The following is a 57,671-nucleotide window of genomic DNA, read 5'->3' as shown; positions in this document are numbered from 1 at the left end:
AATGGATTACTTTTTACTATGCTTAAGCTTCATTGGCTGGTTCATTTTAAGTGTTCTTACTATAGGAATCGGTTTCTTATGGTTGGCACCTTATTTCTACGCGACATCAGCTGCATTTTATGAAGAGATTTCAAAAGAATATTATAAAAAAGAAGGCACTACTTTCTAATAAAACACCTAAACCATCTATCCTAAAGAATATAGGGAGCAGATGGTTTAGTTTTTTTTATAGAAATTCTTCCCTCTATGTTTTATCATAGAGGGTTATTTTTTTATGTAAAAATGATAGGAAATAATGAATAATATATATAAAGAAAAAAGTGAGGTGAATGAGATTGAGCAAATTTTTAATTCCGTATTCATTTTCTATATTAAGTTTCTTTATTTCAGCAACGGCACTTGATTTATATGATAGGATGGGAAAAAATGATGAGATGACTTCGCCGAACATACTGGGAAAGGTAATTCAATCTACTTCGCAAATGGGAGTCCTTACATTGTATTTCGGAGTACCTATTATTTTAGGTGGGTGTCTTCTTGATGAGCTATTGTTTAGAGGTATCATTTTACGATTTAAATTGAGCTATATTATATCTTTATTATTATATCTACTTTTAGCTTTTAGTATTGTTTTTATCTTTGTGTCTGTAATGGTAGGAATTCCAGCTGCATATGAAGAAGTTCGCACTCTTGAAATGATGTATTTCATAGGGATAACTATGATTTGCGCTGTTACATTCTTTGTGGGCCGGAATATATTGGAGAAAAAACAAGTTAATAATGGAGTGATAAAATGAAATATACATGTCCATGTTGCGGATATAAAGTGAAACTTTAATCAGTGGGGATTTTGTTCATTCCCCACTGATTATTAGTTGAACCAATCGGGCGTTTACGGGCAGTTAATTTCCCACCTAACACCTTTCTTTGCTCTAGCCGAATTTTGAGGAGGGAGTTTTACTGCCCGTTAATGCGGGGTAGAACATTAGAAGAAGAGCCACCAGGTACATATGAAATTTGTAATATATGTTATTGGGAAGATGATGAAGTTCAATTTAACGATCCTGACTTTGAAGGCGGGGCAAATGAAGCTTCGCTAAGAAAAGCACAGAAAAATTTCATTGCATTTGGTGCTTGCGAGGAATGTTTTGTGAAATCAGTTAGAAAGCCGACTAGTGAAGATGTGAAGGATGCTAGCTGGAAGCAAATTTGTTGAGTAGTTTTAAATAAAAATGTTATTACTCCATTTAACAAGAGTAATAACATTTTTTTATGTAATGATGAAAGGATTAGTGCCGTCTTATAAGGTAAAACAATAAAGATGATAACGTAATAGGAAGGCCAGTATCCAGAAAGGTTTTTAAATTAAAGGATAGAAAATCTCTGTCGTTAAACCACGTAAAGAATAAATGATTGTAGGAAATACCTAACAGTATAAATAAAGGAATGCCAATTTTTAATTCGTGAATTCTTTTTATTTTTCTATAACAAAATTCACCTAATAAACAACCAATAAGAACGGGAATACTTCCAAGAATAATATACATAATGATAGAAACCCAAATCGGTCCCCATGAGTCAGCGTAATTGGGAACTAGTGTATACTGTAAAACATTCATAACAATAGAGGAAGCTAGTAAGCATGCTATATAGCTAACAGTAAATTTCTTCAATATAATCCCCCGCGCCTCTGTAAAATAGTATAAAAAAGACATTTAGCAATAGAACTAGATGCAAATAAAAATCTTCCCATTACCTGTATGTGATTATATCAAAAAAATTATAAAAAATTAGCAGTTATATGGCATTATTTTAAGTCTACTTTAATTAGTAGACTTTTTTTGTTGCAAAAAAACTTCTGCAATAGTTTTTAAGAAAAAGTTAAGGAACGAAAGTCATAATAGGCTTATCAAAAAAATATACGAGGTGGAATGAAAATGGAACAAACGAAACAAAAGTTAATACAAATTTTACTCATAGTAAATTTGGGGATCAGTACGTGTGCAGCTATCGGAGTAGGATATGTAGCTTATAAACAAAGTAAAAGCCCTGATTTTTCAGAGATGGGCTCGAGAGGGCAGGGTAGGATGTTCCCGGGTAATGGTAATGGTCAATTCCAGCCGAATCAAGAGCAATCGGGACAAACTGAGCAATAGGAAGGAGAATAGAAATTTGAAAAAGTGGATTATTATTTCAACCATTATTGTTGTAATAGGAGGAGCGAGCGCTTGGTTCTTTTTACATAAAACAGATAAAACGCAAGGTGTTATAGCCGCTTCTCAAACAACGACAGTACAACAAGGAAAACTGGAGGTAGCAGTTAGTGGTTCGGGTTCGGTTACAGCAAATACAGATCAAGATGTAACAGCGAAAGATACCATTCTTATTGTGGATACTATAAGTGTAGCGGCTGGAGATACAGTAAAAAAAGGTGACACACTTGTAACGTTTAAAAATGGTGCTGTTGTTGCGGCTCCATATGATGGGGAAATTAAATCAGTTAGTGCGAAAAAAGGCGGCAAAGCATCACAAGGAACAATTCTTCTTCGTATGGAAGATGCAGATGGATATACATCACCTGTAATGAGAGGAAACAATAGTGTAAGTTCGGATAAAGCAAGTGGTGGAAGTGGCTTGACAGTCGATAGTGTCAGTGTAAAGGAAGGTGATGTTGTAGATACAGGTGCAACACTTGTAACCTTTACAGATGGAAGTATTTTGCAAGCTCCAGTAACTGGAACAATCACAAGCCTTTCTGTTGCAAGCGGCGATTCTGTACAGGCTGCAGATCCAATTGCACACATAACAAATTATAATGCACTACAAACAACGATTAGTGTTGATGAATTAGATGTACCGAAAGTAAAAGAAGGTCAGGCGGTAAAAATAACAGCAAGTGCATTCGGAAATGAAACATTTAGCGGAAAGGTAACAAGTGTAGCAGAAAAAGGAACAGCAGAAAAAGGCGTTTCTACATTTGACGTAACTGTACAAATTGAAGATCCAAAAAATATGAAAATAGGTATGTCGGCTGAAGCAAGTATCTCAATAGAAAGTAAAGAAGACGCATTATACGTTCCGGTAGAAGCGGTGTATACAAAAGGAAATGAAAAATATGTACTAGTTCCTACATCTTCAGACGATGCAGCGCAGTCAACCAAAAAAGTGACAGTAGAAACTGGGATTTCAAATGATACGCATGTAGAAATTACAAAAGGGTTAGCAAAAGGAGATACGGTGCAAATACCGAGGGTTAAATCTAACGGCAAGTCTTCTCAAGGGCCTATGATGATGCCTGGCGGAAACTCTCAAGGGGGATTTGGTGGCGGTAACTTCCAAGGAAGACCTGGTGGTGAATTTGGAGGAAGATCTAACGGCGGAGCTCCAGCTGGCGGCGGACAAGGAGGACGTTAATGTTATGGTAGAGCCAATTATTCAAATAAAGAACATGAAGAAAGTGTACGAACTTGGCGGCGAAACAGTAATGGCTCTAAAAAGTGTTTCCCTCGATATTCAAAAGGGCGATTTTATCTCTATCATAGGACCATCAGGCTCTGGAAAATCAACATTTATGAACATGATTGGATGCTTAGATCGACCGGATTCAGGTGAATACTTGCTAGATAATGAAGAAATAGGGAAAATGAAAAGCTCTGAGCTGGCGACGATTCGAAATGAAAAAATAGGTTTCATTTTTCAAAATTTCAACCTGATAGCGAAGCTTACAGCAGTTGAGAATGTCGAGCTTCCACTCATTTATCGAGGCATGAAAGCGGGAGAACGAAGAGAAACGGCATTAGAAGCATTACGAAAAGTAGGATTGGCAGATAGAGCGAATCATTTGCCATCTCAATTGTCCGGTGGGCAACAGCAACGTGTTGCAATAGCACGTGCGTTGGCTGGACACCCTCCTATTTTACTAGCAGATGAACCGACTGGAGCACTGGATAGTAAAACGAGTAAGGAAATATTGAGGATTATGGATTCGTTAAATGAGCAAGGGCATACAATTATTCTTATTACGCATGATTTAGAGGTTGCAAAGAGAGCAAGCCGTGTCGTCCGGATTCACGATGGACAGCTCTATGAGAATGGAGGTGAATGGTTTGCAAACATTCAAAATGGCACTGAAAAGCATTAAAGCAAATAAAATTAGAGCATTTTTAACGATGCTTGGGATTATTATCGGTGTATCCTCTGTTATAGTCATGGTTGCAATAGGGCAAGGTTCGACAAAAGAGGTACAAGATCAAATTGGCAACTTAGGTACAAATGTATTAACGGTATCGATTACGGATTCAGAGGCTACCTTTAAAGAAAAAGACGCAAAACAAATTCAGGATATCGATGGTATTAAAGATATTGCACCAACAGTATCAGGAAGAGTAACAGTGAAACATGAAAAAACGAATACACAAGTGTCAATGATTGGAACAACTTCTTCTTACTTAGACGTCCGTGATTTAAAACTGCAATCAGGACGCTTCATTGCAGACTTAGATCAGGAGAATCATTCAAAAATTGCAGTACTTGGTGCAAGCACAGCACAAACATTATTTGGTTTAGGAGACCCGGTTGGTCAATCAGTAAAGGTGAACGGAACATCGTATAAAGTCGTTGGGGTTCTTGAATCAGTAGGAAGCTCACTAGGAACAAGCGGAGATAGTACGATTATTGTCCCTCTTAGCACCGGACAGCGTTTAGCTGCTACTACGAATGTTGGGACAACATATGTGAAGGTAGAAAATGAAGATATGATTAATTTCATATCGACCCGAATTGAAAGAACGATGAATTCAATCTTGGGTGATACAGATAGTTATAGCGTATCAAGTCCGAAAGATTTAATGGAAACTGCATCATCTGTCAATGACACGATGACGTTCATGTTAGGTGGCAGTGCAGCAATCTCTCTTATTGTAGGCGGGATTGGTATTATGAACATTATGCTCGTATCAGTTTCAGAACGTACGAAAGAAATAGGTATTAGAAAAGCAATTGGAGCAAAGCGTAAAAATATTCTGCTTCAATTTCTCATCGAAGCAGTTATATTGAGTTCATTCGGTGGAATAATTGGAATAGGAATTGGGGTAATTAGTGCACAAATATTTACGATAGCCACAGGTACAACAATAGCTTATTCCATACCCGTTATGTTGTTATCATTTGTTTTCTCTTTATTTGTTGGAGTTATATTCGGTGTATTTCCAGCGAATAAAGCGTCTAAGCTTGACCCAATTCAAGCGTTACGATATGAATAGAATAAAACATAGTTATAAAGTGCAAGTGTAATAGGCACAGGAACTTTAACAGCGATAAAAATAAAGATAATGAAAGTGAAAAGGTATCCTTCAAGTATTTGAGGATACCTTTTTTAGCTTATTTGGTATAAAAAAAGCATCTAGCAAAAGTACTAGATGCAAATAAAAACACAAGGGAAGAAAAAATTCTTCCCTTTTCCCGTAAGTAATTATATCAAAAAAATTATAAAAAACTAGCTTTATTTTTTATATAATTGATGTGTGAAGCTATGAAATTATAAGATTACACTATTTTTGTAGTGTTTTATTGAAAAAGGAGTTATATAAATGATTAATTTTAAACCGGAGAATTTCAACCAACTATTAAAAGTGACGCTAATTAGTGCGAATAAGTCGTATGATGCGATTAAAGATTATGAGTTTACGGGAGAAGCGGTAGTATTCCGTGTAGACTTCGAATATATTGATGTTGCACTGATGATTGTAGATATGTTAGGAAGATCAGCTTCTAAATTTAACATTTTGCCATATGCCCGTCCTAATACGGATGAAATAGATTATATTCAGTTTCAAGTGTATTCGATTAATGAAGGGAATTTTAAAGAAACGATTGATGTGATGTAAAAAAACTATAATTTTACAAAAATGTATATAGCAACTAATATATAATTAATAAATTCATATAATTGGAGTGATGAGATGCAGCCGTTAGAAAGGGAGATTCATTCTAATATGCTGAAAGTGTGGCGAATTCACGCTTTAATGGGGGCAGCGGTTATATTAGCAGTCGTAATTGCGTATTTCTTTTTTATGATTAACTTTAACTGGTGGGGCTGGTTGTTTGGATTGTTAGTGACAGGAGCAGTTATATACATACCACTCGACTATTTTGTATTTCCAAATTTACGTCAACGTTATTATAGTTACAGATTAAATGAAGAAGAGATTGAGATTCAAAAGGGAATGTTCGTTATAAAACGTGTGCTTATTCCGATGATTCGCGTGCAGCACGTAACGATTGAACAAGGCCCGATTATGAGAAAGTATAATTTAGCAGAATTACATATTTCAACAGCAGCAACTTCTCATAGTATTCCAGGTTTAACGAAAGAAGAAGCAGAGCAGCTAAAAAGACAAATTGGAGAGCTTGCGAAAGTGAGTGATGAGGATGTATAAGAGGCAACATCCGATTACGATTTTATTAGGTATTCGAGTTGCGACTTTGTTGCCTTTTATTTTTCTTGTTTTATTTCGATCAGATGGTCAAGTAAAACCCTGGTATTTATTGCATCTTGTGCTTTTGTTTGTAGTATTCATTATGGTTATTTTTTCATCTGTAAAGTGGTATTTCAAAGTGTACTGGGTTGAAAATAATATTGTACATATAAAGCACGGTGTCTTTGTAAAGAAGGAAAGCTACTTAAATAAAGACCGTGTGCAAAATATTAGTACGTCTTCTAATGTCATTTATCAAATGCTTGGGCTTACGAAATTAAATATAGAAGTAGCGGGCGGCGGTAGTGAGCCGGAAGTGATGCTAGCTGGGATTAGAGAAGATGAAGCGAAGGAACTGATTGCCTTATTAAATAAAAAAAGAAGCGCTGCGAGTGAGGAAGTGCCCATGGCAGAAGAAAGTAAGACGATTTATCAGTTAACGATGAAAGAGATTTTAGTAGCTTCCATTACGTCTGGTAGATTCGGATTAGTGTTTTCTGGATTACTTCTTATTTACACAGAATTTAATCAATTTCTTCCAAAATGGCTTATAAATAAAGTGGAAGCGTATGTGATGGATAACGGTGTATATGAATTAATCGTTATGGCTGCGATTTTAATGGCAATTTCGTGGGTCATTTCAACAGCTGGCTATGCGTTAAAGTATGCGAACTTTAAAATTGAGCGAAACGGAAATGAAGTTCGTATCGTGCAAGGATTGTTTGATAAGAAAGAGTTTGTGTTAAAATTGCACCGCATTCAAGCGATTACTGTGAAAGAAGGAATTCTCCGTCAGCCTTTCGGTTATTGCTCTGTCGAAGTAGAGGTCATTCAAAGTATAGAAGCGGCAGGGAATGAAGTGATGCTACATCCTTTTATGAAGAAGAGAGATGTACAGCAGTTACTCGCATATTTGCAGTTGCCGTATGAAATAGAAGAGGAGATCGTTCATTTACCGAAGGCTGCATTGCGCCGTTACATAATAATGGGCTGGATTATAAGTGCCGTGCTTGCAATGCCGATCATCGGTGCGAGTATATATTTTAAACAAAATATCGCGTTGTTCACTCTGGTACCACTATTTATCGTATTTACGTTACTTGCATATGCTAGGTATACAAGTAGTGGTTATATGATACGAGAAAATCAGTTAGTAATGGTGTACCGAGGCCTTGCGAAATATACAGGAATCATGAGAAGAAGGCATGTTCAAGCAGTAGGATACAGTCAGTCGCATTTTCAAAAGAAAGATGAGTTATGTACAGCTGCCGTATCAGTAGCGGGGCAGAGGTATAAAGTGAAGCACATGCAAAAAGGAGACGCGCTTCGCATATATAATTGGTACAAAGAAAAAGGAAACACCGGTGTATAATGGTGTTTCCTTTTTTGTGTCGTCATTTGTCGATAAGTCGATATATTCGAAAAATCGCTGATATATTTTGAGTTGCGCCGATATATTTCAAAAATCGCTGATATATTTCGAGTTGCGCCGATATAATTTCACGTACTGCCGGTGTTGTACTACTTTTTAATTAAACTAAAACATCAAAAGTAGTCACGAATGACGGACGAGAGAAAATGCTCTTTTGCTGTTCTGCATGTGGATGCGCCTGAGCCTGGGCTTGGGCTTGTCCTTCTGCTTGTGCAGGACGTTTTTTATGAGCGTTTTCGAATGAACGTGATTCTGTCCAGTCTTTAAAGTTTTGCTCCGTTTCCCACATCGTTAAGATGACATATGTATCGTTACTTAATGGGCGTAGAACACGGATTGCTTGGAAGCCAGGTTCGTTTTCGATAAGGCCTGCGCGGTTTTTAAAACGGTTTTCAAATACAGGGCGACCTTCGTCTGTTACAGAAATGTTGTTACAAACGATGTAGCCAGGTTGTCCTTTAAATTCCCCAACAGCGTCTAATACGTCATACTGAAGTGCTGATTCTACAGACTCTTCTGTATTTTCTTTATAAAACATATCTTTTTCGTTATTTTTTGCAGTGAAATGCGCTTGTTCTAGAGGTGTTTCGTATGAAATAATAGCCTTCATTTTAATGCCCCCTTTATGGTTTGTCTCTATTATATCAATTCTCTTAAAAAACTTCGAAGATTATATACATAAAGATACTTCTTTTTCAAATAATAAATGTACCATCATTTGGAAAGAAGGCCGATGTATGAAGAAAGCAAAGTGGACTCTATTGGGCGGGTTAGCAACGTTTGTAGTAGCAATTGTACTTTATAAACTTATTGTGTTAGCTGGTGGCTATATGATGGATGAAAAGCAGCTTGTTTTCCACTCTTCATCACGTATCGTTGACCAGAAAGGAAAAGAAATTACGAAATTATATGTAGAAAATAGAGAACTCGTGCCGATCGAAGAAATTCCAAAGTACGTGCAGCAAGCATTTGTTGCTGTGGAGGATTCTCGTTTTTATGAGCATCAAGGAATTGATTATCCTTCTATATTTCGGGCGCTTTATAAAGACACGTTAGCTGGAGAGAAGGTAGAAGGCGGTAGTACGATTACACAGCAATTAGCTAAAAATGTCTTTTTAACTCGTGAAAAAACATTTACGCGCAAATTGAAAGAAGTCGCAATCTCTCTTCAATTAGAGCAAAAATATACGAAGCAGCAAATTCTTGAAATGTATATGAACCATATTTATTTTGGCCACGGGGCATATGGAATTCAAGCGGCAGCAAAGTTGTATTTTAATAAAAATGTAGAAGATTTAACAGTGGAAGAGGGGGCGATGCTTGCAGGGCTTCCGAAAGCGCCGAATGGCTATTCACCGTACTTATCTCCAGAAAAGAGTAAAGAGCGCCGTGATCTTGTTTTGTCACTAATGCATAAACAAGGCTATTTAACAGCGGAAGATAGTGTTCGTTACCAAGGGAAAACAATCGCTCTTTATAAAAATGCAGACGAACGTGAACTCGCATATATGCCGTATATCGATATGGTTATAGATGAAGCAGCGCGTTTATATGGTTTATCACATCAAGAAGTACTGCGCGGAGGATATACGTTTGTTGTACCGATGGATGAGAAAATTCAAAAGATAGCATATAACCAGTTTCAAGATGCGAGAAATTTCCCTGGTAAAGAAAACGGGGCGCAAGGTGCATTTTTATTAATGGATAACCAAACTGGCGGAATTAAAGCAGCAATTGGCGGAAGAGAGTATGTTCCGAGAGGGCTTAATCGTGTTTTTGCAAAAAGGCAGCCTGGTTCTGTTTTAAAGCCGCTTATCGTATATGGACCAGCACTTGAGACGAAAAAATATAATCCATATTCTTTATTAACGAATGAAAAAAGTTCGTTTGAAGGCTATGAACCTCGAAATTATAATCATGAGTATACGAAAGAGATGACGATGTACGATGCGGTATTAGAATCAGCAAACGTGCCAGCTGTCTCTTTATTAAATGAATTAGGGGTAGAAGAGGGAAAGCAATATTTAGAGAAAGGAAATGTTCATATTGCGGACTCAGGTTTAAGCACGGCACTTGGCGGGCTTAAAAATGGTGTTTCTCCATTTGATCTTGTTAAAATGTACCGCTCTTTTTTAGCAAACGGGAATATTATTGAACCGCACGTTATTGATAAAGTGTTAAATAGACACGGTGCAGTTCTTGGAGAATCATCAAAAGCTGAAACGAAAGTCTTTTCAAAGCAAACGGCATGGTACATGACAAAGATGCTGGAAGGAGTTGTGAAAGAAGGTACGGCGAAAGCTGGTGTATATAATGGAGCTTTAGCTGGAAAGACAGGCACAACTTCATTGCCGAATGATGACCATGGTGCGCGCGATATGTGGTTTGTTGGATATACACCGAATTTAGTAGGTGCAGTTTGGATTGGTTATGACCGCACCGATAAGGAGCATCAATTACAAGATGGAAATGCATCTGCAACGATGTTATTTAAAAAGATTTTAACGAAAGCAAACATACAAGATAAAGCGAGTTTTCATAGGCCAAAAGGTGTTGAAACAATTGGACTGCCAATTCGTTTAGATAAGATTAAAAACGTGGAAGCAAAACTAGCATTTAGTCCTTTCGGTTTATTTGCGATGAAACTAAGTTGGACGCCGCTTCCTGATGAGCGAATTATGTACCGGATTTATAAAGTTGAAAAAGGAATTCATACTCACGTTGGGACGGTAAAAGGAGCTGGGAAATATGAGGAAAAGTTTATTAACATATTCTCAAAACCGAGTTTTTACGTTGTGCCATTTAACACACAAACGAACCGCGAGGGAGAAAAGTCAAAAGTAGCTAAACCGTAGTTTTTCTCTGTGCTATAATAAGAATGTTGTGAAAATAGTAAGCGGTTTTACGAACATTTGTGTCAATTTAATGAACAACGTACATAATGTTATGCATTTTGTTTTTACAAGCTGTATAGTAAAAAAAGATAAATATCGGAATAGAGAATATTTAAAGAAAAAGCGTTGGTAAGGAAGGGAGCTAGGGTCTTGGTAAGAACTATAAATGAGACATTTTTAAAAGCATGTAGGGGGGAACGTACAGAGTATGTACCAGCATGGTATATGCGTCAAGCAGGTCGTTCACAGCCGGAATATAGAAAGATAAAAGAGAAATATTCTTTATTTGAAATTACACATAATCCAGAATTATGCGCTTATGTTACAAAGTTGCCAGTTGATCAATATAACGTAGACGCAGCAATTCTTTATAAAGATATTATGTCACCACTACCTGCAATTGGTGTTGATGTGGAAATTAAATCTGGTATTGGCCCAGTAATTGATAATCCAATCCGTTCTTTACAAGATGTAGAAAAATTAGGGGAAATCAATCCAGAAGATGACGTACCTTACATACTAGATACAATTCGTTTATTAACGACAGAAATGTTAGATGTACCGTTAATCGGTTTTTCAGGAGCTCCATTTACGTTAGCGAGCTATATGATTGAAGGCGGTCCTTCTCGTAACTACCATAATACGAAAGCGTTCATGTATGCAGAGCCGAAAGCTTGGTTCGTATTAATGGATAAGCTTGCAGATATGGTTATTACATATTTAAAAGCGCAAATTAACGCAGGAGCAAAAGCTGTTCAAATTTTCGATTCTTGGGTTGGAACAGTAAATGTAGCGGATTACCGTATATTTATTAAACCAGCGATGGAGCGTATTTTTGCAGAAGTTCGTAAGGTGGGTGTTCCAATGATTATGCACGGCGTAGGTGCTGCACATTTAGTAAATGAATGGCACGACTTACCTCTTGATGTAGTAGGTTTAGATTGGCGCTTACCGATTGAAGAAGCACGCGCACGTGGCGTTCATAAGGCGGTACAAGGAAATATGGATCCTTCGTTCTTACTAGCACCATGGTCTGTTATTGAAGAACATGTAAAAGGTATTTTAGATCAAGGGATGAAAGAGCCAGGTTATATCTTTAATTTAGGTCACGGTGTATTCCCAGAAGTAAATCCAGATACATTAAAACGCTTAACTACATTTATTCATGAGTACTCTAAAGAACAGTTAGCGAAGTAAAGGAGATTGGCTGTATGAAAAAGAAAATTGGTTTGCTTGTAATGGCATACGGAACGCCATATAAAGAAGAAGATATTGAACGTTACTATACACATATTCGCAGAGGAAGAAAGCCAAGTCCTGAAATGCTAGAAGATTTAACAGAGCGTTACCGTGCAATTGGTGGTATTTCTCCTTTAGCTACTATTACATTAGAGCAAGCTAAAAAGTTAGAGACGCGTTTAAATGAAGTGCAAGATGAAGTAGAGTACCACATGTATCTTGGCTTAAAACATATCGAACCGTTCATTGAAGATGCAGTACAAGCTATGCATAAAGATGGAATAGAAGATGCAATTGCACTCGTTCTTGCCCCTCATTATTCTACTTTTAGTGTGAAGTCGTATGTAGGACGAGCGCAAGAAGAAGCAGAAAAACTTGGAAACTTAACAATTCACGGCATCGATAGCTGGTATAAAGAACCGAAATTTATTCAGTATTGGGTCGATGCAGTGAAAGGTATATATAACGGTATGCCAGAAGCAGAACGTGAAAAAGCTGTGTTAATCGTATCTGCACATAGCTTACCAGAAAAAATCATCGCACTGGGCGATCCGTATCCAGATCAACTAAATGAAACAGCGGACTATATTGCAAGAGGTGCTGAAGTAGCAAACTATGCAGTTGGCTGGCAAAGTGCCGGAAATACGCCAGATCCTTGGATTGGTCCAGATGTACAAGATTTAACGAGAGAACTAAATGAAAAGTACGGCTATACTTCATTCGTATATGCACCAGTTGGATTTGTTGCGGAACATTTAGAAGTTTTATATGACAATGACTTTGAGTGTAAAGTTGTAACGGATGAAATTGGGGCAAAATATTATCGTCCAGAAATGCCAAACGCATCGGACGCATTTATTGACTGTTTAGCAGATGTTGTAGTAAAGAAAAAAGAATCTGTAATGTAAGTAGAAAGGGGGAGCTTACTTGAGGAAAAAAGTTGTGATCATCGGCGGTGGCATCACAGGATTAACAACAATGTATAACTTACAAAAAGAAATTCGCGAAAAAAACTTGCCGATAGATACATTGCTTATAGAAGCGTCTGGTAAACTTGGCGGGAAAATTCAAACCGTTCAAAAAGATGGATTTACAATTGAACGTGGTCCTGATTCTTTCTTAGCAAGAAAAGAGAGTGCAGCTAAATTAGTGAAAGAATTAGGACTTGGCGATGAACTTGTAAATAATAAGGCAGGTCAATCATTTATCCTTGTAAATAATCGGTTACATAAAATGCCGAGCGGATCAATGATGGGAATTCCAACGCAAATTACGCCGTTTCTATTTTCCGGATTGTTCTCCCCAATTGGTAAATTAAGAGCTGGTTTTGACTTATTAATGCCAAGGTCAAAACCAGTTTCTGACCAATCACTCGGGCAGTTTTTCAGACATCGCCTCGGGAATGAAGTCGTTGAAAATTTAATTGAGCCATTATTATCTGGTATTTATGCAGGGGATATTGATGAAATGAGTTTAATGTCAACATTCCCTCAAATTTATCAAATCGAACAGGAGCACCGTAGTATTTCACTCGGTATGCGTGCGCTCGCTCCGAAGCAAGAGAAGGCTGAAGTGAAAAAAGGAATCTTTAAAACTGTGAAAACCGGTTTAGAATCTATAGTAGAATCTCTTGAAGTGAAGATTCTTAATGACATGGTAATAAAAGGAACGCGTATTGAGAAAGTTGCAAAACTTGGTGATGGCTATACGATTGCTCTTAGTAACGGAAAAGAACTAGAAGCAGATGCGATTGTAGTCGCAGCGCCGCATAAAGTGTTACCATCTATGTTTGCGCAATATAAACAGTTTCGTTTCTTCCGTAACATTCCATCTACATCCGTTGCGAATGTGGCACTTGCTTTCCCGAAGTCTGCCATTCAGCGCGATATTGATGGTACTGGATTTGTCGTATCAAGAAATAGTGATTACACGATTACGGCGTGTACGTGGACACATAAAAAATGGCCACATACAACGCCAGAAGGAAAAGCACTCCTTCGCTGTTACGTCGGACGTCCAGGTGATGAAGCGATTGTCGAACAAACGGACGAAGAAATTGTGCAGCTTGTATTAGAGGATTTACAAAAGACAATGGATATTACAGAGGATCCAGAGTTTACAATGGTAAGCCGCTGGAAAGAAGCGATGCCTCAATATACAGTAGGCCATAAAGAACGAATGAAGAAGCTCACAACATTTATGGAGAGTGAGTTGCCAGGTGTGTATTTGGCAGGTAGTTCTTACGCTGGTTCTGGTCTTCCGGACTGTATTGAACAAGGTGAGAGAGCTGCAAAGTGTGTGCTAACTCATTTAGAGAAAGTAATGGAGACTGAATTAGTCGCAAATTAAAATACTTCAAACAAACCGCCTTCAATTATATTGAAGGCGGTTTGTTTATTGGATAAAATACCTGTTAGTTAATAAACCTATATAAGTTATTTTGTGTTATAGTTTGAAAACTTGTAAATTAAATAAATTTTGTGTAAAACTTGTCGGAATATAGTTCTATATAACGAATCATTTGTTATGATAGACATGCTGAGAAAATATGAATTAGGGAGAGGAAAATGACTGTGAAGAAACTGTTAAGTGTCTTTTTATCATTCATACTATTGCTTTCATTTACTGGAACTTTAGCGCAGGCGGAAGAAAATACTTCTATGTCGGTAGAAAAAGCAATTCAAGTATTCAAGCAGCAAGGGAAAACGAAGGGGATAGTGGAAGGATATATCGTTGGATATACGCAAAGTCCTTCTAAATACACGAAGGATCCGGCTAAGTTTGACGACACAAATGTGGCAATTGCCGATTCGCCAAACGAAACGAATCCAGACAAAATCATGCCTGTTCAGTTGCCAAAAGGCGATGTGAGATTGGCTGTAAACGTGAAAGATCACCCTGAAAATATCGGAAAGAAAGTTCAGCTAACAGGGACGCTTGAATTATATTTTAGTAGCCCAGGCTTAAAATCAGTAACAGCTCATAAGTTTCAAGGGGAAGGACAGAACCGTGTTAGCGATGTAGTAGCTTCGCCTGGTGGCGGGGAAGTTGCTAAAGGAACAGCGGTAACATTAACAACGAGCACAAAAGGAGCAACAATCTACTATACGTTAGATGGTTCTAATCCTACAAACAAAAGTGTTCGTTATAACGGACAAATTGTAGTGAATGAAAATAGTGTAGTGAAAGCAATCGCAGAGAAAGAAGGGTTTACTTCTTCGGCGATTTCAACATTTTCATTTATTATCGTAAACAATGAACCAGTTCGTATTCATGATATTCAAGGGAAATCACATATTTCTCCTTACAATGGGAAGAAAGTATACAATGTGGAAGGCGTTGTAACAGCGCTTGATAAAAATGGCTTTTATATAGAAGACAATCAGCCAGATAATGACCCAGCTACGTCAGAAGGTATTTACGTATACAAAAAAGATGCGAATGTAGCGGTAGGAGATCTTATTCAAGTTGATGGAGAAGTAGAAGAATATGTTGGACCTGGATATGCAGAGCGATTTGAAACAGACTTAACGACGACGGAAATTAAGGCGAGTCGCATTGCTGTAATCGCAAAAGATCAACCTTTACCAGCACCGATTGTATTAGGAGAAAACGGTGTGAAAATCCCTGATCAAATTATCGATAATGATGCATTCGGTTTATTTGATCCAAATGAAGATGCAATCGATTTTTATGAAAGTGTAGAAGGTATGCGCGTTACGATGCCAACGCCAAAAATTATCGCTCCGCAGAAAAACGGTAATTTATATGTAACAGTAAAAAATGGCGGAGATAAAGTAGTAACGAAATATGGTACACCGCTTTTAGATGAAAACCAATTAAACCCTGAACGTCTTTCTGTAAAGGTACCTCGTGATTATGTCGCGAAAGTAGGCGATACGTTCACTGGAGATATAACGGGAGTAGTAGGATATGACTACGGTTCATACCGCATTTCGCCAGTAACGGAACTACCATCTGCAGTAGACGGTGGATTTAAGCAAGTAGGGGCAAATATTCAGCCGCGTCTTGATAAGTTAACAGTTGCTACATATAACATTGAAAACTTCTCAGCGAACAAAAAAGAAACAACGGACGAAAAAGTAAAAGCGTTAGCTTATTCTATTAAATATAACTTAAAAATGCCTGATATTATCGGTGTACAAGAGATGCAAGATAATAATGGAGCAATCAATGACGGTACAACAGATGCATCTTTAAGTGCAAAACGTATTATTGATGCTGTATTAGGAATTCGTGGACCGAAGTATGAGTATGTAGAAATTGCGCCAAGCAACAATCAAGACGGGGGGGCACCTGGAGCTAATATCCGTGTCGGTTTCTTCTATAACCCATCACGTGTAAAATTGGCAGCAGTACCGAAGTTACTTGATAAAAATGTTGTTCGTATTGGAGACGAAAATCCTTTATTTGAAAGTACACGTAAACCGTTAGCGGCAGAATTTACGTTCCAAGGACAAAACATCGTTGTCGTTGCAAATCATTTAAACTCAAAACTAGGTGATGCAACGCCATTTGGAAAAGTGCAGCCGCTTGTATTAAAGAGTGAAGAAAAACGAGTTCAATTAGCACAAGAAGTGAATCAATTCGTACAAGGTATTCAGAAAAAGAATACGAATGCACCAGTTGTTGTATTAGGTGATATGAACGATTTCGAGTTCTCTAAACCACTAGCAGCACTGCAAGGAACGATATTAAAAGATATGTTAAACACAGTGCCGAAAGAGAATCGCTACACGTACATTCATGAAGGTAACGCACAAGTGTTAGATCATATTTTAGTAACAAATAACATCGCACCACACACAATTGTAGACCCAGTACACTTAAACTCAAACATTATGAAAGAACATGGACGTGTAAGTGACCACGACCCAGTACTGGCTCAAATTGATTTGAAGAAGGCTTCTTAAAGTAGGGGAACGCTTAGGTAACTAAGCGTTCTTTTTAGGCTGCATAATGAAATACCCCCAATTGCTAATGTTATATGCTTATTTAGTAAAAAGGTAGCCAAATAAGAGAACAGAGCTAATAAGTAAAATATTCAAAAGAGTGACCACTAAAGCTATAATAGGTAACACTTTCTTTTCAGAAGGACTAATAAATGAAATGATAGCCATTATTATAGATAAAATGGTTCCGCATAATATTGCGTACGTCATAGGAGTAATTGTATTGGGACCAAATCGATCTAAGACAGGAACAAGTGAAACCATTAAAATAGTACTGAATAGGCTAAAGGTTAAAAACATATAACTTTTCCAAGTATGAATTTTAGGTTGCATGATCAACACGCCCCTTTCCGAGGTAATGTGGACTATTTATGTTTATCCATATGCAAATCATAACTGGAAAAATATTTTTATAATATTGTAAATTTTTAACTCGGTTTAAATTGTTGATCATTTTATTTGAAAAAGAGAATATAATTAATTACTCGAGATTATATATAGATACCCCTTTTTATAAAATTCATGATAAAATTAATTGAATATTTAGTTTTTAAGGAGGGTCAGCGATGCAAGCGCGAATAAATGGGAAATTAATGAATCAGCTTGCAATTTTTTTTAGTACGATCGTCATGCTTCAGTTTGTAGCCGATATAACAGGGCTTACCCAGAATTTAGATAGTATGTATTACTTAATAAATACAGCAACTTCCTATATAACGTTTAGTTTGGCGGTTATTTTTACTTTAGTAGGTGCAAGAAGAGAATTAAGTAAATATGCAATTATTTCATTATGTTTAGTGGTAGCTATTAAAGCAATTTATTTTGCGGCGGTTGTTATTTTGTGGGGATTGGCTGGTACGCCGTAAAAGAATAGGTGATTAGATGAGTAGTGAAAGTATGCATTTGATACATGTAAACGAATAAGAGCGTAATTCCCATCTCACATAGGGAATTACGCTCTTATTCGTTTTAATCACTTAGTCTGAAATTGCTTGAAAAGCTTTTCTACACCGATCTCGTTTTTGAAGTCTTCTCATATATCTTTTTTTATCCCGTTGTAATCCTTTTATGTACATGAATAAGCTGACAAGGAAGAAAAATGTACATTGTAAAATGTATGGTGACATCCCGTGTAATGGTTGTTTCGGATCATATAAGTGAATAGGTGCTCCGCCTACTGTAGGGAATAGTGTATTTAGTAGGACGAAAGGAATGGAAGTAACTACAAATGGAAATAGAAGTGCCATGTAATCCTTTTGTGACCATGTGGACGCTGCTAAACCTAAGAGGGCCATTAAACCAGCGAATAAAAAATTAATCCCAATATATAGATAAATATAAGTGATGGGAGAAGAGAAATATAACTCTGCGAACATTCCGTTGCCGTTTATCATGCTAGTACCAACGGTGGGATCTCCATTTGGAATTGTTAATTTGCAAAGTAATAAAGAAAGAATGAACGGTAAAGTATAAAGAAATCCACCGCAGAAAAATGTAACGATATACTTCGTAAAGGAATACGAGAATAGGGAAATTTCCTTACTTATAAAAGATTTGAAACCATCGGATTTATCGGAATTGTAACTTGTACTAAATGGTAAACTTGCAATAACAGGAAGTAATAATAAATAAACATCCATTTCATTATCACGAAACCCGATCCATTTAAAAGCAGTTGCCATAGTCTCGTTCGTTGCGCCTCCTAAATAACGAATTACATAATAATAATGATAAATAGAAATAAGAACTAATCCACTAAACATAATAATTAAAGAAACACGATTACAAAAAGCTTGCTTTATATTTAAACGAAGTGCACGCATCATGACTGAAAAAGCCTCCACTATTTTTATAAATCTGTCTACTTTCTATATTACTATTAATTGTAAGGATTTTCTTGTTTTTTTATTTGATTATTTGAAGAAGGAGAATTTTGTTGTTGTGAAGTAAGGTTTAACTGTAAAGAGATAAAAGCTATTTTCTAAAATATGGTTGACAATTAAGTATTACATTTGTAATCTTAATAATAGATTACAAATGTAATACTTAGGAGTGAAACATACGATGACAAATCAGTTACCTAAAATATCTGAAGCGGAATTAGAAATTATGAAAGTACTTTGGTCGAACTCTCCACAAACAGCGAATGAAATTATAGAAGAACTGGAAGATGCAATGGACTGGAAACCGAAAACGATCCGTACATTAATTAATCGGTTAGTACAAAAGGAAGCTGTTTCTTACCATCAAGATAAAGGGCGTATGTACGCGTATTATCCGTTAGTATCACAAGATAATTATTTACAAGTTGAAACGAAATCTTTACTAAAGCGTTTTTGCGGCGCGGCGTTTAAACCATTACTTGTTAATTTCTTAAAAGAGGAGAAATTATCTTCAGAAGATATTAATGAACTAAAACGTATTTTAGATGAGAAGACAGAGGAGAATAAGAGGAAGGATCGATAAAAATGATAGACATGCTTATAAATGTATACCTTCCTCATTTTTTTGATTGGCTTATAGAAACGTCACTTATGGCTAGCATATTAGTTGGTTTTATTTTATGTATAAAAATTTTATTTAGAAATAAATTAACGCCCAGGTGGCAATATATGCTGTGGATTGTATTAATGATTAGACTTCTTTTACCATGGTCACCAGATAGCTCGTATAGCATTTATTCATTACTTTCCTATAGTTCTAGTGTATCGGAAGTTATTCCAAAAAATATGCCGTCTACTGAGAGTAAAGTGAACATAGAAAGCGACCGTAAAGTGGAATTGGAAGCAAATTCTGAAACTATGACAAAAAATAATGAACTTGAAGTAAACGCGAGTGCGGGACAACAGCCTCCATTTTCTTTATACAAACTTGCTCTATATGTTTGGCTAGCTGGAGTAATCGTATTAGCAGCCATCACGTTTATTACAAATAGACGTTTATATTCGTACATAAAGAAACAACCGGATATTACGGATGAACAGGTCGTTACAGTGTTTAATCGCTGTAAGCAGACTATGAAAATGAAGAAGGCAGTTTCATTGCATCTAGCAGGGAAAATATCAAGCCCAACTATTTTCAGTTTCTTCCGTCCGAAAGTATTACTATCAAAAAAACATATGAAAGTATTAAATGAGCAACAATTACAATATGTCTTTTACCATGAGTTAGCTCATATTAAGAGAAAAGATGTAGCTGTAAATTGGATTATGTACAGTTTAATCTTATTAAATTGGTTCAATCCGATTCTTTGGTACGCCTATTTTTGTATGCGAGAAGATCAAGAATTAGCCTGTGATGCATATGCACTTACTTTTATAGATAAAGAGGAGCAAATTGCGTACGGTCATACAATTATTACTCTTTTAGAACATTATTCCTATCAAGCACCAAGCCTAGCAAATTTAAGTAGAAATAAACGAACACTAAAAAGGAGAATCGTTATGATTAAAAAGTTCCAAAAGAAATCGTATCGTCTTTCTTTACTTGGAGTGATTGCGATAGTTGCTATAGCAGGTGGATTCTTATTAAATGCAAGGATAACTGAGGGAGATGAAAGACCGGAAGAAAAGATTGTAGAAAAAAAGCAATCTAAAGCGGCTTTTGAGAAAGCGATAGAAACAGTATTAGGTACACCGGAGAATGCAAGTAGAGAATGGGGGATGTCAATAAAGTCATATAAAAGGAATACAGATTTTTTATATTTAGCAGAAAAGAATTTTACAAAAGAAGAATTTGATGAGTATGTTCAATTCTTTAAGGAAGCACAAGAAATTCGTAAAAAAGCAATGGTTAAGAAAAATGTGCCTGAGAATTATGATGGAGATACAAAGGAATTTAAACCTGAACGCTTGAAGAAAGTTGATCAAGAAAGACTAGCTACTATTGAGAAGAAATTAAAACCGCTTGGAGATAAGCTGGAGAAGTCTTTAACATATACTATAGAAGAAGCGAAAAATCATGTACCATTTCAAATTAAGCAGCCGACTTATATAACTGAAGGTTATGAGTTAAAGAGAGAATGGGCTGACTCATATTTTGGAAGAGATGTAGAATTAGTTATTAAATCAGAATATACAAAAGGGAAATATGGTTTTACAATTTATCAGTCAAGGATGTATGCAGGTGGTAATAAGGATCCACTACACTATATGATGCCTGGAGAAGATAATCTAGAAAGTTATAGTTTAGACGGGAAAGGAATGGTCTATAATAAATCTTCTCATGGAGAGGGTAAGTTAAGAGGCCTCAAAATGTTTGTACCCAAACAAGGCAAGAATAGTGAGTATCAAATTGTCATAGTGAATGATATTTTTACAAGAGATACAAAGATATACGAAGAGATAATCGATGATGAGCTAACTAAGAAAGAGATGGAGAAAATATTACTTTCTATGTCAAAATAAAAGACAGTGTTCTTAAAGTTTTGGTTTTAAGAACACTGTCTATTTAATTAGATTTCTAGTGTGATCTAGCCAGCAATTATTATGAATATATTCTAGCTTTCCATACAAGTATACTTTTTGATACACTATGGACAGTGTTATATAACTTGACTGGAATTTTTTATACTGGAAATAATAAAAAAGAGAACTTGTATACAATGTAAGCGTGTGGTAATATCAAGTATGTACTGATTGACTATATTATCCAATTGGTCATTTTTGGAGGTGATGATGTGGCGATAGATCGAAAACGTTCTATTATTGAAGCTGCAACAAAGTCTTTTTCAGCATTCGGTTATAAGGCGACGACGATGGATCAAGTTGCGAAGTTAGCGAATGTAGGAAAAGGAACAATTTATACTTTTTTCAAAAATAAAGAAGAACTATTTGGCGAAATTATTTCTAATTTAATTACAGAAATGAGGCAAGTTGCAAAAGATGCAATTCGTTCAGATATTTCATTTTTTGAAAATGTACATAGAGCATTATATAGCATCTTAGAATTTAGAAAAGAACATCAGCTCATGATTAAATTAATTCAAGAAGAGCGCGATATGGGAACGAAAGAAGTACAAGAAGTGATGCAACAAGTAGATGTGGAAATTGTTTCTGTCATTCAATCTTATTTAGAGATTGCAATTGAAAAAGGTGAAATTAGCAAATGTGATCCAGAAATTACAGCATTTATTATGCTACGCCTATACGTATCGCTTATTTTTGATTGGGAAAAAAATCATGAACCGCTAGAAAAAGAAAAAATCGCAGAATTATTTGAACTTTATTTATTAAAAGGATTGTCAAACTAAGATAATCCTTTTATTATTATAAAAAATGACTGATTGAACAAAATGGTCATAAGTTTAATTGAGGGGGGAATAGAGAAAGAAATTTCATAATGAGGAAAAGTTGCATAGTATAAATTTGGGGATGAGGCATATGTATGAACAGAATATAGCCTTTTTGTTTGCATAAAAATGACCGAATATTGATTTTGGTCATTTTTAAAAAGGGGGATAAATTATGAAATGGCATAAGTTGCTTAGCAAAGAATTTGCAGAGATTATAAAAAGTAAAAAAATATTAATCCCAATCATTGCGGTTTTATTTGTACCGATTTTATATGCGGGTATGTTTTTATGGGCTTTTTGGGATCCGTATGAACAGCTAGATGACTTACCAGTTGCAGTAGTCAATTTAGATAAAGGTGCAGAACTTGATGGGAAACCAATTGAGGTCGGAAAAGGGCTCGTTGATAACTTAAAAGATAATAAAAGTTTTAAATGGGAATTTGTAAGTGAAAAAGAAGCGAAAGAGGGAATGGAAGGCAGAAAGTATTACATGTTAGTACGTATTCCAGATGACTTCTCAAGTAACGCTACAACGTTATTAAAAGACAATCCGAAACCATTGAACTTAGAATATATTCCAAATGAAAGTTTGAACTTCTTATCTTCACAAATTGGCGGAACAGCCATTGAAAAAATTAAAAGTGAAGTATCAAGCACGTTAACGAAAACATATGCAGAAAAAATGTTTGATTCCATTAAAGATGTCTCAAAAGGATTAGCAGATGGAGCGGATGGAGCAAATAAGTTACATGATGGAGCTAGTGAGTTGCATGATGGATCAAGTAAAGTGACGGATGGACTCCATACACTTCAAGGGAAGTCTGGAGAAATGAAAGATGGAGTTCAGAAATTAGCAGATGGATCTAGTAAATTATTAGATGGGTCCGGAAAAGTAACAGATGGTTTAAATACATTAAATAGTAAAACAGGCGAAATACAAACGGGTATAGGTAGATTACAAGATGGATCCGAGAAAGTAACAGCAGGTTTAAATACGTTAAATAGTAAAACAGGTGAGATGCAGACAGGTATAGGGAAATTACAAGATGGATCTCAGAAAGTAACAGTAGGTTTAAATACATTAGTAAGTAAAACAGGTGAATTAAAAACAGGAACGAATGAATTATCAACCGGTATGGAAAAACTTGCTGGCGGACAAAGTGAATTAGAAGGATATTCTCAAAACATTGAAAAGGGTTTGCAAGAGTTAAATAGTACAGTGAAAAATTTAGGGGAAATGCAGTCGAAAGTTCCTACTATATTAAATACGTTAAATGAGAAAATAGATGGAGCTGGAGAAAATGTAAGTCAGTTAAATGAATTCACTCAATCAACAGCAGGAGATGCAAAAACTGCAGCGCAAGATGTAGCTAATTTGCAAAAGCAAATCGAGAGTTTACCAAAAGAATATCAAGAGCAGCTACAACCATATATAGCAAATGCGGCAAAAAGTACAGCGACAGTTCAGCAGAAAGCCATTGGAGTAGCAGGTGGAACAAATAAATTAAATGAAGAAGTAAAACAATTAAAAGCTGGAATAAATCAAACAACAGGTGATGCGCAAAACAAACTACCGGATACAGCGGGATTGCAATCTTTAACGGATGGTATTGAGAAATTAGCCAGTGGACAAAAAGGATTTGTTGAAAATTTTCAAGGATTTGGTAAGAAGTTAAATGCTGCTAAAGACGGAGCATTTAAATTTAAAAACGAATCCGGTCAATTAATTGATGCGATAAATCAATTAGCAGATGGCTCGGGTAAAGTAACAGGTGGCTTAGACACATTATTTGCAGGAGCAAATCAAATGGCAGGTGGTGTAAATCAGTTAGTAGATGGTTCAAGCAAAGTGACAGGCGGTTTAGGTACATTATCAGTAGGAACAAACCAAATGATAGGTGGCGTAAATCAATTAGCAGATGGATCAGGGCAAGTAACAACTGGCTTAGGTACTCTAGATGGTGGGCTAAATAAAATGTCCACTGGCTCAACCCAGCTAATCGACGGAGTAAATAAACTAACAGACGGATCCGGAAAAGTGACAGATGGACTCGTAAAAGTAAATGATGGTTCAGGTGAACTGGCTGAGAAACTTGGTGAAGGAGCAGAAAAAACAGGTGAAGTAAAAGGAACGGATAAAACGTATGATATGTTTGCAAACCCTGTAAAAGTGAAGACGGAGAAAATGGCGGAAGTTCCAAACTACGGAACAGGATTCACACCATATTTCTTATCACTCGGTTTATTCGTTGGGGCATTACTATTATCTATCGTATACCCATTACGCGATACAGTTGGCGTTCCGAAATCAGGATTCAGCTGGTTTATTAGTAAGTTCGGCGTTTTACTATCAGTCGGTATTATTCAAGCAATAGTAGCAGATGTCATATTACTGTTCTGGTTAGGTGTAGAAGTACAAAGTATTCCATACTTCATACTCTTTAGTATTGTTACGAGTTTAGCGTTTATTTCATTAATTCAATGTTTAGTAACAGCATTTGGTGATGCAGGGCGTTTCATCGCCATCATAACATTAATTATTCAGCTTACAACAAGCGCTGGAACATTCCCGCTAGAATTGATTCCGAAGTTTTTACAACCATTTAATGCTTGGCTACCGATGACATACTCTGTATCAGGATTTAAAGCAGTCGTATCAAGCGGTGATTTTAACTTTATGTGGCAAAACATTGGAATGCTCATGATCTTTATTGTTGTATTATCAATTGGAACAATCGCTTCCTTAACTTTGATGCACAAACGACAATTTAAAAATATTGCTGACAATCAATCGATTGAAGCTTAGAAAAAAGCACCTTTTTGGTGCTTTTTTTATTTTAGTGCAGAGCATCTTTTCTGTCGTTCGTATACAAATGTTTTCCAAAGCTCTAGAAACGAAAGAAAAGGAATTACAACAATTTACAGAGAAACATAAAATAGAGGAGTTGATATGATGAAAGGAAATCTAACTTATTATTTTATCTTATATCCGCTAATTTTCTTTCTTGTTTTCGCCCTTTCACCTATCTTGTTTCATAAAGAAGAATATACAAGTATGAAAGATACACTGGGAATACTTTTATTCTACTATGTGTTAATTAGTGGATATTACATTATTGATGTTGTAAGCGAAAGAATAAAGAAAAACGATAAAGAAAAAAGTGAAATTTTATTATAGAAAAACTGATGGAGGATAAAAAAATGACTGAAAACGAAATGAAATTCCGGGATACAACCATTCGTAACTTTTTCGATAAAGAGGACCGCTTAAAATCGATTCCAGGTCAAAAGAAGAAAAAACTAGTATTGTTAGAGCATTTAGTTAGCAAGTTACATGCAGAGAATCAGTATACGGAAAAAGAAATTAATACATTCATAAAACAATATCACGAGGACTTTTGTACGATTAGACGAGAATTCATAGTGCATGGATTTATGGATCGTGAGGATAATATGTACCATATAAATGGGAGGGAAGCTTGGACGAAGTGGGAGGAGTTAAAATAATGAATCAGTGGGATCCCCACTGATTATGAGTCCGTGCTAGTTGTGCAGTTTCTTTGTAGTAAGTCTATGAACTCTTCAACATTTGAACTTGTAATGTATCCAAGCGTTATATATTCATCTTCATAGTAAAATATTATTTTTTTGTCAAAGATTCTTCTCTTCGTTTCTATAGATACAATTTTTTTATACTCAAATTCGGCGATTAATGTATTTTTATATTGGCTAAAAAAGAGAAGTCTTCTATTAGTAGCCAGTAGCATGCCTGGGTAGGGGACTTTATGCGTATTTATATAGTCAGTAAGTGAACATTTTAAAGTGGATAAAATTTTTTCTTCATTATGTAATAGTTGTTTTGCAGCTGTTAAAATTGGATTCATTGTATTCATTCCTTTTATTTAGATGTATAAATATTGTATCAAAAGTGAAAAGATTCTCAATATGTAATGTTGCATATTGAGAGTTTGGGTTTAATGGCTCCAGTCTTATTTTTTAAGAAAAGGTACGAGGTGATTCAGTGATACGATTAGCAAAAGAGGTCGATGCGGAATCAATTATGGATATTAGAAAAGAAATTATATTATCGGAGACTACTACAAAATTTTTTATAGTATCTCCAAATAAATTACCAAATGACATTGATGCAGAAAGAGAAAAGATACGGAAAAGCAATGAAAAAGGTAATCTTTATATAGCTTATGAAGTAGATAGTAAGGTGGTTGGCTTTTTACTTTTCAATCGATATGAACTAGAACGCTTACGACATGCAGGCACAATGGGAATGGGGATTAGGGAGGCGTACTGTAATCAAGGCATTGGTACGAAGCTAATTGAATTTCTTATTAGTTGGGCTAAAAGGCAGAAAGGTTTAGAGAAAATTTGCTTAGGCGTAGTTTCTATTAATGATAGGGCGATTAAGGTGTATAAACGTATGGGATTTGTAGAAGAAGGAAGACAGAGAAAGCAAATTAAATATGAAGATGGATTGTATGGAGATGACGTATTGATGGGGTTTTATATTGAATAAAAAAGAGAAGTCTTCCATTAATAGCATGCTGGAATACGGGATTTTATGAGTAATCGTATAGTCAGTGAACATTTTAGTGAAGAGACCGCCAATATTGGCAGTCTCTTTTTAGTGGCAATGTCTACACTGAGCGAACCTTAAGTTCCAGCCGATCTTTCTGACGAAGATGATGTGAAAAATGCATAGAAATAAGCTGGAACCATTCTGTTGCATTTAAGTAACCAAGCCCAGGGTGTTCGACTTTACAATTATTTGAAATAGAAGTAAGTGTTGCTTCGGTATTTTTTACAATTGTAATTAATTCTAGAAATTGTTTCTGCACTTCTTCTTTGTTAGTTGGATTTTCAGGTGTATATCCTGGATGACCTGGCACTTTGATTTGTATGTCCGGGAAAGCCCCCAGTATATATACTTTTTCACCCATATCGGTTTTTTTGTTAGTTACTGAGGGTGTTTCAGTTTTACATTTCGCGATTGCATTTAATTGCATGTATGTGGAGGCAACTAAATGATTATACATTTGACCGAGGGACCATTCCTCACTAGAAGGCTTCATCCTAAATTGTTCTATAGAGTATTTTTCTAACTCCTCTATGTAATACTTTGCTAACTCCTCGAATTTCTTCATCTTGCTAACTCCTTTTTATGAAAATGTATTTGTTAATACCTACTATAAAGGAGGGCTGCTGACAACATTATGTCAGTAGTGAAATAAAAAAATTAAAGATGTAACATTTTTTTTGCTTCATCACGGATTTTCTCAGAAAGAATTTTTGGCTCTAGTACTTGCACTTGGCTTCCCCAGCTTAATACCCATTGAAATACTTCGTCTATGCTTCTTGATTTCAAAAAGATGTGAAAACCATTATCTTTATGCTCGTATGAATCTATAAAAAAGTATCGTGATTCAATAATTTTATGCGCAATGTGGGCTGGGAATAATAAATGGATTGTAACAGTACGATTGTTTTCAGGTTGATAGTCTTGTAAAGAAAAGTCCTTCGGTTTTGTAAAAAATTCTTGTTCTTGCTGTAATGTATCCATACGGTCTAAGCGAAAATTACGTATTTGTTTTCGCAGTAAACAATGAGCAACGATATACCAAATTCCTGAAATGTTGACTAAACCGTAAGGATGAACGGTACGTTTTATTTTTGTAGTTTCTCTCGGTTTACGATATGAAAAAGAGATAGATTGCTCTCTTTGAATAGCTTCTTGTAACAAGAAAAGTTGGCTCTCTAGTTTTTCTTGCTCGGCTTGCTGGTTTGAAAATATAGGAGAAAGGAAACGGAAAGTTCCTCGCAAGCCCTCAATTTTCTTTTGTTGATCAGTAGGGAGGACTATCTCAAGTTTCTCTTTTGCTGATTGCGCATGTACAGAAAAAGAAGAGGTGAAAGCTTTCTCAATATAATCACCGCCCAATAAAAGAGTAACGGCCTCTTCTGGCGTAAGCTGAATGGGTGGTAAGAAATAACCATCCATTAATGAATAGCCGTGACCAGGCATTGAAAAAATGGGAACGCCGGATTCGCTGAGTGCGTCCATATCTCGATAAATAGTGCGTATACTTGTCTCAAATTTTTCAGCTAAGCTTTGTGCTGTGACAGTTTGTTTTCTTTGTAATTCAATTAATATAGCTAATAAACGATCCGTCCGATTCATGAAATATCATCCTTTATTTTATAAATATTCTTATTGTGAAATTCTAAAAGTAGTGTGTAATTTCCTGCCATTAACAGACTTTTCCCTATGTATAATATTAATATAGTAAAATCATAAGAACCTATATTGCAGTTTCCAATAATATACTATATAATCAGGATAAGAAAACGTTTTCATGCAAAGGGGGAAAATTTCGTGTCGACTATCGAGGACGTGGCGAAATTAGCGGGGTTATCAAGGACAACGGTTTCTAGGGTGATTAATAATCATCCATATGTTTCAGATGAGAAGAAAAAAAGGGTTCAATTAGCGATGAAGCATTTAGGCTTCGTTCCTAATTCTGCGGCGAGAAGGCTTCGTAAACAAAAAACGGAAACAATTGCGGTGCTTGTTCCAAGGATTACAAATCCTTTCTTCAGTCGATTTATTGAAGCAATCGAGATTGCTGCTTCTGAACATAAATATAAACTGATTATTTGTCAAACAAGGTATTTACCAGAAAAAGAGATGGAGTATTTACAATTATTATCTACGAAACAAGTAGATGGGATTATTCTATGTTCACTAGAAAATCCGTGGGAAGATGTAGAGCCATACTTACAACACGGTCCAATCGTGTTATGTAATGAATATATTGAAGAAGCAAATGTCCCAACAGTGAAATTTGATCATGCGCAAGGTGCATACATAGCTGCCAATCACGTATTAGAACAAGGATATCGTAATCTTATTTTTTGCCGTGGTAACGAAACCAAAGTAGTTAGCCAACAGCGAAAAATGGGCTTTTTACGCGCTATTACTGAAAAGAGTAGAGAAGTGGAAGCGATCGATTTTCTTGAAAACGCTTTCTCTTGGGATGATGGAAAACGAATATTCCATGAAGTATTAAAGGACAAAAAAAATCCTACCGCGATTTTGGCAGGAGGCGACGAGGTTGCAGCTGGAATTATCTCAGAGGCGAAACGCCATGATTGGAGTATCCCAGAGGATCTCGCTGTTATCGGTTTTGATAATCAAATTTTATCACAAATTACAGAACCAGGTATTACGACAATTGAACAGCCAATCGATGAAATGGCTCGAAAAGTTGTCGACCTGATGATGGATAAAATTCATACGAAAAATTATCGAAAAAAAGAATTGTATGAGTTTGAACTGGAGCTCTTGGTGAAAGGTTCAACGAAGAAGGATACGATGTTATTAGCCTAGTAGACTATGTCTGCTAGGTTTTTTTATGTTCACAAACTACTATTCTTCGTGAACGCAATCGTCACATTTGTTATGGTATGCTTCGTGCTGCTCATCAATTTCTTTCCCGCAGTGTGCACAAGTTTTCGTCGGTAAATTTCTGAAAAACTCCATTGGTTGATCGATCATGTCAATCCCTCCATTTCCATTTCTTACTATCATTGTATTAGTACAAAAAATAAAAGTCAACAACTGTTTTATAACAAAATTGAAAATTAATGAAAAAGTTTAGGAAATGGATTATAGTTAACAATGTAGGATGTAAGTAAAAAACTTTCTCAAGTACGGAGAAAAACTGCATTCCTACTCGGTTTTAGAAAGGATGGATACATATGAAAATGACTGTTGTCGGCTTTTGGGGCGGCTTTCCAGAAGCGGGAGAAGCAACGTCGGGGTATTTGTTTGAACACGATGGTTTTCGTTTACTTGTAGACTGTGGTAGTGGTGTACTAGCACAGCTTCAAAAATATATAACACCATCTGATATAGATGCAGTTGTACTGTCACACTATCATCATGATCATGTTGCAGATATTGGGGTATTGCAATATGCGAGATTAATTACGAGTGCGACAAAAGGGCAACTACCAGAATTACCAATATACGGTCATACGTTTGATGAGAATGGATTCCATTCTTTAACACATGAACCGCATACGAAAGGAATCGCGTACAACCCAGAAGAAACACTTCAAGTTGGACCGTTCTCGATTTCGTTCTTAAAAACTGTTCATCCTGTTACATGCTTTGCGATGCGTATTACAGCTGGCGATGATGCTGTAGTATACAGCGCTGATTCCAGTTATATTCCTGAATTTATTCCATTCACGAAAGATGCTGATCTTTTCATTTGTGAGTGTAATATGTATGCACATCAAGAGGCTGCAAAAGCAGGGCATATGAATAGTACAGAAGTAGCAAGTATTGCGAAAGATGCAAATGTAAAAGAACTTTTATTAACGCACTTACCGCATACAGGAAACCCATCTGATTTAGTAACAGAAGCAAAACAAACTTTCAGTGTCCATATTACGCTAGCGCATAGTGGCTACGTATGGAATTCATGAGGTGATACGATGTTATTTATTGATAATAAAGGGATTACAGATCCTAGAATAAACTTAGCGATTGAAGAATATTGTGTGAAGAATTTAGATATTAACGAAACATATTTACTGTTCTACATTAACGAACCTTCCATTATCATTGGTAAAAACCAAAACACAGTAGAAGAAATTAATGCAGATTACGTAAAAGAAAAAGGTATTCATGTTGTTCGTCGTCTATCAGGCGGAGGCGCAGTATATCACGATTTAGGAAACTTAAACTTCAGCTTTATTACGAAAGATGATGGAGATAGTTTCAGCAACTTCAAAAAATTCACAGAGCCTGTAACGAAAGCACTCGGTAAATTAGGCGTAAATGCAGAACTAAGTGGTCGTAACGACATTTTAGCTGAAGGCAGAAAAATTTCAGGTAACGCGCAGTTCTCAACGAAAGGTCGTATGTTCAGTCACGGTACGTTACTATTTGATTCTGAAATCGATCACGTCGTATCAGCGTTAAAAGTAAAAATGGATAAGATTCAATCAAAAGGAATTAAATCAATCCGTAGCCGCGTTGCGAACATTACAGAATTCCTAAACGAAAAAATGACGACAGAAGAGTTTAGACAACTTCTTCTAGAAACAATTTTCGAAGGAGAAACAGAAATTCCAACGTACGAATTAACAGAAGAGGATTGGAAAAAAATTCATAAACTTTCTGAAGAGCGTTACCGTAATTGGGACTGGAACTACGGAAAATCTCCGAAGTTCAACTTACAACATTCACACCGTTTCCCAGTCGGACAAGTTGACGTTCGTCTTGAAGTGAAAAAAGGAACAGTAACAGAATGTAAAATTTACGGTGACTTCTTCGGTTCACTAGATGTTCATGACATTGAAGAGCGTCTAACAGGCGTGCAATTTGATAAAGATGCATTCACTGTAGCTTTAGAAGGCGTAGACATCGCACGCTATTTCAGTAATATTACAACAGAAGATTTCTTACATTTATTCTTCTAAAAATAATGGGGGAGGCTGTCATAAAGGGCAGCCTCTTTCTATTTGCGTAGATTGTCATGTTTTGTCGGTAAGCCGATATAATTTCATTTACCATAAAATCACAGGGCATCCGCCCCTTATAAAGGAATATATATATTCAAAAGGAGGCGGATCGAAATGAAAAGAGTAATGTACGTTGTATTCTTGCTCAGCCTAATCATCGGAATGACAGCCTGTAACGATAAAACTTCCTCAAGTCGTACACTTTTACTTATTGGAAAGCCAGCGAAGGATAATGTCATATATTATACGCATACAGATAACAAGCGAAAGATAGATGATATACAAACTATGTTTCAAAATAAGAAATGGAAAAGAAATGAAACGTTTAGTACCGTTGGTAAAACGCCAGATTTCGTCTTGTCGATAGATGAGGACAATAAAGGATTGCCGACATTATATGTTACAGTGTACATTCATGAAAATGGAGCGGACGCTCTCAATTTGTATGGGGAGCATATGGATTTAAATAGGGAGGAAGTTGAAAAACTTAGAGAGAAGATGAGTGCATATTATCCTAAAATGATTTCCGTGCTAGTTTAATAATTTGCTGGTAAGTGGAATTCCCTTATCCTCCCAAATAAATTCAACAGAAGATGCTCCGTGTATATGCAGTTAATAGAATATCACTTGCCACTTTAATTTTCTTTTAATATAATTAATTTAGAATTTTTAAATATTCTAAATTTTATAAAGGTGGGGTTTGTGTGAATCTCGTTCAATCTTTGGCTGAAACGGCAAAAAAGAAGGGGGATAAACCGGCTTATATATTTATGGATCAGTCGGTCTCTTATGACCAATTAAACAAAGTGGTCACTAGGTTTTCTAGCAATTTAGCAAAAATGGGCATTGGAAAAGGGGACAATGTCGCATTAGCTGTTGGAAATTCACCACATTTTTTAGTCGGTTTATACGGAACGATGAAAGCCGGAGCAACTGTCATTCCGATTAATCCAATTTATACAGCAGACGAAATACATTATATTTTACAAAATGGAGATGTAAAAACAATCATCGTACTCGACGTCCTTCTACCTGTTATACAATCTCTTACAACAAGACTTCCTTCACTTGAAAATATCATCATATGCGAAACCTCATCAGATTTTAACCATACAGAAACCGAAAAAATGAAAACGTTTACTAATTTTGTAGGGACTGGAGATATAACTCACGAAGGCCCGGAACTAGATGAAGAAGATGTAGCTGTTATTTTATACACTTCAGGTACAACTGGAAAGCCAAAAGGCGCTATGTTAACACATAAAAACTTATATAGTAATGCAAGCGATGTGGCGTCGTATTTACAATATACTGCCGATGATCGTGTCGTTGCGGCGTTGCCAATGTTTCACGTGTTCTGTTTAACAGTTGCGGTAAATGCGCCGATTGTGAACGGGGCGACGATTTTAATGTTACCGAAATTTAGTCCGAAAGAAGTATTCCGTATTTGTCGTACGTATGAGCCAACGATTTTTGCTGGTGTACCGACGATGTACAATTACTTATATTTATTTGAAGAAGCGAGCGCAGAAGATGTGAAGACGCTGCGTCTTTGTATTTCAGGTGGTGCGTCAATGCCTGTTGCTCTTCTGCAAAACTTTGAAAAACGTTTTGGTGTAATCGTTTCAGAAGGATACGGTTTATCAGAAGCATCACCAGTTACTTGTTTCAATCCGTTAGATCGTCCTCGTAAACCAGGATCAATTGGAACAAATATTTGGCATGTAGAAAATAAAATTGTGAATGAACTTGGGGAAGAAGTACCAGTCGGTGCAGTCGGTGAATTAATTGTTCGCGGACCTAACGTTATGAAGGGTTACTATAATGCGCCAGAAGATACAGCAGCAACACTAAAAGAGGGTTGGCTGTATACGGGTGACTTAGCGAAAATGGATGAAGAAGGTTACTTCTATATCGTTGATCGTAAAAAAGATATCGTCCTAGTTGGCGGTTATAACGTATATCCTCGTGAAGTAGAAGAAGTATTATATACTCACGATTCGGTAGCTGAAGTTGTTGTAATTGGCGTTCCCGATGAAAATTTAGGAGAAGCAGTGCGAGCTTACGTCGTTCTGAAACAAACGAACGTAACAGAAGAAGAACTAATGCATTACTGCACGTTACATTTAGCGAAATATAAAGTACCAATGAGCATAGAATTTTTAACAGAGCTACCGAAGAATACGACGGGTAAGTTGCTGAGAAGAGCTTTGAGAGAGAAGGCATTGCAAGTATAAAAATGGGGCAACCATCTTTAACAAGGTGGTTGCCTTTGTATTTTTTAGCATTGGTTAAGCTATGATGCCATATATTTAAACCGTAATATGACCAAAAGGGAGGAGATATACGTGGAGCAGAAGGAATTACGCTTACGGAGAGTTCAATATCTTATTTGTGACATTATGGATGAAATGAACGCTGAAAATGAGAAGAAGAACTTAGAAATCTTGCAGCAAGTAATTGATCATCTTTCCGGTGCGATAGGTGATTTAGTTGATCCATCAAGCTCGTATTCTATCGATTATTTAGAAAGGAAAGTTCATACGGCTCATTATTTACTTTTTAAAAACGAGCGGAAGGCGTACTTATGTAGGAAATAGTATTTCAAATTATATTTGACAATGATAATCATTATCAATATGATAGTTATGTTGGATATATTCATATAAAAGGAGATGTCATATTAATAATGATTAAGAAAAAACATGTTAATGCGTTCGTTATAGCAGCAACTTTAGTAGTTCCATTTAGTGGTATTATGGCACCGATTGCGAAAGCAGATGCAGCGGTTGAAATGAAAGCAAATAGCAAACTAGCAGATGGCACATATGACGTTATTTTAAAGACTTATAAAGATCAAACGAACGATACATCAGTTGCTTCTACATATTTAAAAAATGCAAAAGTAACCATTCAAGGTGATAAAAAAATCGTTACGTTAACAGTTCAAGATAGTAGCTATTTCCAGTATCTTAAAGTAGAAGATACAAATAAATTAGGGACATTCCATGATGTAAAAGTGATTTCCGAAGATAAAGCAAATAACGGTACGAAAGTTGTTCAATTTGAAATTGGTGAATTCTCGAAAAAATATAATATGCAAATGCATATATTAATTCCAGCAATTAAATATGACCATAAATATCAAGTACAGTTTGAAATTGATGCAAGTGCGATTGAAAAGAAATCTAAGTTCTCAGATGTACCAACGTGGGCACAAGAGTCAGTTCAATATTTAGTAGATAAAGAAGCAGTACATGGTAAACCAGATGGTACATTTGCTCCAGCTGAAAATATTGATCGTGGTTCAGCGGCAAAAATATTAGCTACTGTTTTAGGATTAGAAATTAATAAAGATGCGAAGCCGTCATTCCGTGATGCGCAAAATCATTGGGCTACATCGTATATTGCCGCAGTTGAAAAAGCAGGTATTGTAAAAGGTGATGAGAAGGGTAACTTTAATCCGAGTGGGTTAATTAACCGTGCATCAATGGCTTCTATGCTAGTAAATGCATACAAATTAGAAAGAAATGAAAATATGAAACTACCAAAAGAATTTGCTGATTTAAAAAATCATTGGGGTGCGAAGTATGCGAATATTTTAATCCAAGAAAACATTTCAGTTGGAACAGATAATGGTTGGGCTCCAGATAAATCAGTAAGCCGTGCGGAAGCTGCACAATTTATTGCGAAGGCGGATAAGTTGAAGAAATAAGGTGGAACTTTAATCGGTGAGGGACTATCCTCACTGATTTTTATTTATGAAGAAAAAATAAAATCCAAGTTGACACATGTGAATTACGGAATTAAAATGAAAAGAAATCGAATAGAATACATTAGAAGCTAATCAGATAAACTGAAGGCGCACAATGTTCACGTTTGTGAATATATTGTGTGCCTTTTTCTATATGTATAAACTAAGGGGGCTTAACGATGAAAAAGTGGGGTAAGACAACGTTTATGAAAAGTACAGGTGTTTTATTATCAGCAGTTGTACTTTTATCAGGGTGTGGTTCGGCAACGTCCACTAATAATTCTGAAGGAAGTGGAGATACAAAAACAGTTGAGCTTTTAAATGTTTCATATGATCCAACGCGTGAGTTATATCAAGATTTTAATAAGGACTTTGCGAAGTATTGGAAAGAGAAACATGGCCAAACAGTAAATGTAAAACAATCACACGGCGGATCTGGAAGTCAGGCGCGCTCTGTTATTGACGGTTTAGAAGCGGATGTTGTAACGTTAGCACTCGCTTATGATATTGACGCAATTAGTAAGAAAAAACAGTTGGCAGAAGATTGGCAGAAGCGACTTGCGGATAATTCCACTCCGTACACATCAACAATTGTATTTCTTGTTCGAAAAGGAAACCCGAAAGGAATTAAAGACTGGGATGATTTAACGAAAAAAGGTGTTTCTGTCATTACACCAAACCCAAAAACATCAGGAGGAGCACGTTGGAACTATTTAGCGGCGTGGGGATACGCACTGAAAAAATATAATAATAGTGAAGATAAGGCGAAAGAGTTTGTTAGCCAAATTTATAAAAACGTAGAAGTATTAGATTCAGGAGCACGCGGAGCAACGACAACATTTGTTGAAAAAGGAATTGGTGACGTATTAATCGCATGGGAAAACGAAGCGTTATTATCCCAAAAAGAACTTGGAAAAGATAAATTTGAAATTGTAACACCTTCAATTAGTATACTAGCAGAACCACCGGTAGCTGTTGTAGATAAAGTAGTTGATAAAAAAGGAACGGAAAAAGTAGCAGAAGGGTATCTTGAATATTTGTACTCAGAAAAAGGACAGGAAATTGCGGCGAAAAACTTTTATCGTCCGCGTAATGAAAAAGTAGCAGAAAAGTACGCATCACAATTTCCGAAAGTTCAATTATTTACAGTTGATGAACTATTTGGCGGATGGAAAAAAGCGCAAGAAAAACATTTTAATGATGGAGGCGTATTCGATAAAATTTATCAAAAATAATGCGCGCTGCTAAAGGGTGATGAGGTGAAGGAATATGAGGAAGAAAAAACGTGTGTTACCGGGATTTGGATTATCTCTTGGATTTACAATGCTCTATATGAGTTTATTCGTACTTATACCACTTTCTATCGTATTTATTCAAACTTCGCAGCTAGGCTGGAAGAAGTTTGCTGAGGTTGTAACGAGCGAGCGTGTACTGCATTCTTATCAAGTGAGTTTAACGACTTCACTTGCAGCAGCAGTTGTAAATGCCATTTTTGGCTTATTAATTGCTTGGGTACTCGTTCGTTATACATTTCCAGGGAAACGATTATTAGATGGACTCATTGATTTACCGTTTGCCCTTCCGACAGCTGTAGCTGGTATTACACTTACAACGCTTTATGCGGAAAATGGATGGATTGGGAAAATATTTAGTCTGTTTCATATAAAAGTAGCTTTTACGCCGCTCGGAATAATCGTTGCGCTGACTTTTATCGGTTTACCGTTTGTCGTTCGAATGGTGCAACCGGTACTTCAAAATATTGATAAAGAAGTAGAAGAGGCGGCTTCTAGCTTAGGGGCGTCACGCTTTCAAATATTTGTGAAAATCATTTTGCCAGAAATATTCCCGGCTTTACTTGCTGGCTTTTCACTCGCATTTGCGCGGGCATTAGGAGAATACGGTTCTGTCGTTTTCATCGCAGGTAATATGCCGATGAAAACAGAAATCGCACCGCTTATGATTATGACGAAACTAGAACAATATGATTATGCAGGAGCAACAGCTGTAGCGACCGTGATGCTTATTATTTCACTTCTTTTCCTTCTTCTTATTAATATGATTCAAAGCTGGAGTAGAAGGCATGAATTAAAAAGTGAATAGGAGGAGAGAAAGTGGAACCAACATTATTAGAAAAGAAGATAGTAAAAAGTGTGTCAGCTACAAAAGAATCTAAACTTGTACCGAGTATATTAATTACAATTACAGTTTTATTTTTATCTCTCTTTCTATTACTCCCGCTCGTAACAATTTTTTTGAAAGCTTTTGAAAAAGGATTTGATGTATACCTTGCCGCTATCACAGATCAAGAAGCATTTTCAGCAATCAGGTTAACGCTTCTCGTTGCGTTAATCGTTGTGCCGCTTAATACGATATTCGGAGTAGCGGCTGCGTGGCTTATTACAAAGTTTCAGTTTAAAGGAAAACAAGTATTACTTTCTCTTATTGAACTGCCGTTTGCTGTGTCACCAGTTATTGCAGGATTAGTGTTCGTTTTACTTTTCACACCGCGGGGGGCTCTTGGCGAATGGTTACTCGAACATGGAGTGAAACTCATTTTCTCTGTTCCAGGCATTATTATCGCAACAATCTTTGTAACTTTCCCGTTCGTTGCACGTGAACTAATTCCGATTATGCAGGCCCAAGGGAAAAGTGAAGAAGAAGCAGCTTTATCACTTGGCGCAAGTGGCTGGAAAATGTTTTGGCGCGTTACGCTCCCAAACATAAAATGGGGTCTTTTATACGGCATGATTCTATGTAATGCCCGTGCTATCGGTGAGTTTGGAGCAGTTTCTGTCGTATCAGGTCACGTGCGCGGCATTACGAATACGATGCCGCTTCATATTGAAATTTTGTACAATGAATATCAATTTTCCGCAGCGTTCGCAGTAGCAACATTAATGTCATTAATCGCGGTGTTTACGCTCGTTATAAAAAACTGGATTGAATGGAGAATGGAAAAACGACAATAAGGGGGGATTATGGTGAGTATTCAAATTCAAAATGTATCAAAACAATATGGTACATTTCAGGCGCTAACAGACATTCATTTGGATATTCCAAAAGGCGAACTTGTCGCCTTATTAGGCCCGTCAGGTTCTGGGAAAACGACGTTATTACGAATTATTGCCGGATTAGAAGAAGCGGATGGTGGCTCTATATCATTTGATGGGGAAGACTTAACAAGCATTCATGTGAAAAATCGGCAAGTCGGCTTCGTCTTCCAGCATTATGCGCTCTTTAAACATATGAATGTATTTGAAAATGTCGCTTTCGGTTTAAAGGTAAGAAAGAAAAGCTTAAGACCGTCAGCAGAAGTGATAGAAGAAAAGGTAACAGAACTATTGAAACTAGTAAAAATGGATGGTTTCGCCAAACGTTACCCAGCGCAACTATCTGGCGGACAACGACAGCGTATCGCACTAGCGCGGGCACTTGCAGTTGAACCGAAAATTTTATTACTCGATGAGCCGTTCGGTGCACTTGATGCAAAAGTGAGAAAAGAATTACGAAGATGGCTTCGGAAACTACATGACGAATTTCAAATTACGAGCGTATTCGTAACGCATGATCAAGAAGAAGCACTAGACGTTGCAGACCGCATCGTTGTAATGAATGAAGGTCGCATTGAACAAATGGGAACACCGGAAGAAGTATATGAAAACCCAGCAAGTCCGTTCGTTTACGACTTTTTAGGAAATGTAAATTTATTTCACGGCCGCGTCCATAAAGGTAAGCTGAATGTAGGATCAGTGGAACTAGAAGCACCAGAGCATAAGCACGTTTCAAACGTAGACGGAGTAGCTTACGTAAGGCCGCATCACTTATCCATCTCTCGTACGAAACAAAGCGTAGATGCAATTCCTGCAAAAGTATCATACTCTCACGCAGTTGGACCTGTCGTATATGTAGAATTAAAACGAGACGGAACAGATGAGTATTTAGAAGCAGAAATTAGTAAAGAACAGTTTAGACAGCTAAGCATTCAAGCGGGTGATGTTGTATATGTACAGCCGAAAGAAGTGAAGGTGTTTATTCCGGAGGATTTTGTGATTTAAGAGAGCGAAAATTCAATTGAATTAACAGCAATCTATTAATAAGAGAAGGTCTCCTAAAATATCTTTTGGGAGACCTCCTCTTTGGTTATCGTGATAATTTTTTCTCATATGAAATGTACTAGAACAAAAGTGAACATAAGAGCTTTGTTGAATCATGTTCATATCATGTCGTTAGTAGACACGTATATAATGTGTTTTTTTAAGGTTGTTTTCGTAAGCATTGTTGCTATTAAACTATTTTAATTTTGGATATTTTTATCATATGTTTCTGCAACAAACACAAAGTCTACATGCTCTTTATCAATAAAAATACTTGTTTTAGATGGAAGACCTGTTATTTTAGAAACAATATCAACCTCAATAAAGTCAAATCCCACACGATAAGCATCTTCAATGTCAATTCCACCAGTTAGAAAATTTAATCCATCCCCAAATGACTTAAATACCAATACATTTTCTTTCAAACTTTTATTATCCATTTCAATCCATTCCTCGTTAATAAAAGTCTGACATGTCGTGCACTTTGGAACGCACTCGATGTGATGTATCCCCTTATAATTATTGTTATACAAGGCGGATAGTAATGGAGGATTAAATGTAAAGTATACTTATTATATAATTTATAAGGTGGAGGTAAATGTATGAATAAATTAGGGTTTAGAGTTATTCGCGGAGAAGAGGGATATGGTCATTATTTTGGTGGAGAAACTTGGAAAGTTCCTATATGTCCACAATGTAATGAACAAGCGCATCAAATATTTACCTTTGATTTGAATGATTCTAGATTAGAGGAACTTAAGACAGAAGGGTTAAGAGAGTTGCCATTAATCACTTGTTTAAATTGTTCCTTATATGAACATATACAAAATTTTAAAATAAATATAATGGAACGCTCTATACATACCATTACTCAAAGTGAGATGTTTGATTGGAAGTATGAATTAATTGATAAGATACCAGTTCCTTTGCCGAAATATGATATGAAATTAATAACGATGGAAAATTATGATGTCCCCTGTGATGAAGATGAATATGACGAAGCTTTAGATGCTATGGGAAGAGATTATATTTGTAGAATACTTGGAGCGCCTCTATACATAGACGATTCTATAGAGGTAACGTGTCCTTGTTGCTCGAAAAGTATGAACTATGTGGCTATGTTGACTGGAGAGGATTATGGGAACGAAGGGGGACTTACAGGAGGAATAACTTTTCAAATAGGAGAGAGTTTTTTATATTTTTATCTATGTAAAGAATGTCTAATCATACAAACTTTAATGCAGAGCACTTAAGTTTGTTCTGTAGTATTGAAAGTATTATTTTATAGAGAATCAATTGAAATTACGCTTATATGTAAAAGAATTTGAAGTAATTCAATCTCTTTTTTTATTATTGAAATAGCTTCTTAATTATTAATCAAAATATTTCACTATCTGCGGTGTTAAATCAAAATAAAGGAGTTGTAGCAACTTATGAATATGATGATGATGAATTTTAATAGTGTAGATAATTTATTTTCGATACTTTTAAAGTATCCAGTACGTATAATTTTAATATATATTGGAATCGGCTGGATTTTTAAATGTATCAAACAAGGTTTCTTATTTTCAGCCGCACTTATGTTAACGATACTTACACTACTTTTTATTATTACATTTACAGACATATTAGCGTCTGTTTTAAATAGTATTCCTCTTATAATACAATATGGTGGTGTAGTATTTTTGATAATACTATCATGTATTATGTTTGATTATGAATCTTCTCGTCAGTGAACTACTCACCACTTACTATTCTTATGGGCTATTTGAAGAGGAAGAATAGAAAATGTATATGAAATGTTGTCACTAGATGGAACAACCATTGGTAGGACGACGGAAAAAGAAATAGAAGAGGAAGAATAAGTAGAGTAATAATTAACATTGAGGATAGTAGTAATATGTATCCACACTATAAAGGAATTTAAGGGAGATTTATAATGTTAGAAACAGTTCATGAAAGACAGGAACGAGAAAATCAGGATATAGAAATGTTAGCGGCTTTGAAACAGGCAGGTTCTACTTTAACGAAAGTACATTACCTAGAACATTATTTTTTATTAGATACTATAGACATCGCAGAGAAAATTGCAGATGTACTACATGTAAAAGGTTATGATATTTATGAACCGTCTGAACAAATTTCAGAAGATGGGTTAATTTACTTTGTATTTATAGTGGGGAAAAATTGTATACCAGCAAAAGAAAATGTTTGGGAAGAAACAAAGTACATGGCAGAGTTAGCGATTTCATATAGCGGAACATGTGATAGTTATGATGGATGGGAAACACAAGTTGTAGGGTAATATATAATGAAAGACTATTTTAAATTGAATTTTAGATAGTCTTTTTTATTGTGAAAATAGGGATTTGAAATATTGCTAGTGAAAGCTAATATAAAATGGAATAGCTGAGATCCTACTCATTTGTACAAGTAATAATTTTTTATTTAAAAATATAATGCATAAAAATGATGATTGAGGAAGATTTGATGAACTTAAAATATAAAAATGGTTTTTATGTAAGAGAAGATGAACATGGGGAAACTGTATTAGTATCTCAAAAAAACTTAGGTGAATGTATAGAATATATTAATATGTTTAATATTTCTGGAGTACAAATATCGGATATATACTATGAACTAGAAGATATTAACTTTTTAAGTGAGTGTGAAAATATTACCCATTTAATGTTAGATAACATGTTTTTAAAAGATGTATCTAGTATATATAATTTGAATAAACTTCAAGATATATCAGTAATGGACTCTAATTTTAAATTAGAGTTAAATAAATTAACAAACTTAGAGAGCTTGGTGATGTACTGCGATAAAAAGGTGACAGGCTTAGAGGAACTAACGAATTTAAAATCACTTTCTTTATGGAAATACATTCCTAAAAATAGAGATTTGAATGAATTGAAACATTTACGAAATTTAGAAGATATAAGGATTACCCAATCTAGAATAGACTCAATTAATGGTATTGAAAATTTCAGAAACTTAAAATCTCTACAATTATATTATCTTCGTACATTAAAAACGATAGAACATTTAAAGTATGGGAGTAGAAAATTACTTAATTTAGAAATGGAAGCATGCAAAAATATTGAAGACTTTTCTGTTATCCAATGTTTAGAGTCATTGGAAGTTTTGCACCTTTTCAATTGTGGGGATATACCGACAATAAGTTGTATACAAACATTAGATCATTTAAACCGTTTTTCTTTTTGGGGAAGTAATGTTGTAGATGGTGATGTTAGTTTCTGTGAGGGGATAGAATTTGTTAGTTTTACAGACAAAAAGCATTACTCTCATAAAAATAAGGAGTTTAATGATATATAAGAGATAAGAGGGCATTATAATGAGATTTCCAAAAGATGAAGACGGGCAAGTACTGAATAAATAAAAAGAGTGTTTAATTACTTTCAAGGAGAAAATATGGATATATATATTGAAATGCACAAGCCTGCAACTGAAAAAAATGAATATTTTCTTGTGCTAGATGAAAATGATAACTTTGAAAATGATAAAAATTTAAATTTATTATCATCGGTTAATAGATATATAGTTGATATTGATACAGGCATGGAACGATTTATGGAAACAATGATATCGAAATTTCATTTATATATTTTAGTGAATTGTGAAGGGGTTCAAGAAGAATTAACAAAGGTGCAAAATTACATTTTGGAAAAAGAATTAAAAGAGTTAAACTGGAAAAAATCCACTGTAAAGAGCACGATTTTAACGAATCAGTATGATAATACAACTAATATTTTCGATGTGATTTCTCCTGTATGTATGGAGGGAAGTCTTATGTTCCTTTTCTCTGAGAAGGCAGTAAGCGAAGAAGAGTTAGAAAATATAATAAAATATATGAAATTTGATCGGACAAGAGTATATTTTAATAAAGAAACAATTGAACTAGCAGGGAAAATGGGTTATATAGTAGGGCATTTTACAGATGAATATTATATAGTATCTTTACGCTCGGAAAAGCAAGTATTTGTTTGTTATGGGGAAGAACGTATTATGGAATAAATAGCAGTAGGAGTATAAAATTAGAACTATTTATAAGTGCATCACAGTATTATTTAGATGATTAATGTGTTTATTTTGTATGAAATAGATTCGAATGTATTAAAAGTGTTGTAGTAGTAACTACTACGCTTTTTTTTATCGTTTTAAATATCTTTCTAAAAACTTAAAAAATAGCGCCTCGTCTTATTATTAATAAAAATAAATGAAAGTAAAAGGGAAACAGATAACGGTTACTTATGTGAAGAAGAGAAGATATATATTGAATGGGTGGTGAAATAATGCATGATTTGTTAAAAGATGAAATTTATCGAGGAGATATTGGAAACGCGATAGCACATGCAAATAAAATAAGTATTGAGGAATTAGAAAACTTATTAATGGAATGGTCTTTTAATGAACCAAATATTATTGTATACACTTTCTTGACTAGTTATTTAGAGAGTCGAAGTGATGCTAAATTACATTCACTAGCATCAGATATTTTATGTCACCCACTATGTCATTTAGAGGGGGCGTATCTAGCTGCTTTTTATCATGCAAAGAAGTGTATCGAATTAGATCCTAATAATATGAAGTATAGGGAGTTTTTATTGTTTTTTGCTAATGTTCCAGATGATGTTTTTGAAGGGAAATCAGCCATGAATTGGGCGAAGGAAATATTAAAAGATGAACCAAATAATGAAGTAGCTAAAAATTATATAGAAGAGAATTTATGAAAAATGGATGTTCAGTTGAATATTTAAATTCATAATAGAAACGTTCTAAAAAGAAGAGCTGACGTAGGCTCTTCTTTTTTTATGGATTATGATCCAATGCACTAACGTTTTAAACGCGACATTGCAAGATGGAAGAAGTAAATCTTGCATATATGATAGTTTTAGAAACCGTATAAGTGTTAAAGTTGTAGAGAGTGGAAAAGAAATAAAGTCTGTAACAGCAACATGCAGTGATGGGAAGCAGTTTGGATCGATTGTAAAAGTATAAATAAAAAGAAGGTTTCCAGGAGTGATAGGAATTAGATTATTATTGATTCATTGGAGGTCTGTTAGTTATGAAAAAACTAGTATTCAATAAGTGGATGAATTTTTCATATATAGAAGGAGAAATTCTCTGTATTACAAAGGGAAATAAACAAGATATTATAATTTTAGTATTGGAGAAAAAGGTTACAGACACTTATTATTATAAAATTATACACTCTTTGAAATCTGGCGATTTGAAACAATATACTATAGAAAATAATCAATACTTTAACTTCATTCAACCTTTGGGAGAAAATTGGATTTTAGTTAAAGGTTTCGTTGAGAAAAAGGAAGATACGACAGCTACAATTTTTGATAATAAAGGAAACATCATTGCTTCATATTACTTAGGAATTGGAATTAAATATTTTCAAGTTGATGAAGAAGAACGTTTATTGGTTGGGTATAGTGAAGAAGGGATCTTTACTTCTGTAGATGAATTGTTTATTTCAGATGAAGAGTTTGATTCGATAGATTGGGAAAATATATATGATATTAATAAAGTTGAAAAGAGCGGATTAGCTATTTTCTCTAAGAATGGCAATTTAATTACTAATGAATTCAATAATTCAATAAAGAAATCTGTCTGTGATTGTACAGCAATAAATATACAAAAGACAGGTGATATTTTAATGTCTTACTATAATGAGCAAGGAACATATACATTCACACAGATTAATAAAGAACGATGTGAACAAGTTATCCTTTATGAAACAACATTGAATCACACGTCACTATATTTGAAAGTGAAAAATAATATCATCTTTGGTGTAGATAACAATCAAATATATGCATATTCACTTGTAAATAAAAAATTAGCAACTCTGTTAACAGTAGATAGCGAGGGAAATCCTATTCAATTTGAGTATATTTTTTCAAGGGATCAAACAATATATGCTGTTAAAGGGGAACGAATATTTTGTTGGGAGCAATATGGGATTTTAGAAGAGGGAGAATAAACGGAATCAGTATAATGTAATGAATTAAATTATATGTTACAGGTCGGGGAAATTCGTATGTTTATACTAGATTTTAGCTTAAAGGAGTATAACCTTTTTGAAGATTTAGCGGAGGTATTAGGTTTAGAGGGAAATTATGATGCAATGAAATTCGTAAGGAATCAAGTCAAAGAAGCCGGAATAAAAGGCAGGGTTTGTTTTGATTCAGAGAACGATTGCCTACTCCTTTTCGTGTAGTATTTCATTTTGTAGTTAATAAAAACAAATAGGAATAGATAAACTTAATATTATTAAATGAGAATAGTAGGATGGAATAGGGATAAATATAACTTTGAGAGAAAAGAAGGTGTATTATGGAGTTTACATTCGAAAAGGTTCAACGTATTGAAGATGCAAATATATATCGTGTTAGTAATGTAACTGATATTTATGAAATAGATTTATTTGATGATTATAATCGCAATGTTGATAATTTAAGTTTACTTGTTCAAGAGAGGATTCATCAGTTTATTGTACATGTAGATAAATCTGAGGAAAAAAATTTAAAAGAAGAAATAGAGTCTAAAAACATTTCCTATACAGTTTTTGATTCGGGAAGAAGGAACATTTTCTTTGTTTTTGATTCTATACCAAGGACAGAAGTATCATATATAATCAAGTATTTTTATGGTGTAAGTATAGAAAATACTTTTGCTATTATCAGTTTAGGAAATAGTGTTGGTATTAAACTAGAGAAAATAAATCAAAGTAAATTGATGAAGTGTTTCATGGGAGAATGTTTTGTACCACAAATCGAATTGGTTCCATCATCGGCGTGTGCATTTATTCAATATGATGGTGCGCTTTTAACGATTGCTAGTAATAATTTCGATATTTATGCAACATGAAAATAATAAGAGGTAATTAAATGTTTTTTTAGCGCAAGGAGATACTAGAGGATAGTTTCGAAGCTATTAAGCTGATATATGTAGGAGGTGTAAATAATGGAATGTTTTCATATAGGAGAGCGGGATGATAATATCATCAAGGTTGTTATAACTGAATTTTCAAGTGAAGGAGATAGTTATTTTGGTGGAGCTTATTTCAAAGGAGAATGCGAACTAGGCTGTACTGGTTTTAAAGTGAAAACGACATCATTTTATTTTGACAATAATGATATATATCACTTTTACAAAGACCTCCAAAAAATATATACAGTGGGATCTGGAATAGTACATTTTAAATCAGAATCAAATGAGTTATCTTTAACTTGTCACTTGGACATTGATGCATCTTTTAAAATTTCAGTTAGATTTAAAGAGCTTGAAGGAGATAGTACGCTAAGTTGTTATATATATGAATCTTATGAATATATACCTAGTATTAAAAGTCAGCTTACTTCATTTTTAAATACTTTTAAATTCAATGGGGATGAATGGAAGTAAACTTTGAGGGTTCTATATAAAAAGTTGAATACTGAATCAGCTATTTCATGTGAGGATATTTAATATGAATTATATATGTTTAATCTGTGGTTTTGATGATTGTGATCAAGGCTATACGTTTGTTGCGTAGAGAGAAAAATGGTCGGAAAAAGGCGCGGTTTGGCATAACAACGCCGAAAAACCAACTGAGTGGTCATTAGAAAAACAACTAAAAAACATTGAGTGATTTTGTGGAATAACGAGTTAAAGAGAAAATTAATTGAAAATACGTTTATATAAAAAAAGAGTTTGAAGCAGTTCAAACTCTTTTTTATAATTATGTAGCGTAGTAGCTTTATATGTATTTTATAAACAATTCGGTATAATGTTGATAACAAATTAATGGTAGTTTAAGATACATGGCAATGTTACATATTAGTATGGTGTGAATGCAAAACGATTGGTGAATTATTCTAGGGAAAATAGAAACGCACATTAAAAATCTAAAACAAACCTTATGGTCGGGTATAATGCTTGAAAAAGAATAACTCAAAAAGGACGAAAAAACAAAGGGAAAAAGCATTTGAAAATTCAACGACAGCGAAATTTATGAAGATTTCGAATGCAGTGGGAAGACGTTAATGAAGGGAGACTAAAAATGCTTATAGAAATTTTAGAATTTGCTTCTATCTTGGCTTTAGAAGTTGTATTAATATTAACTGTTATGTTTCAGGATACATTCTTTATGAATATAAAGGAACAATATATTGAAACACGTATTGCGGCATTTATTTTTTGTATCCGTATGTTGTTCGGGACATGGGTAATATTTGTTACGGAAACTACTATAATCGCTGTCTCAAAAGTGACTGCAATTCAATTAATTATTTTATTTCTTATTTGGGCATTCTCGAAGTATGTACAAAAAAATAGTGAAAATTGGTGGATTACTATAATTGCTTTTGTTATTTATGGTGTTGGTACTTACATGTATATTCAGTTTGCTTTTAGAGGTTATTAATATATCACCAGAAAAGTTAGTGGTCAGAAAGATTCATTTGTTACATGTGTGTATGAAGGAAGAGCGAATATAGGCTCTTCTTTCTTATTAATATTAAGGAAGTTTTTATAAAGAAAATCTGTAAAAACAATGTTGATATAAATTGCACCTCTAGTTGTTAGATACAAGTCTAACAACTAGAGGTTTTTACTATGATGAGCGAAGTGCTTAATATTTACGTTATAAGTGCATAACGAGTTATAATAGAAGAAATCAATAAGGAGGCTGGCTGTGAAGAATCTTCGTTATTTCAATATATTTACTATGTTACTTGTATACACACTACTTATGTTTTACATAGGCTGGAACGGATGGGTTTGGCTTCATGCGGTATTCGGCTGGCAATCTTGGGGATACTACGCTTTCGTAGTCGGATTTATTTCATATGCGTATATTCTCGTGCAAGTGTTTAAGTTTCTGCCATTTCTGCGAACGATTGGTTCGATTTGGTTTGCGGTCATACAATATGCGCTTATGTTGTTGCCACTTGCTGATATTACAGTTTTCCTTTTACAATTTGGGGTGGAGAAAGAAACAGCAATTATTTGGACAGGGGCGGCTGTGATAGCTGCATTTATCTTTATCTTTGCGTATGGAGTATTTAATGCGTATAGCCCGGTAGTAAGAAAATACGAAGTGCACATACCGAAAAAGGTAGAGGGGCGTAAAAGTTTACGCATTGCGATGGCTTCTGATATGCATTTCGGTAAATTGTCTGGTGTTTCGCATTTAAAGAGACTTGTCCGTCATATAAATGAAATGGAGCCCGATATTATTTTACTGCCTGGTGATATTATCGATGATCATCCAGGTGTGTTCATTCAGAAAAATATGGGACCAATCATGAAACAGATGAAAGCTCCATTAGGCGTATATGGTGTGTTAGGAAACCATGAATATTACGGCCGAGCTGTTCCTGAGTTTTTACAAGAGATGGATAAAATTGATATTCGTATTCTTTTAGATGAAGTCATTACAATTGAAGATGATTTTTATCTCGTCGGAAGAAGGGATAAAACAGAGCGTGATCGTCAAAGCTTTGAAAATCTAATGAGTACGGTAGATAAATCGCTTCCTGTTATCGCAATGGATCACCAACCATTCGAATTAAAACAAGCAGCAGATGCAGGGGTAGACTTATTATTATCCGGTCACACGCACCGCGGACAAATGGCGCCAAATCATATTGTGACGAGAAGAATGTACGAATTAGACTGGGGATACGCACAAAAAGGTGCATTCCACGCCATTGTTTCTTCTGGATTCGGATTTTGGGGACCACCGCTTAGACTGGGAAGTAGATCTGAGATTGTGCAGGTTGAAGTTACATTTGAATAGGATTGTGAAATAGAGAGCTGAGTGCTCTCTATTTTTTAATTTAAAGGTACAAAATATTCGAGTGAAGTTCTTTATTTACTCTCTGAAAAAAGAGATACTATAAGAAGACTCTGCTTGAAAAGGGGGATTTTAAGTGATCATATCAGATGTCATATACGGTGAGTTTAAAGTAGATAAAGTGTTAGAAGAATTAATTTTAAGTAAACTTGTGCAAAGACTAAAAGGTATTCATCAAAACGGCGCAAGCTACTTAATAAATGAGAAGTGGAATGTAACACGCTTTGATCATTCAGTTGGTGCTATGTTGTTAATTAAAAAGCTTGGTGGTTCAGTAGAAGAACAAATTGCTGGTTTACTACATGACGTATCGCATACTGCTTTTTCTCATGTGATTGATTATGTTTTTGATAACGAAAATGAAAGTTATCATGAAGAAATATTTAGTTCTGTCGTGAAAAACTCGGAAATCCCGGCGATTCTTTCAAAATATGGTTATAACTATGAAGATATTTTGTTAGATGATTCGAAGTGGACATTACTTGAAAGATCTGCGCCAGAATTATGTGCAGACCGAGTGGATTATACATTGAGAGATATGTATACATATGGATATATTTCTTTAGAAGAGGCTCAAGATTTTTTAGATGATTTAGTCGAAGTTAATGGAAAAATGGTTCTTCAAAATATTGAAATTGCAGAATGGTTTACGAAGACGTATTACAAAGAAGTAATTGATTTCTTTATGAAACCAATGAATATTTACGGAAATGAAATGCTAGCTAAAACGTTAAAATTAGCCTTGCATAAAAAGGTTATTCATGCAGATGATTTTCTTCTCGAAGATGATGAGCTTATAGTGAAATTGCAGCTATGTAAAGATACAGAAGTACGTGCTGTATTAAGCAAAGTTCATCCGAATGTAAAAGTAGAAGAAGATAGAGATGATTATGATTTACATCAGAAAAATAAAGTACGTCTTATTGATCCTCTATTACTTCGTGCAGGTGAGGTTATTCAATCGTCTGTTGTGTCAGAAAATATAAGACAGATGAGTGATATCGCTTATGAAAAAGCGGTGAGAGGGATGTATGTGAAAGTGATTGCGAGTTAAAAAAGAAGTAGCGCATCATTTCTAATGCGTTACTTCTTTTTATTAATTATCAAACCAATTCCAAATCTCAATATCTCCAAGAGTCGCATAACGTACGTGCGGGGAGTTTTGTAGTTTTAATAACTCTTTCGACGGACCGGTAATGACAATGCCATATACTTTTACGCCGTTATCTTTTACATACTGATAGCGCTTATCTAGGTTCAGCTCTTTTTCATGAGTTCGAGTAGTTTTACTTACAGTTTCTTTATGTTCAGAAAGAATACGCATCATTTCTATTACTTCATCTTCTTTTGTCTTTGGTCGTTTTGCTTCATTATTAGGGAGATTTATATGCTCTCGAAATCCGATAACCTCTCTGCCATGCAAGATAAAATCTTCTTCATTTATTCTTTCTTGTCCTGTGTCTAAAGCGTACCATACAGGGGTTGGCGGCATTTCTTGTGCTTCAAATACGCTATATAGAATTGATTCTATTTCTTGTAAAGTATAAGCTCTGTCAAAGGATATCGCTACTTCTGCAACAGTTCCCTCATGTACTTTTGCAAGTGTATCCCACACTTTTTTAGATGGTTCTTTCAAATAATCACCTTGCTTGATTTTTGGATGAACAAAGGAAAGTTTGTTTGAATAAGATCTGTTTTCCCAGGATGGATTTGAGACAGTTACAGACGACAAGAAACTACGCGTTGTTACTGTGCCGATTGGAATTTCTTTTTTGCCGACCGTTTTATATAAATCGATTTCATTTTCTGTACGGAAAAAGGGTTTAATCTTTGTGCTGCCTCCAGCGGAACGACTATTTGGCATTGTTGCTTCTAGTGCGAGTGCTGGAATTTCATCTACTTCGACTAACTTTTTCATATTATAGAAGTAAAAAGAAGATGAAAAATGACCGACAAAATAGATTGCTATACAAACAGCAAGAACAAAACTAACGGTTTGCCAACGTTGTTTCCACTTTATTTTCCAAAATGGGACATTAAGATTTTGTGGTGGTAGTCTTTTCTTGATCGGCTCACTCTTCGTAAGCAATTCATCCAAATATACTTCACATTCCTCACAAGTCTCTATATGGCTTTCTAATTCTTCTTGTTCATCACGTGTGAGTGTTCCTTTTTCGTATTTTTCCCACAGTTTTTTAAACTCTGCACACCCCATCTGTATCACTCCTTTATGCTTTTCGTTTCTTTTCGTCCTCGGTGTAATTCAATTTTTACTTTTGCTAACGAGAGACCAGTCATTTCTGCTATTTCCTTATACGAGAATCCGTAGTAATCTCGTAGTAGCAGGATATTTCGTCTTTGGAGCGGAAGAGAAGATAAACTGTCTAACCAACTAGCAATCTCATGTTTTACGAAATAAGAGTGTTCTGTACTTGGCACGTTTGGTAAATGGAATTCTTCAATTTGCGTTGTTTTATACTTCTTTTCTTTTCGGTACCAATCGATAAAGGCGTTGTAGGCAATTGTAAATAACCACGGCCTAATTTCTTCTCCTTTATAATAATCAATATGGACGAGCATTCGGTAAAACGTTTCTTGCATGAGATCTTCCGCATAGTGGGAATCTCCGGTTAGGGAGAGAAGATAGCGAAATAAATCTTGCATATGCTCTGAGTAAATTTCTTCTAATGATTGTTTGCGTTTCACTACATTTCCCTCCCTTCATACATAACAACGAAATACATATAAAAAAGTTACAATTTTTATGGAATTATAGTAAAAAACGTCAAGAATTGGATAGGATTCTCTTTTATCATAATACATATAAGGCGGGTGAACAGAGATGGAAAGCTATGAAACACAAATTCAAAGGTCCATTGATTATATTGAGGAAGATGTAATGGAAAAACAAACGCTGCGTAATTTAGCACGTGTTGCAGGTTTTTCTGAGTCGCATTTTCATCGTGTATTCCAGGCGTTAGTAGGCGATACAGTAATGGAGTATGTTCGAAAGAGGAGGTTAGCCCAGGCAGCTTATCAACTTTCTCATACGGATGAAAAAGTTATTGATATCGCATTTGAGCATGGCTTTCAATCTCACGAAACGTTCACGAGAGCCTTTAAAAAATTATTTCAAATGACACCAAGTGAATATCGAAAACAAGAAATTGAAACACCAATGTATTATAGAGTGAATGTAAAACAAAGAAAATTAAATCCATATTTAGGGGGCATACAAATGGAATATCGTATTGTAAATAAACCAGAATTTTTAATGGCGGGTTATGAGTTGAAGACGACAAGTAAAGAAGGAAAAAACCATCAAGACATTCCAGCATTTTGGCAAGAATATTTACAAAAAGATCTTGGAACGACGATTCCGAATCGTAAAGATACGAGCCAATGGGTAGAACTTGGATTATGTACTGATTTTAATTTAGAAACAGGGGACTTCACTTATATTATCGGAATGGAAGTTACAGACTTTGAAAATGTACCAAATGCAGTTGCAAAGCGTACATTCCCAGCTGCGACATATGCAGTATTTACAACGCCGAAAGTTCCTCATGAAGAAATGGTATCGTCTATTCATCAAACGTGGAATGCAGTATTCTCAGAATGGTTCCCGCACTCAGGATATGAACATTGCGGAGTTACAGAATTTGAGCTATACGATGAGCGTTCCCATGCAGATAAAAGTGAGTTTGCTCAAGTTGAGCTTTGGATACCAGTGAAGAAGAAATAATAAGAGGAAAAGTGAACCACTCAGTGGTTCGCTTTTTTATCATATAGGTTGCCACATTTGACGATTTTTGTCGGTAAATCGATATATCTTGAAAATCGCTGATATAATTTGAGTTGCGCCGATGTAATTTCATGTACCGTAGAACTAATAAGAAAAACCACTTCATAATTTCATTCACCGAAAAAATCCCTCAAAAAAAAGACGCCCTACAGCGTCTTTCCTATGAACTAAACGGAAACACAATTATAATCGTCGTTCCTTTTCCAAGTTCACTATCAATGGAGATCGTTCCGTTATGGGCATGAACGAGCTGTTTTGTAATGGCGAGGCCAAGTCCAGTTCCGATGTTGCTTTCTTCTGTATTTGTTCCTCTGTAATATCTTTCGAATAGAAGCTCTTTCGTTTTATCATCCATTCCTTTTCCGTTATCTGAAATAGAAAGTGTAAAGAAGTTAGCATTTTGCGAAAGTTTTACGATTACGTTTGTCGTTTCATTATTATGTTTAACAGCGTTTGCTAATAAGTTTTCGATAATACGCTGGAACCATTTTTCTTCAATAAAATATTGGATTTTGCTTGAACTTGGCACAAATTCAATGTTTTGATTTTGTAGTGTCGGGTTATTAATAAATTGTAATAGTACTTTTTGGACGAACTGATTAATTTCAACATTTACGTGTTGCGCAGGAAGAGTATTATTTTTTAATTGATATGTTAAGCTTAAGTCGTCAATTAATGTAGTCATATATTGAGATTTTTCTTTCATTACATGGCCAAATTGTTGAATGTCTTGATCAGTCCAATTATATTGCTTAGATTCTAGTAATAATGCATAGCCGTATATAGAGCTAAGCGGTGTTTTTAAATCATGCGTTAGGCCGGTAATCCACTCTTCGCGTGTTTGTTGCAGTACTTTTCTCATTGCATCGTTCTTTTTCAAAGTAATAGAAAGGTGCTCTAGTGAGTTTGTAACATCTTTAAATATACGGAACGACCATTTTTCTTTACCGGAGCGCCGGAACCGAACAGGCTTGCCTTTTTTACTAACAGGTTCTTCATATTTTCCTCCGGCTATGTTTTTAAGCCAGCGCATCGTGTGTAATAAAGGCTTTCCAAACTTATTTCCATACCAAATTGAAAGAATGACTAAATAAACAAACACAATAAGGAGGATTAAGCTGCATCCGATTAGAAGTTTCTTAGTAAATACATCATCTAATTCATCATCTGGATAATAATGAGCGTTTGGGGCGGATACAACGATGAGATGACCGCTATTTGAATCGTAAAAACTAGATATATTTTCTTTATAATTCCACGGTTCTTTTTCATTAAGAGCCGTTTTTATAGCCGAAAATGTTTTTTTCTTCCCAGTTGGATAGGAAAAAACTTCTTCGCTATTGTTATTAAATATTTGCAGTGTTGCTTTTTCTTTAGAAAGTAATTGTTTTTCTTGTTCAGTTAGTGCAAATTCATTTAATGATAAAGAAGGATGCCCTTGTTGTATCGTTTTTAGTAAAGCATTACTTTTTAGTTTGGCACCGTAAATAACGATCACTGGTTTCTTTTCTAATTTAATTTCCCAATAGTTAAATTTATAAATACTGTTGTTGCTATTCTGTAAATACGTAAGTAAGGATGTCTTTGTGTAAGAGGTAGGAACATCGTTAGGCGTATTAAAGTTGTAAAGGACCTTTCCATCTTCATCTACAATTTGAAGCCAATCACTCTTTTCTGTTATTAAATCTTTTACCTCAGATTTTAAAGTAATGTTATTGTCTTCAGAAGAAATATATTCGGAGATTGTAAAGGTATCATAATCAGAAATATTAGGTTCATATAAAGTACTATTAAGAAGAAAAATTAAATAAGAAAAAGAAGCAACTACTGCGATAAGTAACGTAACTAAGACAAAAACGTGTTGTAAAATAAACTGGATTATAAGTCGCTTATTAAAATTCATATCTGTAACCTACTTTGTAATGAACTTATAGCCAAGTCCACGAACTGTTTTTATGTATTCTGGTTTACTTGGATCTTGTTCAATTTTTTCACGTAGTTTTCGAATGTGAACCATAACAGTATTATCATCTCCATTATAGGCAGGAGCTCCCCAAACTTTTTCATATAATTCTTCCTTCGAAAATACGTAGTTCGGATTCTCACAAAAGAAGAGTAGTAATTGAAAGAGCTGAGCGGAACATTCGACAACGTTTCCATCTACTGTTAGTTCCGCAGAATGTTGATCAATTTCAAATCTCCCAAATGAAATGGAGTGCGTATTTTGTTCTTGTACGCTTTGCTTCATATGTCTTCGAAGTTGTGCTTTCATACGAGCGACTACTTCAAGTGGATTAAATGGCTTCGTAATATAATCATCCGCACCGTATGAAAATCCAGATACTTTATCTAAATCAGAAGTTTTCGCTGTTAGAAAGAAGATCGGACAATCTGTCTTTTGGCGAATGATCGGACAAATGTCAAAACCGGACTGTCCAGGAAGCATCACATCTAAAATGATTAAATCGTAATTGTTTTGTTCAATGAGAGATAAGGCCAGTTCCGCAGATGTTGCAGTTGTAATATGAGAAAAACCTTCTTTTTTAAGAATGGTAGTTAGTAATTGTAAAATTGCTGTTTCATCATCAACAAGTAAAATATTTGCGTGATACATATATATGAATCCCTCCTAATTTCCTCGAATATCATATCATCTTTTTGTAACTTATGGAATTTTTAAGGGAATTTTAAGGTTTTCTTTCACAAAAAATTAAGATTCAAATGATATGATAAAAGTAACATAGGGAGGAGATGAATGTGAATCCGTTTCAAACGATGCGAGCTAGATATTTTTTAATTGTATTTGCATTATTAATTTTAGTAGCACGAAGTAGTAATGAAGTGCTAGAAAATACATTTCATATACAGAATTCATCTTTAATAAATATTCTTATATTTTATATCCTTCCAATAATATGGCTGTTTTACAGATATAGAAAGCATTGTGTTTCATTTTCATTATTTATTAATAGAAACGAAACATTTAATCTAGTGCAAGTTTTGTATATCGCAATTATGCTATGTATTTTTAGTTACGGCTATCTTATTTTGTATATGTATAGCTTTGCATGGATTACACCAGATTTTATTATGAATGCCTTGCATGAACCGATTATAGATAGTACCGGGGGATATGTATATCAAGTTATTATGGTTGTATTTATCGCGCCTATTGTCGGAGAGTTTGTTTTTCGAGGCTTTTTACTACAGCGTTTTGCAGCGAAATGGGGTACTAGTATAGCGGTGGTCGTTGTAGCACTTTTATTTGCGTGCTTACATGTTGATTTCCTCGGTGCAGTTGTGTTTAGCATCGTACTATCAATTGTATATATTCGTACGAAAAGCTTACTCATGCCAATTGCCATTCATATGTTAAACAATGCGTTTGTAATCGGCGCTTCTTTTCTAATAAATAAAGAAGAGATAATGAGTTTTGCAGATTTCTCAAATTATACGACGTTCTTTCCAGGACTTATTATTTTTATAACGGGATTAAACTTAGTACTCATCTTTTTATTTGTTAATCGCAAATATTGGAATAAAGAAATGCCAGCTATATATGTAGAGCAGGAAAAGAGTTTTGCAGACGTAGTGGGGGATAAGTAAGATGAAGAAAACGTTTGAAAAAATATTGAAGGACATTATAGAGTCTACGTTTCTTACAGATATGTGTGATAAAAGCGTTTGTCATTGGTTACAACCTGTAGTAGATACGATTGTGTTTCCAGAGTATTACTTATTTTCTAGTACTCATTTAAAAGAAAATATTATTTCTCTTCTTATTGTATTAGGGATTTTAATAATATTTGGTCTTATTGTAGAAGCAATGATGAAGCGTATCTTCAGAAAAAATGAAGAGAAGTATGCGTGGGTTCATAAAGTATTCGAGAAAGTAATGGGGGCTTTCCTTTTGTTTTATGGCATGAAAACAATCATTTACTTTATAGCTATGAAACATCATTAATTCGAAATTTGAAAGGGATGTATAAAATTATATGAATGAAACAATATCGTCAAATAAGTTTTTTTATTTGATTGTACTGAGTTTAGTATTGATTACGACAGTAAATGTTGTTCTTCGCTGGGAGGAAGCTTACTTTTTTATGTATTTAGCGCTCCATTTATTAGGGATTTTATGCATAACGGGCGGAGTAGTTGCTGAGAAAAAGCATGAAGAAAGTATTAATTATATGTGTGTGATTGGTCTTATTTTACTTTTAACTGTACAAGGTATTATGAAATATAGTTCTTTTTCTTTGCAAGATTTTAATTTGTTAATAGA

Annotated in this window: 62 protein-coding genes and 1 pseudogene (2 of these 63 cut by a window edge); 50 read left to right on the top strand and 13 right to left on the bottom strand. The window is 35.0% G+C overall.

The window, feature by feature from the left end; genetic code table 11:
* The 3 genes from ACP6L7_RS22685 to ACP6L7_RS22675 all read left to right on the top strand — a co-directional run.
* On the top strand, positions 1-169 hold the 3' portion of the coding sequence (locus ACP6L7_RS22685; protein ID WP_097829927.1) for a DUF975 family protein. It extends 485 nt beyond the left edge of the window; the window shows 169 of its 654 coding nt (coding positions 486-654); its start codon lies beyond the left edge, outside the window; the stop codon is at positions 167-169.
* Between the two features lie 166 nt (positions 170-335).
* Positions 336-797 carry a hypothetical protein gene (locus ACP6L7_RS22680; RefSeq protein WP_141533304.1) on the top strand — a complete coding sequence of 154 codons (462 nt, stop codon included), beginning with the start codon at positions 336-338 and terminating at the stop codon, positions 795-797.
* A gap of 173 nt (positions 798-970) precedes the next feature.
* Positions 971-1,216 carry a CPCC family cysteine-rich protein gene (locus ACP6L7_RS22675; RefSeq protein ID WP_097829929.1) on the top strand — a complete coding sequence of 82 codons (246 nt, stop codon included), beginning with the start codon at positions 971-973 and terminating at the stop codon, positions 1,214-1,216.
* Positions 1,217-1,289: 73 nt separating this feature from the next.
* Here the strand turns inward: ACP6L7_RS22675 and ACP6L7_RS22670 are convergent, their stop codons facing one another.
* Complete coding sequence (locus ACP6L7_RS22670; RefSeq protein ID WP_097829930.1) at positions 1,290-1,673, bottom strand: hypothetical protein; 384 nt, start codon at positions 1,671-1,673, stop codon at positions 1,290-1,292.
* A gap of 264 nt (positions 1,674-1,937) precedes the next feature.
* Here ACP6L7_RS22670 and ACP6L7_RS22665 point away from each other — a divergent pair, with 264 nt between their 5' ends.
* From ACP6L7_RS22665 to ACP6L7_RS22635, 7 genes are all read left to right on the top strand, one after another.
* The gene (locus tag ACP6L7_RS22665; protein WP_097829931.1) at positions 1,938-2,156 is read left to right on the top strand and encodes a hypothetical protein; all 219 of its coding nucleotides are present in this window, start codon (positions 1,938-1,940) and stop codon (positions 2,154-2,156) included.
* 16 nt (positions 2,157-2,172) lie between these two features.
* Positions 2,173-3,414, top strand: a complete 1,242-nt coding sequence (locus ACP6L7_RS22660) for an efflux RND transporter periplasmic adaptor subunit (RefSeq protein WP_097829932.1) — start codon at positions 2,173-2,175, stop codon at positions 3,412-3,414.
* 4 nt (positions 3,415-3,418) lie between these two features.
* On the top strand, positions 3,419-4,141 hold the full coding sequence (locus ACP6L7_RS22655) for an ABC transporter ATP-binding protein (protein WP_097829933.1): 723 nt from the start codon (positions 3,419-3,421) through the stop codon (positions 4,139-4,141).
* Positions 4,107-5,261 (top strand): ABC transporter permease, encoded by a 1,155-nt coding sequence (locus ACP6L7_RS22650; RefSeq protein WP_373605114.1) that lies wholly within the window; start codon positions 4,107-4,109, stop codon positions 5,259-5,261. The genes ACP6L7_RS22655 and ACP6L7_RS22650 overlap by 35 nt, the downstream gene beginning before the upstream one ends.
* 327 nt (positions 5,262-5,588) lie before the next feature.
* Entirely contained in the window at positions 5,589-5,885 is a 297-nt protein-coding gene (locus tag ACP6L7_RS22645; RefSeq protein WP_097829934.1) for a protoporphyrinogen oxidase, read from the top strand.
* Between the two features lie 75 nt (positions 5,886-5,960).
* A complete protein-coding gene (locus ACP6L7_RS22640) occupies positions 5,961-6,437 on the top strand; it encodes a PH domain-containing protein (protein WP_097829935.1) in 477 nt (158 codons plus the stop codon).
* Positions 6,430-7,848 carry a PH domain-containing protein gene (locus tag ACP6L7_RS22635; RefSeq protein WP_097829936.1) on the top strand — a complete coding sequence of 473 codons (1,419 nt, stop codon included), beginning with the start codon at positions 6,430-6,432 and terminating at the stop codon, positions 7,846-7,848. The genes ACP6L7_RS22640 and ACP6L7_RS22635 overlap by 8 nt, the downstream gene beginning before the upstream one ends.
* Positions 7,849-8,008: 160 nt before the next feature.
* On the opposite strand, the gene hmoB is transcribed toward ACP6L7_RS22635, so the two are convergent.
* Positions 8,009-8,518 (bottom strand): heme-degrading monooxygenase HmoB, encoded by a 510-nt coding sequence (hmoB, locus tag ACP6L7_RS22630; RefSeq protein ID WP_060489224.1) that lies wholly within the window; start codon positions 8,516-8,518, stop codon positions 8,009-8,011.
* Positions 8,519-8,645: 127 nt separating this feature from the next.
* On the opposite strand from hmoB, the gene ACP6L7_RS22625 reads away from it, so the two are divergent.
* The 5 genes from ACP6L7_RS22625 (at position 8,646) to ACP6L7_RS22605 (ending at position 16,975) form a co-directional block, all read left to right on the top strand.
* A complete protein-coding gene (locus ACP6L7_RS22625) occupies positions 8,646-10,763 on the top strand; it encodes a transglycosylase domain-containing protein (protein WP_097829937.1) in 2,118 nt (705 codons plus the stop codon).
* Positions 10,764-10,952: 189 nt separating this feature from the next.
* Positions 10,953-11,999 carry a uroporphyrinogen decarboxylase gene (hemE, locus tag ACP6L7_RS22620; RefSeq protein ID WP_097829938.1) on the top strand — a complete coding sequence of 349 codons (1,047 nt, stop codon included), beginning with the start codon at positions 10,953-10,955 and terminating at the stop codon, positions 11,997-11,999.
* Between the two features lie 14 nt (positions 12,000-12,013).
* Complete coding sequence (gene hemH, locus ACP6L7_RS22615) at positions 12,014-12,949, top strand: ferrochelatase (protein ID WP_097829939.1); 936 nt, start codon at positions 12,014-12,016, stop codon at positions 12,947-12,949.
* A gap of 19 nt (positions 12,950-12,968) precedes the next feature.
* Complete coding sequence (gene hemY / locus ACP6L7_RS22610; protein WP_097829940.1) at positions 12,969-14,390, top strand: protoporphyrinogen oxidase; 1,422 nt, start codon at positions 12,969-12,971, stop codon at positions 14,388-14,390.
* Between the two features lie 218 nt (positions 14,391-14,608).
* The gene (locus ACP6L7_RS22605) at positions 14,609-16,975 is read left to right on the top strand and encodes a DUF6359 domain-containing protein (RefSeq protein WP_430529450.1); all 2,367 of its coding nucleotides are present in this window, start codon (positions 14,609-14,611) and stop codon (positions 16,973-16,975) included.
* Between the two features lie 78 nt (positions 16,976-17,053).
* Here ACP6L7_RS22605 and ACP6L7_RS22600 read toward each other — a convergent pair whose 3' ends face one another.
* Positions 17,054-17,347 (bottom strand): hypothetical protein, encoded by a 294-nt coding sequence (locus tag ACP6L7_RS22600; protein WP_097829942.1) that lies wholly within the window; start codon positions 17,345-17,347, stop codon positions 17,054-17,056.
* Positions 17,348-17,580: 233 nt separating this feature from the next.
* On the opposite strand from ACP6L7_RS22600, the gene ACP6L7_RS22595 reads away from it, so the two are divergent.
* Positions 17,581-17,880 (top strand): hypothetical protein, encoded by a 300-nt coding sequence (locus ACP6L7_RS22595; RefSeq protein WP_128855552.1) that lies wholly within the window; start codon positions 17,581-17,583, stop codon positions 17,878-17,880.
* Between the two features lie 111 nt (positions 17,881-17,991).
* Here the strand turns inward: ACP6L7_RS22595 and ACP6L7_RS22590 are convergent, their stop codons facing one another.
* Positions 17,992-18,840 carry a hypothetical protein gene (locus ACP6L7_RS22590; RefSeq protein WP_097829943.1) on the bottom strand — a complete coding sequence of 283 codons (849 nt, stop codon included), beginning with the start codon at positions 18,838-18,840 and terminating at the stop codon, positions 17,992-17,994.
* 238 nt (positions 18,841-19,078) lie between these two features.
* On the opposite strand from ACP6L7_RS22590, the gene ACP6L7_RS22585 reads away from it, so the two are divergent.
* The 6 genes from ACP6L7_RS22585 (at position 19,079) to ACP6L7_RS22560 (ending at position 25,814) form a co-directional block, all read left to right on the top strand.
* A complete protein-coding gene (locus tag ACP6L7_RS22585; protein WP_000184503.1) occupies positions 19,079-19,480 on the top strand; it encodes a BlaI/MecI/CopY family transcriptional regulator in 402 nt (133 codons plus the stop codon).
* Positions 19,481-19,482: 2 nt separating this feature from the next.
* Complete coding sequence (locus ACP6L7_RS22580; protein WP_097829944.1) at positions 19,483-21,420, top strand: M56 family metallopeptidase; 1,938 nt, start codon at positions 19,483-19,485, stop codon at positions 21,418-21,420.
* Between the two features lie 272 nt (positions 21,421-21,692).
* Positions 21,693-22,265, top strand: a complete 573-nt coding sequence (locus ACP6L7_RS22575; RefSeq protein ID WP_097829945.1) for a TetR/AcrR family transcriptional regulator — start codon at positions 21,693-21,695, stop codon at positions 22,263-22,265.
* A 214-nt stretch (positions 22,266-22,479) separates the two neighbouring features.
* A complete protein-coding gene (locus ACP6L7_RS22570) occupies positions 22,480-25,113 on the top strand; it encodes a YhgE/Pip domain-containing protein (protein WP_097829946.1) in 2,634 nt (877 codons plus the stop codon).
* A 144-nt stretch (positions 25,114-25,257) separates the two neighbouring features.
* The gene (locus ACP6L7_RS22565) at positions 25,258-25,485 is read left to right on the top strand and encodes a hypothetical protein (RefSeq protein ID WP_097829947.1); all 228 of its coding nucleotides are present in this window, start codon (positions 25,258-25,260) and stop codon (positions 25,483-25,485) included.
* 23 nt (positions 25,486-25,508) lie between these two features.
* Positions 25,509-25,814 carry a DUF2087 domain-containing protein gene (locus tag ACP6L7_RS22560; RefSeq protein WP_141533305.1) on the top strand — a complete coding sequence of 102 codons (306 nt, stop codon included), beginning with the start codon at positions 25,509-25,511 and terminating at the stop codon, positions 25,812-25,814.
* 23 nt (positions 25,815-25,837) lie between these two features.
* Here ACP6L7_RS22560 and ACP6L7_RS22555 read toward each other — a convergent pair whose 3' ends face one another.
* Complete coding sequence (locus ACP6L7_RS22555) at positions 25,838-26,191, bottom strand: PH domain-containing protein (RefSeq protein WP_097829949.1); 354 nt, start codon at positions 26,189-26,191, stop codon at positions 25,838-25,840.
* Between the two features lie 137 nt (positions 26,192-26,328).
* On the opposite strand from ACP6L7_RS22555, the gene ACP6L7_RS22550 reads away from it, so the two are divergent.
* A complete protein-coding gene (locus tag ACP6L7_RS22550) occupies positions 26,329-26,838 on the top strand; it encodes a GNAT family N-acetyltransferase (RefSeq protein WP_097829950.1) in 510 nt (169 codons plus the stop codon).
* A 121-nt stretch (positions 26,839-26,959) separates the two neighbouring features.
* Here ACP6L7_RS22550 and ACP6L7_RS22545 read toward each other — a convergent pair whose 3' ends face one another.
* Together ACP6L7_RS22545 and ACP6L7_RS22540 are read right to left on the bottom strand one after the other, a co-directional pair.
* Positions 26,960-27,466, bottom strand: a complete 507-nt coding sequence (locus ACP6L7_RS22545; RefSeq protein WP_097829951.1) for a DinB family protein — start codon at positions 27,464-27,466, stop codon at positions 26,960-26,962.
* Positions 27,467-27,558: 92 nt separating this feature from the next.
* Positions 27,559-28,500, bottom strand: a complete 942-nt coding sequence (locus tag ACP6L7_RS22540) for a helix-turn-helix transcriptional regulator (RefSeq protein ID WP_098361661.1) — start codon at positions 28,498-28,500, stop codon at positions 27,559-27,561.
* A 195-nt stretch (positions 28,501-28,695) separates the two neighbouring features.
* On the opposite strand from ACP6L7_RS22540, the gene ACP6L7_RS22535 reads away from it, so the two are divergent.
* Positions 28,696-29,709, top strand: coding sequence for a LacI family DNA-binding transcriptional regulator (locus ACP6L7_RS22535; RefSeq protein WP_097829953.1), 1,014 nt, complete (start codon positions 28,696-28,698; stop codon positions 29,707-29,709).
* Between the two features lie 39 nt (positions 29,710-29,748).
* Here the strand turns inward: ACP6L7_RS22535 and yhfH are convergent, their stop codons facing one another.
* Positions 29,749-29,877 (bottom strand): protein YhfH, encoded by a 129-nt coding sequence (gene yhfH / locus ACP6L7_RS22530; protein WP_000567010.1) that lies wholly within the window; start codon positions 29,875-29,877, stop codon positions 29,749-29,751.
* Between the two features lie 203 nt (positions 29,878-30,080).
* On the opposite strand from yhfH, the gene ACP6L7_RS22525 reads away from it, so the two are divergent.
* The 10 genes from ACP6L7_RS22525 to ACP6L7_RS22480 all read left to right on the top strand — a co-directional run bounded on the left by ACP6L7_RS22525 (position 30,081) and on the right by ACP6L7_RS22480 (position 39,665).
* A complete protein-coding gene (locus ACP6L7_RS22525; RefSeq protein ID WP_430529449.1) occupies positions 30,081-30,815 on the top strand; it encodes an MBL fold metallo-hydrolase in 735 nt (244 codons plus the stop codon).
* Positions 30,816-30,824: 9 nt separating this feature from the next.
* Complete coding sequence (gene lplA / locus ACP6L7_RS22520) at positions 30,825-31,814, top strand: lipoate--protein ligase (RefSeq protein ID WP_097829955.1); 990 nt, start codon at positions 30,825-30,827, stop codon at positions 31,812-31,814.
* 156 nt (positions 31,815-31,970) lie between these two features.
* Positions 31,971-32,396, top strand: coding sequence for a hypothetical protein (locus ACP6L7_RS22515; RefSeq protein WP_097829956.1), 426 nt, complete (start codon positions 31,971-31,973; stop codon positions 32,394-32,396).
* Positions 32,397-32,560: 164 nt separating this feature from the next.
* The gene (locus ACP6L7_RS22510) at positions 32,561-34,093 is read left to right on the top strand and encodes a fatty acid--CoA ligase family protein (RefSeq protein WP_097829957.1); all 1,533 of its coding nucleotides are present in this window, start codon (positions 32,561-32,563) and stop codon (positions 34,091-34,093) included.
* Positions 34,094-34,204: 111 nt separating this feature from the next.
* Positions 34,205-34,456 (top strand): hypothetical protein, encoded by a 252-nt coding sequence (locus tag ACP6L7_RS22505; RefSeq protein ID WP_088095455.1) that lies wholly within the window; start codon positions 34,205-34,207, stop codon positions 34,454-34,456.
* An 89-nt stretch (positions 34,457-34,545) separates the two neighbouring features.
* Complete coding sequence (locus ACP6L7_RS22500) at positions 34,546-35,571, top strand: S-layer homology domain-containing protein (RefSeq protein WP_097829958.1); 1,026 nt, start codon at positions 34,546-34,548, stop codon at positions 35,569-35,571.
* 218 nt (positions 35,572-35,789) lie between these two features.
* Positions 35,790-36,845 carry a sulfate ABC transporter substrate-binding protein gene (locus tag ACP6L7_RS22495; RefSeq protein WP_430529448.1) on the top strand — a complete coding sequence of 352 codons (1,056 nt, stop codon included), beginning with the start codon at positions 35,790-35,792 and terminating at the stop codon, positions 36,843-36,845.
* 34 nt (positions 36,846-36,879) lie between these two features.
* A complete protein-coding gene (gene cysT / locus ACP6L7_RS22490; RefSeq protein WP_097829960.1) occupies positions 36,880-37,710 on the top strand; it encodes a sulfate ABC transporter permease subunit CysT in 831 nt (276 codons plus the stop codon).
* A gap of 11 nt (positions 37,711-37,721) precedes the next feature.
* Positions 37,722-38,579: a sulfate ABC transporter permease subunit CysW gene (cysW, locus tag ACP6L7_RS22485; RefSeq protein ID WP_097829961.1), complete on the top strand. Its 858-nt coding sequence runs from the start codon at positions 37,722-37,724 to the stop codon at positions 38,577-38,579.
* A gap of 12 nt (positions 38,580-38,591) precedes the next feature.
* Complete coding sequence (locus ACP6L7_RS22480; RefSeq protein ID WP_097829962.1) at positions 38,592-39,665, top strand: sulfate/molybdate ABC transporter ATP-binding protein; 1,074 nt, start codon at positions 38,592-38,594, stop codon at positions 39,663-39,665.
* Positions 39,666-39,904: 239 nt separating this feature from the next.
* Here ACP6L7_RS22480 and ACP6L7_RS22475 read toward each other — a convergent pair.
* Positions 39,905-40,228, bottom strand: a pseudogene (locus ACP6L7_RS22475) (hypothetical protein); the annotation flags it as partial.
* Between the two features lie 78 nt (positions 40,229-40,306).
* On the opposite strand from ACP6L7_RS22475, the gene ACP6L7_RS22470 reads away from it, so the two are divergent.
* From ACP6L7_RS22470 to ACP6L7_RS22415, 12 genes are all read left to right on the top strand, one after another.
* Positions 40,307-40,957 (top strand): hypothetical protein, encoded by a 651-nt coding sequence (locus ACP6L7_RS22470; protein ID WP_097829963.1) that lies wholly within the window; start codon positions 40,307-40,309, stop codon positions 40,955-40,957.
* A gap of 686 nt (positions 40,958-41,643) precedes the next feature.
* Positions 41,644-42,009 carry a ribonuclease E inhibitor RraB gene (locus tag ACP6L7_RS22465; protein ID WP_097829964.1) on the top strand — a complete coding sequence of 122 codons (366 nt, stop codon included), beginning with the start codon at positions 41,644-41,646 and terminating at the stop codon, positions 42,007-42,009.
* A 185-nt stretch (positions 42,010-42,194) separates the two neighbouring features.
* Complete coding sequence (locus ACP6L7_RS22460; protein ID WP_097829965.1) at positions 42,195-43,046, top strand: leucine-rich repeat domain-containing protein; 852 nt, start codon at positions 42,195-42,197, stop codon at positions 43,044-43,046.
* Positions 43,047-43,142: 96 nt separating this feature from the next.
* Positions 43,143-43,745: a hypothetical protein gene (locus ACP6L7_RS22455; protein ID WP_097829966.1), complete on the top strand. Its 603-nt coding sequence runs from the start codon at positions 43,143-43,145 to the stop codon at positions 43,743-43,745.
* Positions 43,746-44,023: 278 nt separating this feature from the next.
* Positions 44,024-44,461 carry a hypothetical protein gene (locus ACP6L7_RS22450; protein WP_430529447.1) on the top strand — a complete coding sequence of 146 codons (438 nt, stop codon included), beginning with the start codon at positions 44,024-44,026 and terminating at the stop codon, positions 44,459-44,461.
* 88 nt (positions 44,462-44,549) lie between these two features.
* Positions 44,550-44,729 (top strand): Wall associated protein, encoded by a 180-nt coding sequence (locus ACP6L7_RS22445; protein ID WP_097829968.1) that lies wholly within the window; start codon positions 44,550-44,552, stop codon positions 44,727-44,729.
* A gap of 67 nt (positions 44,730-44,796) precedes the next feature.
* Positions 44,797-45,726 (top strand): hypothetical protein, encoded by a 930-nt coding sequence (locus ACP6L7_RS22440; RefSeq protein WP_097829969.1) that lies wholly within the window; start codon positions 44,797-44,799, stop codon positions 45,724-45,726.
* Between the two features lie 353 nt (positions 45,727-46,079).
* Positions 46,080-46,613, top strand: a complete 534-nt coding sequence (locus ACP6L7_RS22435) for a hypothetical protein (RefSeq protein ID WP_097829971.1) — start codon at positions 46,080-46,082, stop codon at positions 46,611-46,613.
* Between the two features lie 96 nt (positions 46,614-46,709).
* Complete coding sequence (locus ACP6L7_RS22430) at positions 46,710-47,150, top strand: WapI family immunity protein (RefSeq protein ID WP_097829972.1); 441 nt, start codon at positions 46,710-46,712, stop codon at positions 47,148-47,150.
* Positions 47,151-47,787: 637 nt separating this feature from the next.
* A complete protein-coding gene (locus ACP6L7_RS22425) occupies positions 47,788-48,150 on the top strand; it encodes a hypothetical protein (RefSeq protein WP_141533307.1) in 363 nt (120 codons plus the stop codon).
* Between the two features lie 270 nt (positions 48,151-48,420).
* Positions 48,421-49,527 carry a metallophosphoesterase gene (locus tag ACP6L7_RS22420; protein WP_097829974.1) on the top strand — a complete coding sequence of 369 codons (1,107 nt, stop codon included), beginning with the start codon at positions 48,421-48,423 and terminating at the stop codon, positions 49,525-49,527.
* A gap of 133 nt (positions 49,528-49,660) precedes the next feature.
* Positions 49,661-50,638 carry an HD domain-containing protein gene (locus ACP6L7_RS22415; protein ID WP_097829975.1) on the top strand — a complete coding sequence of 326 codons (978 nt, stop codon included), beginning with the start codon at positions 49,661-49,663 and terminating at the stop codon, positions 50,636-50,638.
* Between the two features lie 42 nt (positions 50,639-50,680).
* Here ACP6L7_RS22415 and ACP6L7_RS22410 read toward each other — a convergent pair whose 3' ends face one another.
* Positions 50,681-51,799 carry an anti-sigma factor gene (locus ACP6L7_RS22410; protein ID WP_097829976.1) on the bottom strand — a complete coding sequence of 373 codons (1,119 nt, stop codon included), beginning with the start codon at positions 51,797-51,799 and terminating at the stop codon, positions 50,681-50,683.
* A 5-nt stretch (positions 51,800-51,804) separates the two neighbouring features.
* Positions 51,805-52,290 (bottom strand): RNA polymerase sigma factor, encoded by a 486-nt coding sequence (locus tag ACP6L7_RS22405; RefSeq protein WP_097829977.1) that lies wholly within the window; start codon positions 52,288-52,290, stop codon positions 51,805-51,807.
* Positions 52,291-52,426: 136 nt separating this feature from the next.
* On the opposite strand from ACP6L7_RS22405, the gene ACP6L7_RS22400 reads away from it, so the two are divergent.
* A complete protein-coding gene (locus tag ACP6L7_RS22400) occupies positions 52,427-53,329 on the top strand; it encodes an AraC family transcriptional regulator (protein WP_097829978.1) in 903 nt (300 codons plus the stop codon).
* Between the two features lie 220 nt (positions 53,330-53,549).
* On the opposite strand, the gene ACP6L7_RS22395 is transcribed toward ACP6L7_RS22400, so the two are convergent.
* Positions 53,550-55,292, bottom strand: a complete 1,743-nt coding sequence (locus ACP6L7_RS22395) for an ATP-binding response regulator (protein WP_097829979.1) — start codon at positions 55,290-55,292, stop codon at positions 53,550-53,552.
* Between the two features lie 9 nt (positions 55,293-55,301).
* Entirely contained in the window at positions 55,302-56,003 is a 702-nt protein-coding gene (locus ACP6L7_RS22390; RefSeq protein ID WP_097829980.1) for a response regulator transcription factor, read from the bottom strand.
* A gap of 137 nt (positions 56,004-56,140) precedes the next feature.
* Here ACP6L7_RS22390 and ACP6L7_RS22385 point away from each other — a divergent pair, with 137 nt between their 5' ends.
* The 3 genes in view from ACP6L7_RS22385 to ACP6L7_RS22375 are tightly spaced (at most 31 nt apart) and all read left to right on the top strand, a layout consistent with a single transcriptional unit that may run on beyond the window.
* Positions 56,141-56,995 carry a CPBP family intramembrane glutamic endopeptidase gene (locus tag ACP6L7_RS22385; RefSeq protein WP_097829981.1) on the top strand — a complete coding sequence of 285 codons (855 nt, stop codon included), beginning with the start codon at positions 56,141-56,143 and terminating at the stop codon, positions 56,993-56,995.
* A gap of 1 nt (position 56,996) precedes the next feature.
* Positions 56,997-57,353, top strand: a complete 357-nt coding sequence (locus ACP6L7_RS22380) for a hypothetical protein (protein WP_141533308.1) — start codon at positions 56,997-56,999, stop codon at positions 57,351-57,353.
* Between the two features lie 31 nt (positions 57,354-57,384).
* Positions 57,385-57,671, top strand: partial view of a hypothetical protein gene (locus tag ACP6L7_RS22375; RefSeq protein ID WP_097829982.1) — the 5' portion only. The gene runs 13 nt beyond the window's last position; only the first 287 of its 300 coding nucleotides appear in the window; its start codon is at positions 57,385-57,387; its stop codon lies beyond the right edge, outside the window.

Source organism: Bacillus silvicola, from assembly GCF_050524305.1.
Classification (GTDB): domain Bacteria; phylum Bacillota; class Bacilli; order Bacillales; family Bacillaceae_G; genus Bacillus_A; species Bacillus_A cereus_AT.
This window is presented reverse-complemented; position numbering and strand designations above follow the sequence as displayed.

Excerpts from the sequence above, each read along its gene's own strand:
- ACP6L7_RS22435 (WP_097829971.1), top strand. The coding sequence starts at position 46,080 with ATGGAGTTTACATTCGAAAAGGTTCAACGTATTGAAGATGCAAATATA.
- ACP6L7_RS22450 (WP_430529447.1), top strand. The coding sequence starts at position 44,024 with ATGCATGATTTGTTAAAAGATGAAATTTATCGAGGAGATATTGGAAAC.
- ACP6L7_RS22675 (WP_097829929.1), top strand. The coding sequence starts at position 971 with ATGCGGGGTAGAACATTAGAAGAAGAGCCACCAGGTACATATGAAATT.
- ACP6L7_RS22635 (WP_097829936.1), top strand. The coding sequence starts at position 6,430 with ATGTATAAGAGGCAACATCCGATTACGATTTTATTAGGTATTCGAGTT.
- ACP6L7_RS22465 (WP_097829964.1), top strand. The coding sequence starts at position 41,644 with ATGTTAGAAACAGTTCATGAAAGACAGGAACGAGAAAATCAGGATATA.
- ACP6L7_RS22410 (WP_097829976.1), bottom strand. The coding sequence starts at position 51,799 with ATGGGGTGTGCAGAGTTTAAAAAACTGTGGGAAAAATACGAAAAAGGA.
- ACP6L7_RS22460 (WP_097829965.1), top strand. The coding sequence starts at position 42,195 with ATGAACTTAAAATATAAAAATGGTTTTTATGTAAGAGAAGATGAACAT.
- ACP6L7_RS22440 (WP_097829969.1), top strand. The coding sequence starts at position 44,797 with ATGAAAAAACTAGTATTCAATAAGTGGATGAATTTTTCATATATAGAA.
- ACP6L7_RS22625 (WP_097829937.1), top strand. The coding sequence starts at position 8,646 with ATGAAGAAAGCAAAGTGGACTCTATTGGGCGGGTTAGCAACGTTTGTA.
- ACP6L7_RS22570 (WP_097829946.1), top strand. The coding sequence starts at position 22,480 with ATGAAATGGCATAAGTTGCTTAGCAAAGAATTTGCAGAGATTATAAAA.
- ACP6L7_RS22640 (WP_097829935.1), top strand. The coding sequence starts at position 5,961 with ATGCAGCCGTTAGAAAGGGAGATTCATTCTAATATGCTGAAAGTGTGG.
- ACP6L7_RS22445 (WP_097829968.1), top strand. The coding sequence starts at position 44,550 with ATGATCCAATGCACTAACGTTTTAAACGCGACATTGCAAGATGGAAGA.
- ACP6L7_RS22425 (WP_141533307.1), top strand. The coding sequence starts at position 47,788 with ATGCTTATAGAAATTTTAGAATTTGCTTCTATCTTGGCTTTAGAAGTT.
- ACP6L7_RS22430 (WP_097829972.1), top strand. The coding sequence starts at position 46,710 with ATGGAATGTTTTCATATAGGAGAGCGGGATGATAATATCATCAAGGTT.
- ACP6L7_RS22600 (WP_097829942.1), bottom strand. The coding sequence starts at position 17,347 with ATGCAACCTAAAATTCATACTTGGAAAAGTTATATGTTTTTAACCTTT.
- cysT (WP_097829960.1), top strand. The coding sequence starts at position 36,880 with ATGAGGAAGAAAAAACGTGTGTTACCGGGATTTGGATTATCTCTTGGA.
- yhfH (WP_000567010.1), bottom strand. The coding sequence starts at position 29,877 with ATGATCGATCAACCAATGGAGTTTTTCAGAAATTTACCGACGAAAACT.
- ACP6L7_RS22665 (WP_097829931.1), top strand. The coding sequence starts at position 1,938 with ATGGAACAAACGAAACAAAAGTTAATACAAATTTTACTCATAGTAAAT.
- hmoB (WP_060489224.1), bottom strand. The coding sequence starts at position 8,518 with ATGAAGGCTATTATTTCATACGAAACACCTCTAGAACAAGCGCATTTC.
- ACP6L7_RS22400 (WP_097829978.1), top strand. The coding sequence starts at position 52,427 with ATGGAAAGCTATGAAACACAAATTCAAAGGTCCATTGATTATATTGAG.
- ACP6L7_RS22500 (WP_097829958.1), top strand. The coding sequence starts at position 34,546 with ATGATTAAGAAAAAACATGTTAATGCGTTCGTTATAGCAGCAACTTTA.
- ACP6L7_RS22555 (WP_097829949.1), bottom strand. The coding sequence starts at position 26,191 with ATGAATCCAATTTTAACAGCTGCAAAACAACTATTACATAATGAAGAA.
- ACP6L7_RS22390 (WP_097829980.1), bottom strand. The coding sequence starts at position 56,003 with ATGTATCACGCAAATATTTTACTTGTTGATGATGAAACAGCAATTTTA.
- ACP6L7_RS22545 (WP_097829951.1), bottom strand. The coding sequence starts at position 27,466 with ATGAAGAAATTCGAGGAGTTAGCAAAGTATTACATAGAGGAGTTAGAA.
- ACP6L7_RS22525 (WP_430529449.1), top strand. The coding sequence starts at position 30,081 with ATGAAAATGACTGTTGTCGGCTTTTGGGGCGGCTTTCCAGAAGCGGGA.
- ACP6L7_RS22385 (WP_097829981.1), top strand. The coding sequence starts at position 56,141 with ATGAATGTGAATCCGTTTCAAACGATGCGAGCTAGATATTTTTTAATT.
- hemH (WP_097829939.1), top strand. The coding sequence starts at position 12,014 with ATGAAAAAGAAAATTGGTTTGCTTGTAATGGCATACGGAACGCCATAT.
- ACP6L7_RS22645 (WP_097829934.1), top strand. The coding sequence starts at position 5,589 with ATGATTAATTTTAAACCGGAGAATTTCAACCAACTATTAAAAGTGACG.
- lplA (WP_097829955.1), top strand. The coding sequence starts at position 30,825 with ATGTTATTTATTGATAATAAAGGGATTACAGATCCTAGAATAAACTTA.
- ACP6L7_RS22580 (WP_097829944.1), top strand. The coding sequence starts at position 19,483 with ATGATAGACATGCTTATAAATGTATACCTTCCTCATTTTTTTGATTGG.
- ACP6L7_RS22585 (WP_000184503.1), top strand. The coding sequence starts at position 19,079 with ATGACAAATCAGTTACCTAAAATATCTGAAGCGGAATTAGAAATTATG.
- ACP6L7_RS22590 (WP_097829943.1), bottom strand. The coding sequence starts at position 18,840 with ATGATGCGTGCACTTCGTTTAAATATAAAGCAAGCTTTTTGTAATCGT.
- ACP6L7_RS22560 (WP_141533305.1), top strand. The coding sequence starts at position 25,509 with ATGACTGAAAACGAAATGAAATTCCGGGATACAACCATTCGTAACTTT.
- ACP6L7_RS22605 (WP_430529450.1), top strand. The coding sequence starts at position 14,609 with ATGACTGTGAAGAAACTGTTAAGTGTCTTTTTATCATTCATACTATTG.
- ACP6L7_RS22655 (WP_097829933.1), top strand. The coding sequence starts at position 3,419 with ATGGTAGAGCCAATTATTCAAATAAAGAACATGAAGAAAGTGTACGAA.
- ACP6L7_RS22395 (WP_097829979.1), bottom strand. The coding sequence starts at position 55,292 with ATGAATTTTAATAAGCGACTTATAATCCAGTTTATTTTACAACACGTT.
- ACP6L7_RS22455 (WP_097829966.1), top strand. The coding sequence starts at position 43,143 with ATGGATATATATATTGAAATGCACAAGCCTGCAACTGAAAAAAATGAA.
- ACP6L7_RS22380 (WP_141533308.1), top strand. The coding sequence starts at position 56,997 with ATGAAGAAAACGTTTGAAAAAATATTGAAGGACATTATAGAGTCTACG.
- ACP6L7_RS22470 (WP_097829963.1), top strand. The coding sequence starts at position 40,307 with ATGAATAAATTAGGGTTTAGAGTTATTCGCGGAGAAGAGGGATATGGT.
- ACP6L7_RS22495 (WP_430529448.1), top strand. The coding sequence starts at position 35,790 with ATGAAAAAGTGGGGTAAGACAACGTTTATGAAAAGTACAGGTGTTTTA.
- ACP6L7_RS22515 (WP_097829956.1), top strand. The coding sequence starts at position 31,971 with ATGAAAAGAGTAATGTACGTTGTATTCTTGCTCAGCCTAATCATCGGA.
- ACP6L7_RS22565 (WP_097829947.1), top strand. The coding sequence starts at position 25,258 with ATGATGAAAGGAAATCTAACTTATTATTTTATCTTATATCCGCTAATT.
- ACP6L7_RS22595 (WP_128855552.1), top strand. The coding sequence starts at position 17,581 with ATGCAAGCGCGAATAAATGGGAAATTAATGAATCAGCTTGCAATTTTT.
- ACP6L7_RS22540 (WP_098361661.1), bottom strand. The coding sequence starts at position 28,500 with ATGAATCGGACGGATCGTTTATTAGCTATATTAATTGAATTACAAAGA.